The organism is Sphingobacterium sp. UBA6320, from assembly GCF_002440335.1.
In the GTDB taxonomy this organism is placed as follows: Bacteria; Bacteroidota; Bacteroidia; order Sphingobacteriales; family Sphingobacteriaceae; genus Sphingobacterium.
The window spans coordinates 57,672-102,220 of the sequence record NZ_DJTA01000009.1; the positions used below are offsets into that span (position 1 = coordinate 57,672).

The following is a 44,549-nucleotide window of genomic DNA, read 5'->3' on the forward strand; positions in this document are numbered from 1 at the left end:
CCACCATGGGGCCCTTTTGAAGATTGTATTATACCTACTTTACTCAAGTTTTGAAGAATTTTCCCTAAGAAGGGTTCCGGAGACTTTACTTTTTCAGCAATTTCTTTAATACCTACCTTTCGTCCCTCTTGAGAGCTTTGAGCGATATAAAATACCGCACGGATGGCATATTCACAGGTTTTAGAAAAAACACCCATTTTTTGATTCTATTAATTGTCGTATTTTATGCAAAGATACAGCTCTAATTGGTATTTAAGACATTCTGTACACGTTCCATATGATCCTTTTTATGTATGGAAAGCCTGATGATGCTATTCTCAGTTGCCTTAAGATTGTGAATTATGGCTCCTTCTATGCCAATGAGATCTCCTTTTGTCATGGTATGCATAACGCCTGCAATATTTAAGTTGATGGATCCTTCCTGGATGTGTATGACAATAGGAAAGGGGCTTTTATGATCGACCATCAGTACTCCTTTTGCTAGACATATCCGGAGTTCTTTGGTCGATGATGTTTCTAATAAAAGCGTCACTATTGGTTTTTCTGATGCATGAGATACTCCTTGATATAGCGATACAGGCGTGTTGTTTTTATTCATTTCCATGTCAGTTTTTTTTTGATTAACACAAATATAGTAATAAAAGACTTTTAACTCTTTTAATTATGATTATATTTGATCATACATATAATACTGAAAATAATCGTTTTATTAATTATGTACCGGGCATATGAAAAAGAAAGATATCACAACACTAGCAGATATTCAATTACTTGTTGATACATTTTATGGGCGGGTTCGTGAGGATTTGCTTATTGGGCCCATCTTCAATAATTTATTGGAAGGACGTTGGGAGGAACATTTAAAAAAAATGTATAGCTTTTGGCAAACTATTTTGCTGGAACAGCATAGCTACTTTGGAAGTCCATTTCCACCACATGCTGCCATGGCGCTTACTAATGCGCATTTTGATGCTTGGTTAAAGCTTTGGTATCGTACAGTGCACGAATTTTTTGAAGGAGAAAAAGCTGATGAAGCGATTCATAGAGGAGAGAAGATGGCCACTATGTTTTTATCTAAAATCAACTATTTTAATAACCTAAAGACTAAACCTCTCACTTAACACTCCCAAACCACCTTTTGAAAAGTAATTAAACCCTGTTGGCTCTACATTAGAGTATTGATATTTGAAGATATATGATCATGTTATGGATAAAATGTAATTAAAATATCATCCATTTTGCAAGGGCTAATGTTGACATCAGAAAGGTGGTATCTTAATTGTTGATGATAGTTTATTAATACATATCCATTTGAAATTATTAAGATGTACAGTTTATATATTTATATGTAAATTTCAGTAGCATAATCAATCATTTTTTTGATCGTATTTCTGTACAGCACGTTTGGTGGAAGATTAAATCTGGCTTTAAAAATTAAAATGGATGATATCCGGTTTAAAAACAAGTAAATGAATAGCGAAATTGAGAATAAACTTCGAGATAAAAATACGAAGCCAACGAGTATGCGGATTTTGGTTTACGATTTTTTGGCTTCACAACATATTGCTTTATCGTTGTCGGAAATGGAATCCCATTTCTATCCTGCAGACCGAATAACACTTTACCGCACACTCAAAACTTTTGAAGAAAAAGGTATCGTCCATAGTATACAAGAAAATAATACAAGTAAATACATACTCTGCCATGATGACTGTAATGAGGAAACCCATAAGGATTGGCATCTTCATTTTTATTGTAAGATCTGTAAGCAGACCACATGCCGGACAGATATCAGCTTTTCTTCACCCATTAATAGTGCAGTTCGAATGGATGAGGTTCGATTTTTTGCTAAAGGAATCTGTGAAAACTGTATGAATGAAACTATGCAATAATATTGCATCTCATGAGTGATTATCTTTGATATTATTAATAGGTTTAAGAAATCTTATACAATGACTACACAACACAAACATACGTATGATCAGGCTGGAAATCAGCTTTGCTGTACAGAGGCGACAAAGATATATACACAAGCTGGTGCTCCTGAATTGGTTGACCATCAGAACAAATGTAAAGGTCATGATCATGAGGGACACGATCATACTAAACATAGTGATGATGATGGGCACAATCATGATCATGTAGCAGGCAGTCCATTGAAACTGTTTGCTCCTGCAATCATCTCTTTTGTACTTTTGATGGCAGCTATTGCTTTGGATAATTGGATGGCACAAGAGTGGTTTGAAGGTTGGATAAGGGTTGTATGGTATGTAGTTGCGTATGTTCCTGTGGGTTTTCCTGTTATTAAAGATGCGGTTGTCAGTATACGTAAGGGTGATGTTTTTTCAGAATTTTTATTAATGGTTATCGCTACCCTTGGTGCATTTGCTATTGGTGAATATCCCGAGGCTGTTGCGGTCATGCTATTTTATGCTGTTGGTGAAGTTTTTCAAACTTTAGCTGTATCAAGGGCTAAAGGAAATATTAAGGCGCTTTTGGATCAGCGCCCAGACGAAGTTACTATTTTGATCGATAATCAGCCACAAATCATAAAAGCTGCAAATGCAGAGATCGGATCTATTATTCAATTAAAACCAGGAGAAAAATTAGGTTTAGACGGTGAATTACTATCGGATGAAGCTTCTTTTAATACAGCCGCTTTGACTGGAGAAAGTAAACCTGATCGTAAATCAAAAGGTGACTCTGTCCTTGCGGGAATGATCAATTTGAATATGGTCAGTATGGTTAAGGTAACGACTTCGTATACAGATAGTAAATTGAGTAAGATCCTAGAGCTGGTACAAAATGCAACGGCTCAAAAAGCACCTACTGAATTGTTCATCCGTAAATTTGCAAAAGTATATACGCCAATAGTTGTTTTTCTAGCGATCGGTATTTGTTTATTGCCAGCGCTGTTTGTAGCAGATTACATGTTTAGTAACTGGTTATATCGGGCTTTAGTATTTTTAGTGATTTCTTGCCCCTGTGCTCTAGTTATTTCTATTCCTCTGGGTTATTTTGGAGGAATAGGTGCAGCCAGTCGCAATGGTATATTGTTTAAAGGAAGTAATTTTCTGGATACGCTAGCGACTATACAACATGTGGTCATGGACAAAACGGGCACCATGACTGAAGGGATCTTTCAGGTACAAGAAGTTAATTTTAATTCAGATTTTGATCAGGCAGTAATCTTAAAAATGGTGAATGCCTTAGAAAGTAAAAGTACCCATCCCGTCGCTACAGCTATCCATCAGTATGTCGGTGAGGTCGATCCCAACCTTCGCTTAGATCAAGTGGAAGAAATTGGGGGACATGGATTAAAGGCTGTAGTGGGTGGAAAACAATTGCTGGTGGGTAATTTTAAGTTAATGGATAGATTTAATGTCCGTTATGATATTGACCCCGCGACGATTGTATATACGGTGATTGCTGTTGCGTATGATGGTCAGTTTGTTGGTTATATTACTATTGCGGATAGCATTAAAGCTGATGCATTGGATACCATTAAACAGTTGCACAAACTAAATGTAAAAGCAACTATGCTAAGCGGAGATAAAAGCACTGTTGTTCGCTATGTGGCTGATCAATTGGGTATTGATCAAGCTTTTGGAGATCTGTTGCCCGAAGATAAAGTAAATAAGCTAAAAGAAATCAAAGCACAACATCAACGGGTGGCATTTGTTGGAGACGGAGTCAATGATGCTCCGGTTGTGGCGTTAAGTGATGTAGGTATTGCAATGGGGGGACTAGGTAGCGATGCGACCATTGAAACTGCAGATGTAGTGATTCAAGATGATAAGCCATCCAAAATACCAGTCGCGATTCGTATAGGTAAGCAGACTAAACGCGTTGTATGGCAAAATATTACATTAGCTTTTGTGATCAAAGGAATTGTACTGATCTTGGGAGCAGGTGGGATAGCAACGATGTGGGAGGCTGTTTTTGCAGATGTCGGTGTATCTTTGATCGCTATATTGAATGCGGTACGAATTCAAAAAATGAAATTTTAATATGATCTTAATACGTTTGTTTATTTCAAAAAACAAACGTATTATATCTTTTATCTCTATATGATCGGTAGTCGCTATAATTTGAGCTTAATGCTGTTTATTATTTTTTGATAATACTTCGATTTATTTTCTTCATCGATAATCTCAACTTTCACATCATTAGCACGTAATAGCTGAATTTTATCGGATGAATCTTTTACATATTTGTGTGGGATGTAATAGTAGATCTGATTTTTTATAAAAGTATTTTTCTTATAAAATTTGTTTCTCGCTCGATAGGTCAAAAGCCACCACAGGTCGATCTCTACAAAATCTAATGAAAGTCCGAAAATATGAATGTCAGTAGTGAAGAAAAGGTCGATCCAGGATTGTAAAGCCATTTGTCTTCCTGCCTGTAACCTTCTGATCAGAGAAGCTTTATATATTTTTGTGCTTGCTGAATAATTTGGTCCATTGACAACGTAATCTCGCATTTTTTGTAATTGCCCGCAGTAATGTTCATAACCTAGATTAATAGAGAAGGGATTATTGCAATCTCCATGTATATGCCAGTAAGTCTTGTTTAAAGAATGATATTTTCTAAATACACTGTATGTCGTTTCATTTACCAGACTAGTTTTCTCTTTCGGATGTGTACCGGCTAAACTGAAATCATAATTGGTTGTCATGATATTTTCAACCGATAATTCCCTAATCAGTTCGTGAAGCTCATTTTGTTGGATATTAGAAACGGCATCAGCAATAAAGGTTTTAAGTTCCTTTTCATCCATGTGTTGTTGCTGTATGGCGCTTAAAAATATCTCTTCATAGAGCATAGGAAATGGTTTCCGACCATTTTCTAAAGTTTGAACATGGTATTTGTTTTTGATGCTAATTAACAGATCATTCCAACTTGTTCCTTTGTTGATATTGTTGATGTCGTTGCCAATGAGTAGTGCTGTATTAGTCATGATCATTAATTGTCTTGATAATAGCTTGATTAATCTATTTGATCTCTTGTAATATCGTTATTTTTTATTATTCTACCTGAAATTGATTTAATTTTATTATCCACAAAGTTATGCAACCGAAATGTCATGGTGGGCTACATCTGGTTTGGATGTATTTTTTTAAATCTAAGCACGCTAATAAACAGTTTTTTTGATTAATTGAACTAAAAAATATGAAGCGACACTGTTATTGTGCTGATATCTAATGATTTAAACGGGTTTTTAAATTATTTATTAAAAAAAGTAAAATTGTCCAATCCATGGAGTAACAGTTCTCGTATATAGTTTTAGAAACTAAAATTATACACTAAAAAACGAATATGTTATGGAAAAGATGTCATCTCAAAAAGAGTGTTTAATCGATGAAAAAGAACACCTCGATAAAAAAGACCTTCATAGAAGGGATTTCTTAAAATTTACTGGTGCTGGACTTGCCGGTGTCGCTTTGTTAGGTCTTTCAAGTTGTAAAAAGGATCGTAATGACGATGTTGATATGGGCGGTGATGGTTTTTATTTTGGTAGTGGCGACATTGCTATTTTGAATTATGCTTACGCACTGGAACAGCTTGAAGCTGCATTTTACATTAAAGTTGTAAACAGCCCTTTTTCTGGTATTACAGACATGGAAAAGAGCTTTTTTACAGACATTCGCGATCATGAAATTGCACATCGTGAGTTTTTCAAAAAAGCATTAGGAGACAAAGCAATATTAGATCTGGAATTTAATCTCTCGGGGATTAACTTTTCTAGCCGTGACAGCGTATTGGCTACAGCAAAAACATTTGAAGATCTAGGGGTATCTGCCTATAATGGCGCAGGATGGTTGATCAAGGATGTATCTTATCTACTGTTAGCAGGCAAGATCGTTTCAGTGGAAGCTAGACATGCTGCATGGATCAGAGATCTTATTGATAATGGAAGTTTCGCTAATCAGGAGGTCATCGATTCAAATGGTCTTGATGTTGCAAAAAGTCCTAGCATAGTGCTGCAAGCTGCTGCCCCTTTTATCAAATCTAAAATTGATGTAAAGGATTTACCTACTTACTAACTTTTTTAAATTTTATTGTTATGAATCTTTTAAATGTTTTTGACGAAATAAATAATGTTGATCCTGAATTTACAGATCGCATTAGCCCTCGTAGAGAAGTTATTCGAAATATGACTTCATTTGGTAAAAAAATTACATTGGCTTCTTTGCCTTTCCTCATAAGTGATTTGTTTAAGAAAGCATACGGAGCTACTGCACCTACCGATGTGACTGGGGTGTTGAACTATGCGTTGACCTTGGAATATCTTGAAGCGGAGTATTACACGATGGGCGTGGCGGCTTCAAATCTGATTCCTTCAGGTAGACCATTGGGCGCCATCACGACGATTCGCGATCACGAAAATGCTCACGTTAAATTTTTGAAACAGGTGTTAGGTGATAAGGCTGTTTCTAAACCTACATTTGATTTTACAGCAGGTGGTACTTTTGCCAATGTATTTAGTGATTATGATACATTTTTAGCTTTAGCTCAGGCTTTTGAAGATACTGGTGTACGTGCTTATAAAGGTCAGGCTGGAATATTGTTAGGCAACAAGGTTGTACTAACTGCTGCTTTACAAATCCATTCTGTAGAGGCTCGTCACGCATCTCATATCCGTCAGATGCGAAGAGCTCGCGGAGGTGGAGCAGCCAATCAAAAGCCATGGATAACAGGAGCTAATGATAGCGGGATTGGTGCAGTTGTAGATCCTGTTTATATGGGTGAAGATAACAAAATGCAAGCAAATGTCGATATTACAACTTTAAAGGGAGTGTCGGGAAATATATCTCTTGCCGCAGCAACTCAGTCTTTTGATGAACCATTGGGTGCTGAAGCGGTACTTAATATTGCAAGTCTGTTTATTAAAAAATAGTGTATTAAATTTTTGTGAGATCGCTCCTCATTCATATTGAATGGGGAGCATTTTTTTAAAGATAAGAATTGGATCATCTTCACGATTTAAATCTCAAATATTCCACAACTCTCCCTAATGGTGGAATTAGTATTTTCCTGATTCTCCCCAAATTTAACTATCTCTCCATAAATCCGGATAGATCATTCGAAACTCGTCTTCTCTCGCTTCACATTTCAGTTACAGCCTTAAACTTTTAATTGTAAAATTGATGGTTCTTCGGATAATTTGAAATTTCATTTATATTACCCCAAAAAGTTGAAACATTTCATCGTGAATAGTTGTTTGGCAATAAGAAGATTAATAAAAGGTCGGATCATAGAAAAGTAGTGTAATAATGAAGTTTATCGTAAATTATTAATAAAATGTAAGGCGCGATATTTGAGTTATTGATCTCTAGAAAAATATTATTTTGGAACTTTTGTCGCATTTTGAAATATCCTGTCTTGTTTAAAAGATTTTCAAATATAGACGTTGCCTAAATTTTAAACGTTTGGCAATACATTATAAAGAGCATTTACGATTAAGTAATTAATTTTTATAAGAGCTGGATATTTCAACTGTATGCACTTTATTTTAATGTATGAATATGCAATTTTTACCTGTTAACTATCATTTATTAAGGCAGCTGCAAATTAGAGGTTATAATATTTTAGCATCCGCTCAAGGGATCGATCATGAAAATCCAAGTTACTATCCCATTCAGGTCACGGACGTGTGGGATTATCTAGTGCGCATAGATAGTACATCTAAAGTTGGTGAACCAGCATTAATTGTTATCGATGATGCGCTCAGGAATGTGGAAGAACAACATTTTGATGGTGCTGTTTTTGTCGATTTTGAAATGGATTAAGATGATGTTATTATCATTTCTCTGCTACAAAAACATACCGCCCGATACTTCAATACGTTGTGCATTGATCCATTCCGCATCTTCGGTACATAAGAATGCAACTACACCTCCGATATCATCTGGCAATCCTACTCTGCCGAGTGCTGTTTGCGCTGCAATGGCGATGTTAACATGTTCGTTGTCGCGCACCATACCATTTCCAAAATCAGTTTCAATTGCACCTGGAGCTACAATATTGGCTCTGATTCCTCTTGCTCCAAGTTCTTTGGCTTGATATTTTGTTAATGTTTCCATAGCGCCTTTCATGGACGCATAGGCTGCATATCCTGGAGTTGAAAAACGAGCTAGTCCTGATGAAATATTCACGATAGCACCTCCATCTTGAAGAAGTGGTAAAGCTTTTTGCGTTAAGAAGAATGCTCCTTTGAAGTGAATATTTACTAAATTATCAAATTGTTCTTCTGTTGTTTCAGCGAAAGATGCATGTATTCCTATACCAGCATTGTTGATTAAAAAATCAAATCTATCCGTATTAAATACAGATTTTAGGATTGATTTTACTTCTGTAAAGAATGCATCAAAGATTTTGCTGTCAGCTACATTAAGCTGTAAGGAAGTCGCATTGACACCAAGTTTTTTTATTTCTTCAACAGTATTTTCTGCTTCTTTTTTTTGAGATTGATACGTTAAGATGATATCAATTCCTTTTGATGCAATTTTGAGAGCTGTATTTTTTCCTAGTCCACGGCTACCGCCAGTTACCAGTGCAATTTTATTTTTTGGTTCCATGTGCTTTTAAATTGAAAACAAAGTTAAGCGACCAATGTTGATAAAAATGGTGACTGTTTAAGTATTTATCAATGATTAAGGCTTATCCGTTAGTCCCATCAGGATTCTGAGATAAATTCAACAAAAAATCGGCTCGGTATTGTTTAGGAGTTTGTCCTGAAAAACGTTTAAAGAATTTAGTAAAGTTTGAGGGATCGTATGTTAGTGTCCTTGCAATTTCAGCAATCGGTATATTGATTTGCTGTAACATTGATTTTGAAATTTCCATTAAACGATTTTCCATAAAATAACAAGGAGAATGTCCTGTTGCAGATTTGATGGTATTACTGAGATGTATGGGATGAATATGCAGCACGGCAGCAAAATCTCTGATCTCATACATTTGGTCCTTATTGCCACATAATATATCTGAAAGATGATTATCTAGCGCTCTTAAAAAATCAGCAGTTATTTCCTGCTCACGGACGAAGAGTTTTTTGGGGATTTTCATATCTTCGAAAATGCAATTTCGTACTTGCTGTTTTAAAATAATACAAGTACTGTTTTATCTCATTTGTACACTTATATAAATGTAAGAATAAAAAAATATTTTTTATTGTATTCTTGTATTTACGCTGAGTTTTTTGACAGTTCCTAATGACTATATACTGCAATTTCGGTGATTTATCCTTTAAAGTTTACAACCATGCATATGAATTATAAACAATGCAAATGATTAGAAATTTCTAGCAGAACATTGCTTCTCTATAAGTATGAAAATAAGATAAGTATGAAAATAAGAACTAAATAAGTTAAAGAAATATGAGTAATTATAATTTAGAGCGTATAGTCCCATCTCAATGGCGAAATTATAAGTTAATCAGAATAGAGGCTTTAAAGACAAATCCTGAATTGTTTGGAAGTACTTATGAGAAAGAAGCTTCGTATCGTGAAGAGGACGGGCGAATAATGATGCTTCAAAAGCAGCAAATCAAAAATTTGGTTTTGAATACACACATTCTAAGAACACCGTTTGGTCAGATGGTAATGTGGCAGAAGAATTGATGTATGCATGGTTATTGTAAAGATAAATTAACAAAAATGTGTTTTTTTCAAGTACTAATGCTCTTTTGAAGTCAGCTCATTTCCAACTTTTGCAAAGTTATTTCTATATTCTATTGGACTAAGTCCTGTTATTTTTTTAAAAATATCTCTAAATGCTTTCGTGTCGGTATAACCTACCTGAAACATCACTTCGGAGACATTTTTTCTAGATGCTTCGAAGTACTTTTTAGCTGCTTCGATACGTACACGTTGTATATATTCAATCGGTGTATTGCTTGTAGCATCTTTAAACCTTCTTTCGAATGTTCTACGGCCGACATTGATTAAGTTTGCTAGATCTTCAACCGTGATTTTATCATGATAATGCTCTTCTATAAAATCTTGGACTTTTTGGATATCGGTAAAATTATGATTTCTTTGACATTTGAACATGGAAAACTGAGACTGACTATTTCTACCGATATCTAAGGCAAAATATTTCGATACCATTATCGCAGTTTCACGATCCGAATATTTCTCAACTAGATATAATATCAAATTCCACAAACTATTGGCACCACCGCTACTATAAATACGATCATGCGCTGTTATAATGGTACCATCTTCGATTTCAATATCGGGATATTTTTCTCTAAACTCATTGACGTAAGCCCAATGGGTAGAACATTTTTTTCCTTTTAACAGTCCTGTTTCAGCTAATAGAAATGCTCCTACACATAAGCTAGCAACAGCAGCACCCGCTTGATGAAGTGTTTTGAAGTAAGGTATAGCATCCGCATTAGCTCTAATACCTTCATCTATGTCTCCAAAAGTTGGCGGTATGATCAATAGATCCGTTTTAATAACTTCACTAAGCAATCGATTCGTTTTTATCGTGTACTCACCACTATTTGCATGTACATATTCATGTAGACCGACGTATTCGATATGGAATATCGGTTTCTTGCCGAAGAATGTCAAGAATTCATTGGCGGTGTGAAATGTTCGAAATGCAGGTGTAATACCTTCTATGGTACCATATTGTGGAACGAAAATGGAGATTTGCATCGTCTTTAGATTATATCATAAATATACAAATTGTTTTTGTCGCAATGCACCCTTAAAGTTGTCGTTTTTGCAATAGATCAAATTTTGTAAACTGTAGCATCTTTGTATAAGCAATATAAACATAGAACAATGACAACACAAACAAAGATTAACGTAACAGCGGTCGTGCATGCTTCTGCGGAAGCGGTTTGGAAGATTTGGAATACACCCAATGATATCATGCAGTGGAATTGTCCAGACCTGAGCTGGCACTGTCCGAAAAGCGAAAATGATGTACGGGTAAATGGAAAGTTCAAAAATAGAATGGAGGCAAGGGATGGCAGTTTTGGCTTTGATTTTGAAGGTACCTATGATGAAGTTGATTTATATAGGAAGCTATCGTATCGCTTGGCCGATGCTCGGAAAGTCACAACAATATTTACAGAATATGATGGTAAAACAACTGTAGTTACTACATTCGATGCTGAAACGGAGAATGATCTAAAAATGCAAAAGCAAGGATGGCAGGCTATTTTAACCAATTTTTCAAATTATGTCGAATCAAAAAATTAGTAAATCCTAAAATTTAGTGTTATGAAAAAGAATACAGTTTCCTTACATCGGATTATTCAGGCAAGTCCTGAAAAAGTATTTCGTGCTTTCTCAGATCCAATAGCGCTGGCAACTTGGTTACCTCCTTATGGCTTCTTATGTACGGTACAGCAAATGGATTTTCAAGTAGGAGGAAAATTTAAGATGACCTTTATTAATTTTAGTACTGGAAATGGTCATTCATTTGGAGGAGAATATTTAGAAATTACTCCGCATGTTTCGATTCAATACAGCGATAGATTTGATGACCCTAATTTACCTGGCGAAATGATCACGACAGTATCATTAAACAAAGTATCCTGTGGGACAGAACTTGTTGTCGAGCAAACAAATATTCCAGATATAATACCTGTAGAAATGTGTTATTTGGGGTGGCAGGAGTCTCTTGAAAAAATGAAAAAGTTAGTTGAACCTGACATACCCGATGCTTAAATTTCAGATACAATGTTATTTAAAAACACCAACAAAGTAGTAAGTGGAATCTTCCTCACATTTTCTGGAAATTGTAAAGAAGCGCTAACATTTTACCATAGCTGTTTTGGTGGCACATTACATTTTGATACATTCACGAAAAAGTTACAGGATTTCCCAAAAAATCCTGTAACTTTTGGATCACTCATCTCTAAGTATATTGTTATTCACGGTTCGGATTTAGTTGCTGATGAAGGACGAATCATTGGGAACCATCTATCTGTCTTTTTAATGTGTGAAAATATTGTTTATAGAAATTTGTTAGTTGATAAACTCGCAAGCAATCATGATCATTTCCCTAAAAGGCATCATGATTTACAAAAACTAATTGAAATAAGCGATGCTTATGATGTGAAGTGGTTGTTAGCAATCTCCTGTGTCATGCAACCGTAAGAATTAAATTTATATTTTATAAAATTATTGCAACTTTATTGCAATAAAGACGGTAATCATTATCTTTATTAAAATTAGATCCTGCACTTGCTACTGGATCAATAAAACTATGATATATGATGAAAAAGGTTGAAATTTATGATGTTACTATTATTGGAGGCAGTTATGCAGGACTTTCAGCAGCACTGGCCTTAGGGCGTTCTTTGAAAAATGTGCTCATCATCGATAGTGGAATACCCTGTAATCGACAGACACCTTATTCCCATAATTTTTTGACACAAGATGGAAAAACTCCTTTAGAGATTGCAACGTTAGGAAAGGAACAAGTTGCTCAATATGAAACTGTACAATTTCATGAAGATCAGGTAATAAGCGTGAAATTTTTGCCAGAAGGATTTGAACTTATAACAGCAGGTGGACATAATTTTAAAGCTAGAAAATTGATTTTTGCTACGGGAGTTACGGATATTTTGCCAGATATAAAAGGATTTGCTGCTTGCTGGGGTATTTCTGTTATTCATTGCCCATATTGTCATGGTTATGAGTTTCGTCATAAAAAAACAGGAATTATTGCACGTGGAGATCGTGCACTTCATCTTGCTTCACTAGTTAATAATTTGACTGATCAGTTGAGTATTTTGACAGTGGGGGAGGCTGATTTCAAAGGGGAGCAATTGGATAAATTAGGCCGCAATCATATTGATGTCATAGAGACGGAAATAGCTGAAATTATACATGATGCGGGGCAGGTCAAAGAAGTGATATTTAAAGATGGTACATCGCAACGTTTTGACACAATTTATGCTGCGGTTCCATTTGTTCAACACGCTCTTATTCCTAATAAGTTAGGATGTGAGTTGACTGAACAAGGGCATATCAAAGTTGATAATTTTCAGAAAACTACCATTCCTGGTATCTATGCTTGTGGTGATAATAGTACGATGATGCGTTCTGTAGCCAGTGCAGTGAGTACAGGAAATATTGCTGGAGCGATCGCTAATATGGAATTGACATTAGAACGTTTTTAAATTGTTTGCTTTTATTCTGGAAATAGAATTATAATGACTTGCAACAAGGATAGGTAATGGACTATTATGGACTTCTATCTGTCATATAAATCAAAATAAAATCTGTAAAATGGTGCTCAAATAATATAAAACGCCATTTTACAGCTATGTTATAGCTCTTATTTTAATTTTATGTATTGATTTGAGATACCATCGTATAATAGCGTTAAGGTGTCTTTATTAATGGTATAGTTACACTCAGATTTTTCCTGACTTTCTTTTTCTACAGTTATGATTTTGTCTTTTTCAATTTTGTAACTTGATATTATGGTATGCTGCATCTTTCCTTCTCCTAGATGTTGGAGAAACTGTCCATCTTTAGTAAACTCTAAGATGATTTTTTCTACTAGTTTTCCTGTTTTTGCATCTTTAAGAGAACTATCCCATTTTCCAATGATCTTTGGATTTTCTTGGGCATTACAACTTAAGAACATACAGCATAAGATAACAAATACTTGCTTTATTTGATTTTTCATAGGAATTGGGATTAAGCTTTATCGTTCGTTAAAAGATTATTGATATGAATCCGATTAAATTTCTTTCTGTTTTTTCCATTTACGTATTCTTCCAGTTGCGTTTGCATAAGGTGATGAGGTATTAAATTGTATCATTCTTCCTAAGGTCCAATTTTTATACCAATTGATTTCATAGAGTTCTTGATTAGATTTTGTCGCTATGAGCGATAAAATCTGGTCAACATGGATGTCCAGATTTTGCTTCAAGGTTGTAAAATCGTCCGCTTGATAATCTTCGTAGAATTTTTGAGCTAGCCTGCCCAGCTCATTCCATTTATAGCCTGTTTCAGGAAAATCGACAGACTCATTGTTGTCTTTCTTTTGGTTCCATTTTAAAACTAATGCTCCCCAACCGATTAGGTAAGCTAAAAGATTATTGATACTCATCTTTGTTCCTTTTGCGTGCCCTTCCAATTCCTGTATCCTTGTCAGCTCTTGTGGAATGCTGCTCAGTTCTTTTTTTAGTTTATTATAATTGATCTCGACAGCTTGCCGTAATTCTTCTTTGTTTGTTGGAATTGCCATTTTAATTGATTGATGTTAAGAACTGCTATTGATAACCACAGTTTCTGTTTTATTTGTGGTGAGAAGCATCTCCTCCTACTATAGGAATTGGGTTTACATATGGTATAGAATTTTATTTTATGGAGTTATTTTACTATTCAAAAATAGCTCTTTAATTTCTATGTTAATAATTTTATTCCTTTTTATAAGAAAAAATTGTTGGTGTGATGCTTTATTTTTATCTTCAAGATTAATGTCGTATCCCATCATATTTTTTTAGGTGATGATGGAAAAGTAATAAATTAACTATTAAACCGATTTTTATATGGAACCAGATTTTACAGAAAGCTATACTAAAGAAATGCGAACCATAGATCTATATCGCGCTAATGTTGTGGCGTTGTATTTATTTGCAATAGTGATCTTAGCATATGGTATTCCATTTTATTTCCTCTGGTCTACACAAGATTTTATCAGCATAATGAAAGATTCTTTTGGAGGTAACCTTATTTCTGCTCCTCTTCTTATCTTTTTGATTATGATTGTTGGAATTGTTCTGCATGAACTGATCCACGGTATAACTTTTTCCATATATGCTAAACATGGATTTAAATCCATTAAGTTTGGTTTTTTAGTGAAAATGTTAACTCCATATTGTCATTGTAAAGAACCGTTAAAAGTGAACCATTATATTATAGGGGCTTTAATGCCTGCTATAATCCTAGGCATTATTCCAGCTTTGATTTCATTGATAACTGGAAATATATTCCTTTTGTTATTTGCCATATTTTTTACTGGGGCAGCTGCAGGAGATTTTTTAATTGTCAAACTTATTTGGAAGGAGGATCGATCATCGATGGTTTTAGACCACCCTTCAGAGGCAGGATGTTATATTCTTAAAAAGATATAGCATTTGTCATTTTTTTTTGACTTCTCCTTGATCGGTAGGTATGTATCATCCTTTCATTAAATTTCCTTAATTTTATGGATATAACAAACCATTCGATTACTGTAATTGTTATTGAAAACAAAACTTATGGTTAGGTTATCTGTTCTTGTAATTTTTAGTATGTTTCTTATTCATACTGCCTGTGAGTCTCCTCACTCAAGGGAACCTCTACATGCAAATCAAAATTCAGAGGATAGCGTGACACAAGAACCATCTCATATTTCATTTTATGGTGGGAGCTTCTTGAAAAATATGAACAAAATATCTGGGATAACAGATACTATTTTGATCTCCGTAAATAAGCCTGATTCGGCCGTTATCACACTGCTTAGTCCAGCAGATACCGCAAATATTCGAATAGCCCAACTTTTCTCGCCAGATGGTACCGTTGATGGTCCATTTGGGAAAGACTTAAAATATCGATTTAAGGACACGGGAGATTATTACATCACGGTCAATGAGAACCTCATGGTGGGTAATCATTATACAGGTCCTTACCAAGTGAAGATGGTTATTACAAATCATAGTCATTAGTGCACATTTATAATCAAATGGATATAAATTGTTATAGATTTATTTGTCTATTATCATCATATCCATTTATTTAATTTTTTCCTTTTTAAAGGCAGATGGAGTAATTCCGTAATATTTTTTGAATGCGGATGTGAAATAAGCGGCTGATGAAAAGCCAACCTTTTCTGCTATTTCATTAATATTAAGTCCTTCCATAATGAGGTGTTGAGCCTTTTTCATTCTTCTTTGCAGCAAATGTTCATTAACACTGCATTGTAGTAGGGCTTTTACTTTTCGGTACAATTGTACACGTGACATGTGGAGCTCTGAGCTAATATCTTCTACGCTTAGTTTTGGATCGGATAATCTAGACTCTACGACTGCAGAGAAGTTGTTGAGAAATCGCTTGTCCTGTTCCGAATACTCACGTTCGCTCAGATCATCAGATGGATCTATCTCACTCATATACCGTTCTTTTAAGCCTTTGCGTAGATATAATAAATTCTCGATTACAGCTTTTAAGTGATCTGTATTGAAAGGTTTAGTTAGGTATGCATCTGCCATAGCTCTCATACCTGCGATCTTGCCTTCATCTGAATCTATTGCTGTGAGCAAGATAATCGGGATGTGTGAAGTCTGTGCATCGAATTTTAGATATTTTAGTACTTCTATACCACTTTTGTCTGGTAACATAACATCGCAAACGATTAAGTCTGGATATTTAGTCGTGGCTAGCTCCACTGCACGATCATAATTTTCTGCTGTATAAATATTATACTCCTGTTTCAACAGATCCTTTAAAAACATCCGGATATCAGCATGATCATCGATAAGCAGTATGCTTGGAAGTCTGCTGGAGGTAAAACTGACCTCTTCGTCGAGCTGCTTCGAGTTGTAGGTCGATAATGCTTGTTTGGGAATTGATGCCGTTGATGGCACGGTCTCCCTAAGTTCATTGTTTTTGAGGTGTAGATGACCTATAGGTAGCCGTATGGTGAAACAGGAACCCTCATTTAGTTTACTACTGACAGTAACTTGTCCGTGATGAAGATTGATAATTTCCTGTACATATGAAAGTCCGATACCAGAACCATCAGGATTATAACCGCCTTGATAGAAAGGGTCAAATACATGATCAATATGTTCTGGGCTGATGCCTCTGCCATTATCGATGACGCGGAGGTAAACATAATCGCCAAAAGTATTGCGCTCCAAAATGATTTCGATCTTACCGTTCTTCTCGGTAAATTTGATAGCATTAGAGATTAGATTGGACATGACTTGTTCAAGCAGGTATTCGTCAAACCAGAGCTCTTTGATTTGTGCCCTATTGCTATAGGAAAGTGATATTCTATTTAGCGTTGATAAAGGTTTAAATGTTGCGATCACCTGATGTATAAAATGATCTATTGGTACAGGTGCTGCCTGTAATCTGATCTTGGATTTTGATATCTTATGCATATCAATAAGTTCATTTACAAGCTGGAATAATTTATGCGCGCTGCGTCTAATACGTTGTAATTGTTCCTTAGCACTCACTGAAATTCCCTTTTCTTTCAATAATTCTTCTACAGGAGCTAATATCAGGGTAAGTGGAGTTTTAAATTCGTGTGATACATTAGTGAAAAAACTACTGCGTGCTTCAGAAGCTTCTTTGACTTGTTCGCTCATCTCGATGAGTTGCTGTTGCTGCTGTAAGATTTCTTTATTTTGGCTCTCTAAATCTTTATTTTTACTCCAGTTACTTTTGATCACAATGATGGACACGCCGCCAAATACTACAGCCATAACTAAACTTATGATCAGTACGTTAAGAATGGTTTTCTGATCGTTGTAGATTTTGCTCTGCTCCGTGATCAGCATCTGTTGCCTATCGATATCGCTTTGTTGCACTTCGATTTTTTCAGATTGGAGTGCCATCAGATTAGCATTGCTACTATCGATGACTAATGTGCCTAACAGATTGTCCCTTTGATAAAATTCCTTTTTTAGTATAGCTATTGCTGTTCTTATAGCTTCGGCTCCTCCGGTTGGATATAGTAGGGAAGCTTGCAGATAGCCTTTATTGATCTGTTCTAGTCCATTGCCGGAACCTGGTAGCGCATCAACACCGATGATGATTTGATTAGCTTTGGTATCAAATCGCTGCAGAATTTCTCGTACTCCTAATGCCATCTGATCATTGAAAGCAAAAATGAGGTCGCTACTTGCTAATTCTTCCAAATGATCTTGGGCTAGCGTACGAGCCTTTGCTCGTTCCCAATCTCCTTCTAGAACATGGGTGATTTTTATTGCTGCGTGATCCCTTAAGGATTCGCGAAGACCTTTTTCTCGTTCAATGGATGCTGAGGTTCCTTTCAGCCCTGTGATGATCGAAATATTGCCTTTTCCTTTGAGTGTGTTTGCTATGTATTTGCCTGCCAAATTACCAATAGCCACATTATCGGCACCTACGTAAGCATTATATAGATTAGATGAGGTCTTACGATCAGTTACAATAACCGGAATATTCTGTTGATAGATGGAGTTGACTATCGGTGTAAGTGGATCTGCTTCGTTGGGAGATACGATCAGTAAGTCAATATCTTGTTTTAAAAAAGTTTCTATCTGTTGGATCTGCTGTTTGCTATTACCTTTTGCATCTGCATAGAGAAATGCTATTTCAGGATGGAAACTCAGTTCACGTTTCATCTCTTGCAGCATGGTTTGTCTCCATGCATCAGTCCCTATACACTGAGAAAAAGCGATGGTATATTTTTCTTGAGGTTGATGTTGCTGACAAGAAATAAAAAGCAACATGGACAAGAGGAATACATATATAAGACTTCTAGGCATACTTGATTATATAAACGAAAGGCAATATACATTTTTTTATTTTTTGAAGCTTCTCTATTCAAACTTAGTGTAAAAAGTACATTAGTATTATTGGGGTATAAAATGAATCAGGATTATAATTTTTTGTTCAATTTTCACTAATCAATACATGGGGGTCAATATTTAATCAACTGAAAGTCATTGTGTTTGTGGGTATTTTGTTTCATGTATCAAATTTTATTCAATTTGTCTGCTATTTGTATCTCTAAAGTAGACTTGGGCACATAGATTTGCTTCTAATCAATTATAAAAGTGATATGAACAAAAACATGGTGTTGGCCTGGTCATTTGTCGTGGCCCTGGGAGGATTTTTATTTGGATTTGATACAGCGGTAATTTCTGGAGCGGAGAAAGCAGTTCAGGTATTTTGGAATTTGACTGAGTTTGAGCATGGATTGACGATGGCTATCGCTTTGATAGGAACTGTTGTTGGTGCTGCTCTTGGTGCATTACCTTCTGATCGATTTGGTCGAAAAAATACGCTTTTCGCAGTTGCTTTACTCTACTTTTTCTCTGCTATAGGTACTGCGTTAGCCTATGACTGGTCGCTCTTTTTGATCTTCCGATTTTTAGGAGGTATAGGTGTTGGCGTTTCCTCGGTCACCGCACCGATCTATATTACAGAAATCTCACCTGCCAAGTCTAGAGGTAAGCTTGTTGGTCTTTTTCAATTTAATGTCGTATTGGGTATACTCATTGCATATTTGTCCAATTATTTGATTGGACAATGGGGTGAGGAGTCATGGCGATGGATGCTAGGTGTCCAAGCTTTTCCAGCTGCATTATTCTTTATACTTATATTTTTCATTCCTGAAAGTCCAAGATGGCTTTTATTACATCGTAATAGACGTGAAGAAGCTGAGGAAACCATGAAGAAGATCAATGCGGACAATTATAAAGATGAAGTACAGTTGATTATCGATAGTCGACAGATCAGTCAACGTGCAGGAGAACAGTCGAGTGCTCTTTTTTCTAAACAATATCGCACTCCATTGATCTTAGCCATATTATTTGCTGTTTTTAATCAAGTTTCTGGTATTAATGCAATCATCTATTATGCACCTCGGGTATTTGAAATGGCAGGATTAGGTGCTCAAAGTTCTTTGTTATCGAGTGTGGGTATCGGGCTTGTAAATTTTATATTCACGCTACTGGCTATCAATTTCATTGATAAAGTAGGTCGACGAAAACTCATGTTAGTGGGATCAATTGGACTTATCCTTTCGCTATCATTGGTTTCATTTGCCTTCTTTTCTGGGCATACAGAAGGGTTGTCTATTACTTTTTATTTGATGCTTTATATTGCTTTTTTTGCATTCTCTCAAGGAGCTGTGATCTGGGTGTTTATTTCCGAAATTTTTCCAAATGATGTTCGTGCTAAAGGGCAAACAATCGGGAGTCTGACACATTGGGTGATGGCTGCGCTTATTACATTTTGTTTTCCCGCGCTAACTGAATTTTTAGGGGGCGGATACACCTTCTTGATTTTTGCAGGCTTCATGGTATTGCAATTGATTTTTGTGATCCGTATGATGCCTGAGACTAAAGGAACTTCATTAGAAAATATGGATCAAACGATTAATTTACATTAAGGATGAGGAGAGAAAAATTAACCATTCGTGGACTTTGCTTTGGTGAAGTGCTGTGGGACAACTTACCCACAGGTAAAAAACTTGGTGGAGCTCCTTTAAATGTTGCTTATCACCTCAATAAGCTTGGCTTAGAAACTCAGATCATCAGCCGGGTGGGAAAAGATAGTGGTGGAGGTGAATTGATTACAGGGTGTGAAGAACGTGGTATTCCTACTAAACTTTTGCAGGTCGATGAGGAGCATGCCACTTCAACTGTGGAAGTACATGTGGATGAACAACTGGAAGTTACTTATGAGATTGTTTTTCCTGTAGCATGGGATTATATCCAGTTAACTGAAGATGATATCATTGCTGTTCAGCATGCTGATTTTCTAGTGTATGGGAGCCTTTCTTCACGTCATGAGGTTTCATATCGTACGCTAAAGGAACTATTAAAGTTGGCGAAGTACAAAGTGTTAGATGTTAATTTGCGAGCACCTTTCTATTCACAATTGCGCTTGTTGGATTTGCTGAGTCATGCTGATCTCGTGAAGATGAATAAAGAGGAACTCGGGATTATTGCGCAGTGGTTAGATCTACCTAAGGAAGACAATGATGGACAGTTGGTGGAGCAGATTATGCAACGATATGCTATTGATGAGGTCATTGTAACCTATGGTGCTGCTGGAGCAATTTATCACGCTAAACGAACGGGCGTCAGTTATCATTTTGCAGCATATCAGGTTGATGTGAAGGATACCATTGGGAGTGGAGATTCTTTTTTGGCTGCTTTTTTATCGAAACGTATGCGCAATCAAGTTGATATCAGTATTGAAGAAACCATGGGGTTTGCGGCTACGCTAAGTGCTTTTGTTACGCAAAGTACTGGAGCATGTCCAAGCTATGATGCGAGTACGATCAACAGATTTGAATGGATTCATTATTTGGGAAGAGGGGAGGCCAATTCAAGTTAAGAAAAAGATTGACCTAACCTATATCTTGATAAACGCTAATTATAAACAACTAAAATTTACTAAATTATGAGAAGAATAGTTTTTACACTATTGTTCCTGGGATGCCTGTTGTCAACGGTGTATGCCCAAGACATTCCGTTGTCTGGAAAAATTACCGATAACAAGGGACTTCCACTATCCGATGTGACAGTCACCATAATGGGAACACAGCATGTGACTGCTAGCGATGAAAATGGAAATTATAAAATAAATGCCACCAAAGGTACTCAGATCCGCTATACTCGTGTCGGCAAGAAAATAGTATATGTAACTGTGGGCGAGCAACGAGTCGTAAATGTGGTGATGGACGAAGGAGAAAACTTGGATGAGGTTGTCGTTACGGGATATCAAACGCAGCGTAAAGCAGATCTGACGGGGGCAGTCGCAGTAGTGAGAATGGATGAAATAAATGCACCCTTAACAGGCAATGTCATGAAAAGCCTTCAAGGTCGAGTACCTGGTGCATTTATTACGACTAGTGGTTCACCTGACGGTTCTGCCAATGTGCTCATTCGTGGAATTGGAACTTTGGGCAACAACAGCCCTTTATATATTATTGATGGTATGCCAAGTACTAAATCCATGAATGAAATATCTGGACTTGATATTGAATCGATTCAGATTCTTAAAGATGCATCTTCATCAAGCATCTATGGCTCTCGCGCAGCTAATGGGGTAATCATTATTACGACAAAAAAAGGGGGTAAAGGTGCTACACGTGTAGATGCACGTGTATCTACTGGTATCAAAAATTATGCAAAATCATTGGACTGGCTGGATACCCAGCAACGGGGGCGTGTACAATGGCAAGCTGCACGTCATGATGGTACAGATCCAAACTTTGGAGTTTATACGTTTAAAGATTTGCAAAATAGTGATGGCAGCTGGCAACTGAATGAAATTACAGTACCCGAATATATTGATGATGCTAAGACAATGCGTGCTGCCAATACCGATTGGGTACAGGAAGTGGGACAGACGGCTTTAGTACAGAATTACAATTTAAGCTTAATGACGGGTAACGATAAAAGTAGAGCACTCTTTTCTGTGGATTATTTCGATAATCAAGGAACGGTTAAAGGAACGTATTTTGAGCGTCTGTCCGGTCGGTTAAATACAGATTTTAATTTACTGGAGGGTCGTGTGAAAATAGGTGAAAACTTATCGATCACCAAAATAAAACAAGATGTACTAGGCAATGTGTTAGATCGCACGCGTAATATACAACCGATCGTTCCTGTACATACTGTAGATGGTATGGGTTGGGGTGGTCCTGTAGCAGGGATGAGCGATCGTCAAAATCCGGTTAGACTGATCGCCGATAATGAGCAGAATAGACGAAATATGCTGCGTTTATTTGGCGATATGTATATCGAAGTGAAATTGTTAGAAAATCTAAAATTTAGATCCATGCTTGGGATGGACTATTCTTTCCTTTGGGACCGCAATATGCAGAAAACCTATGTTTCTGGATTCATGTCCGAAAATACAGCAAGTTTAAACAATGTTAATAATAGATGGGGTAACTATGTGTGGAATAATACGCTGACCTATAAATGGATCCTGAATGAAAAGCATCATTTTGATTTTTTGGCTGGTCAGGAGCTCATAGATTATTATGCTGAGAATCTGCAGGCAGGACGTCGTAAATTTGCTTCTGAAGATCCCGATTATATGTATCTGGATGCTGGAGAGGGTATCCAAACAAATAGTGGGAGTGGTACTGCCTACCGACTGCTTTCGTATTTTGGAAAAGTAAACTACAATTTAGCGGATAAATATTTGCTATCTGCAACAGCAAGATACGACGGTTCATCCCGATTTGGAGCTAACAATCAATTTGGTTGGTTCCCTGCTTTATCTGCAGGTTGGCGTTTAAGTCAAGAAGATTTCCTGAAATCTGTCGATGTCATATCGGATCTGAAAATACGCTATGGTTGGGGAAAAGTAGGTAATCAAGAGATTGGTGATTTCGCTTCTTATGGGATGTATCAAGCGAGTTATGCGACTAATCCAACATGGGATCCTGACAATGGAACCGCATACGATATCAATGGTGCTGGTACAGGTACACTACCTTCTGGATATAGACGTGTACAGCAACCTAACCCAAATCTACGCTGGGAATCGGCTACTCAGCATAATATTGGTGTGGATTTTGGATTTTTTAATCAAAAACTAACAGGTTCATTCGATTATTTTAAAAAGAACACCTCGGATATCCTGATATCGCCACCTTTTATTGCCACTTTGGGTGAAGGGGGCAATCGTTGGGTAAATGGAGCAAGTATGTCAAATAGGGGATATGAATTTTTGTTATCCTATTCATCATCTCATAACAATTGGAAGTATTCCGTAACGGGAAACATGGCTGGATACCGCAATAAAATAGTCAAACTACCAGAAGATGTTATTAATTCTTATCCTGGAAATGGGGTAGATCAAACCATTTTAGGAAGGCCACTTAATTCCATGTTTGGATATGTAGCGGATGGTCTTTTTAGAACCATGGAAGAGGTGAATGCGCATGCAGAACAGGTCGGCAAAGGGTTAGGACGAATCAGATATCAAGATATCAATCAAGATGGTCGAATCGGTGATGAAGACCGAACTTGGCTAGGTATTGCCGATCCAGATTTTATTTATGGAGTAAATTTCTCGGTAGGCTATAAGCAATGGGACTTGAGTATGTTCTGGAATGGGGTTTATGGTGGTTTGGTTAACAATTCTGCTAAAGGTTATACGGATTTTATCAGCTTTTTTGGTGGTGAAAATTATGGTACACGCGTACTGGATGCATGGTCGCCTCAAAACTCGCAATCAGATATTCCAGCTTTATCATTTAACGATCTCAATAATGAAAAAAGATTCTCTAGTTACTTTGTAGAAAGCGCCTCTTATTTTAAGTTGAGAACACTGGAATTGGGATATAGTTTGTCCTCATCTGTATTGAAAAGAATTAAAAGTCAGGGAGTAAGATTCTATGTATTAGGCGAAAACCTGTTGGCATTTAAAAAGAGCTGGGGAAATTATAAATATACAGGTGTAGATCCAGAAACCCCAAATTCGGGGTATCCAATTCCGTTTTCAATTACCGCAGGTATAAATGTTTCATTTTAATCGTAACCTTGTCATGAAAAAATCAATATATATATGTTACACTGTGTTATCGCTAATATTAGTGAGCAGCTGCAGTGATTATCTGGATATCAATCCCAAAGGTCAATTGGGCGAAAATCAGTTGAATAATGTGGAGGCAGCAGAAAATCTGGTCATTGCTGCATATTCTTCATTGGGTAATGAAAACTATAATAATAAAACAAATAGCCTATGGCCATATGGCGATTTGAGGAGTGGAGATGCTTACAAGGGAGGTGCTGGTACGGGTGATATGGAAGAATGGAACCTCTACGAGACCTTTGTCTCTATGCGGGTAGATGTTGGCGGATTGGATCAAAAGTGGTATCGACAATATGTTGCCATATCACGTGCAAACAATGCGTTACGAGTTATAAATGGTCTGAATGCAACTGACTATCCTAAGAAAGACATCCGCACCGCTGAAATGCGGTTTTTGAGGGCTCATTATATGTTTGAGCTCAAATTACTTTTCAAGTATATCCCTTTTGTAGATGAAAACTTAGCACCAGAGGATTATGTTACCCTATCCAATCGGGAGTATTCTGATACTGAACAATGGAATAAGATTATTGATGAATTTAGATTTGCAGCCACTACATTGCCCGAACAACAGGAGGGGCAGAAAGGGAGAGCTAATCAATTTATGGCTAAAGCATATCTAGCGAAGGCTTTACTATATGCGGCATATGAGCAAAATGAGCAACATCAGGTGACAGGTATTAATAGCCAAAAATTGGAAGAAGTGGTGAAGCTTGTCACGGAACTCGAGGGACGCTATGACTTGTCACAGGATTTTGCTTTTAACTTTCTGTGTGAATATGAAAATGGTCCTGAGTCTATTTTTGCAGTGCAGAATTCGCTGAATGATGGAACAGAATTTGGTCGTTTAGATTGGAGTGCTATGCTCAACTATCCCATGAACAATGAGTATGGTTGCTGCGGTTTCCATCAACCAAGTCAAAATCTAGTCAATGCATTCAAAACCGATAATGAGGGTTTACCACAGTTTACAGGATTTAACAATCTAGATCTAACAACTGCTGCACAGGTGAAAACACAAAATGTGGATCCTAGATTATTGCATACGGTAGCTATCGTAGGTCTCCCATATAAATATAAAACTGATTTTATCTTTCAGAATAGTTGGGTTCGCCAGATCGAAACTTATGGCAACTATATGTCATTGAAAGAAGTGGTGTTATATGATAACCCTTGTTTTAAAAAGGTAAATCCATTTATGAGCAGTAGTAAAAATAGGGATATTATCAGATTTGATGATGTCTTGCTCTGGAAAGCTGAGTCTTTGATCGAATTGGGTAGACATACGCAGGCATTACCCATTATAAATAAAATCAGGAAACGGGCAGCTGAGAGTACGTTTAGATTGGTGGATCGTGAAGGTGCGCCTACAGGTCAATTTAAAGTTGCCGCATATGTAGATGGGGTAAACTGTACTTGGAATCAAAATTATGCACGTGAGGCATTGCGTTGGGAGAGAAGATTGGAATTTGCTATGGAAGGGTTTCGGTTCTTTGATCTGGTACGTTGGGGAATTGCGGATACATATATCAATGCTTACTTGCAGAAAGAAAAAACACGACGAAATTATTTGGCAGCTTCGGTATTTAAGAAAAGTAGAGATGAATATTTTCCGATACCATTGTCGCAAATCAATTTCAGTAAAAAACTATATGTCCAAAATTTTGGTTGGTATTAATAATATTAAATTGAACTACGGGAAAAAGGTGGAAAAGCAATGATAGATAATCTGGAATTTTATAAACTTAAAAGCATATGGTAATGAGGAAATTATTAGGTATTTTATTGGTTTTGACAGTATTTAATAGCTGTCATACGTCGTCGAAAACAAAGTCTGTAAAGAATGAAAAATATAGACCTACCTATCATTTTACTCCCAAAGCGGGATGGATGAATGATCCGAATGGAATGATATTTTTAGATGGAACTTACCATCTGTTTTTTCAACATAATCCAGATTCGACTGTATGGGGACCGATGCATTGGGGACATGCTACGAGTACGGATTTAATTCATTGGGAAGAACAACCTATTGCTTTATTTCCAGATAGCCTCGGGACTATCTTTTCGGGTAGTGCTGTAATTGACAAAGACAATACTGCTGGATTTGGTAAAGATGCCTTAGTGGCAATCTTTACACATCATAATCATAAAATCGAAAACCAGAAAACAGGGTTGCATCAATATCAAAGTATCGCTTACAGCTTGGATAAAGGAAAGTCATGGACGAAATATGAAGGTAATCCAGTGTTGCCAAATCCAGGGATTTGGGATTTTCGTGATCCAAAAGTGATGTGGCATACCGAAAGTAAGCAATGGGTGATGACATTAGCTACCAAACAGTCGATTACTTTTTATGGTTCTCGCAATCTGAAAGAATGGGTCAAGCTTAGTGAATTTGGGAACGAAGTAGGCGCACATGGTGGAGTTTGGGAATGTCCAGATTTACTTCGTTTTTCGACGCCTGATGGTGAAAAATGGGTATTACTTGTGAGCATCAATCCAGGAGGACCTAATACTGGTTCGGCAACGCAATATTTTGTGGGTGAGTTTGATGGTAAAACTTTTACTTCGAATCAGCACGATATTAGATGGATGGATTATGGACCTGACAACTATGCTGGAGTAACTTTTTCTAATACTGGCGACCGCCATATCTTGATGGGGTGGATGAGCAACTGGGAATATGCCAATACTGTACCAGCATCTACTTGGCGAAGCGGAATGACAATAGCAAGGACACTTCATCTACAACAGGTAAATAATGATTGGTATTTGGTCTCGATACCGATCACAGGGACGGGCAGCGTGGAAGAAATTGGAGATGCAACGATGGAAAATGGGTCATTAGATTTGAGCAAATATATAAAAGGAAGTAATGGTGCGTTTGAATTGTCATTTGTCGTCGATCAAGTTGCTCCTTTTAATATCATATTGGGTAATGAAAAAGGAGACGAATTAGTGCTTGGATTTGACCAATCAAATCAGCAATACTATGTAGATCGGTCTAAGTCTGGAAATACTAATTTTAATTCGGCCTTTATTCATCGTACGGTGTCACCTCGTATCTCAGATCATAAAACGATCTCCTATAGATTATTGGTAGATCATAATTCGGTGGAGATATTTGCGGATGGAGGAATATCTAATCTGAGTAACTTATTCTTTGTTGAACAGCCTTTTGATGTATTGAATTTGAAGTCTTTACACCCAGTTGGTATTAAGGATTTGAAAGTAAAAATTATCAAGTAAATTTTACACTATTTTAATAGTGCAACGAAGTGCTGTACTATTAAAATAGTGTTGCTATTCAGTATGTTATTCTTTAGTAAAAGTAAATTCACCTCCGCCTTGTTTCAAGACCATTGTTTTTTCTTGTGGATCAAAAGATAATACAATACCCGCTTTCTCGAGTTTGAATGTATCTTTCTCACTAGGTTCTAACTCATTGGCAGCCTGTCCTGTGGCTTGTACAATGAGTGTGTGCCCAGATTTAGTTATGGTGAGTTTAATCGGCACCTGATTCGACGAATAAACTCCTATATATTGATCTAACATAGAGCGATCTACTTGATAAGTTGACCATTGCTGATGAAAGTTTCATCATATCTACTTTTGCTATATTTAATTTATTGATTAACTTTAAATTTAGTTTATTTTAAAATATATCAATATGTTATACAAAAGTCTGATCTTCTTCTTCTTCGTACTCGCTCAATTTCCGCTTTCAGCTCAGGACTATAAATTGTTAAAGGATATTTCTTATGTAGAGAAGAGTGACTCCGATTTGTATAAACAAGAACGGTGTAAATTAGATTTGTATCTTCCGGAAAACAGATCTGATTTTGCTACGATCATCTGGTTTCATGGTGGAGGCTTAGAGGAGGGTGCTAAATATGTTCCACTGGAATTGCAGGGTAAAGGAGTGGCAGTTATTGCCGTAAATTATCGGTTAAGCCCTAAAGTTAAAGGGCCGGCTTATATTGAAGATGCTGCTGCTGCTGTTGCTTGGGCTTTTAATCATATTAGTCAATACGGGGGTGACCCTGCTAAAATTTATGTTTCCGGTCATTCTGCAGGAGGTTATTTGGCCTTGATGGTGGGGTTGAATAAGGCATATTTGAAATCTTATGGTATTGATGCCAATAACATCAAGGGATTAGCACCTATCAGTGCACAGACTAATACTCATTATACCATAAAGAAGGAGCGAGGCCAGTCAATGGAAATCCCTATCATTGATCAATATGCACCTTTAAGTTTTGCTAGAAAAGATGCACCTCCTATTTTATTAATCACAGGAGACCCTAAATTGGAGATACCTGCAAGATTTGAAGAAAACGCTCATTTAGCTGCAGTGCTGTTAAGTTTAAAACACCCTCAAACTGAGCTTTTCCAGTTGCAGGGCTTTGATCATGGCGCTGTATATGCACCAGGATGCCTCTTACTGTTAAAGTGGATCGCTGCACTTGAAAAAAAATAAAGTAATTTGGCACGGCATTCGTCTACTCTATAAGAGCGTTTGACGATATGGCAAAAAGACTTATTTTATTTCTATTACTATTCTTGATCAGTGATATTTACTTTTATCAAGCTGTAGTTACACTTTTTTCGGGTTCATCAATTCCAATTTTTTATTGGTTTGTTGACGTTTTAATAATTGTCTCGATTGTATCAATTATTTTTCTTCGCCAACGAATAAGTGATCTTCAACGCATTGCTTCTATTTTGATTACAGCAATGTTGCTTGTTTTTATACCAAAGTTGTTTTCTTTTCCGATCCTATTCATAGAAGATATTGGACGATTGTTTCGCGGTTTTCCTGCACGAAGTGTTTATGTGAGTGAAATAGTCGTTTTTATTGCAGTAGCGATCTTTTTAGCTATTGTTTTTGGGCTTACCCGAGGTAGACATCTGTATCGTGTCAGAAAGGAAATTCTATATTTTTCAGATCTGCCCGAAGCATTTGATGGTTTTACGATTACACAGTTATCGGATATCCATTCGGGCAGTTTGAGTAATATAAGAGGGGTGCAGAAGGGTATTGATTTGGCTAATGCACAGAACAGCGATGTCTTATTATTTACGGGTGATCTGGTCAATAATATGGCATCGGAGATGGATCCTTGGATCGATACCTTCACAGGTTTAAAAGCCTCATATGGTAAATATTCAGTGTTGGGTAATCACGATTATGGTGATTATATTAAATGGAATAATGCATCAAGTAAAGAAGCTAATCTACAGCGTTTAAAAGAAATACACAGGGAGATGGGGTTCAATCTGTTATTGAATGAAGCTGTAACACTTCAGAAACAAGGACAACGCATTGCATTAATTGGCGTGGAGAACTGGGGTAAGGGAGGTTTTCACCAATTTGGCAATCTTACTCAAGCAACGGAAGATATTCCTATAGATTCATTCAAAATCTTGATGTCTCATGATCCATCACACTGGGATGCGGTGACAGTTGATCATGAAAAACATGTCCATCTCACTTTAGCGGGGCATACTCATGGTATGCAGTTCGGAATTGAAGTTTTTGGGTTTAAATGGAGTCCGATTCAATATTTTTATAAGCAATGGGCAGGTTTGTATCAGCGTGATGGTAAATTTTTATACGTCAATAGAGGTTTTGGTTTTCATGGATTGAAGGGGCGGGTAGGAGTATGGCCTGAAATTACTGTACTGACTTTAAAACGTTCTGATTCTGCGACAGCATAAGACAAATAGCACAATACCTTGCTTAGGGCCTATTTTTTTAAAATCCCCTTTTCCACACTCTCATCAATTAGTTTTTCAGCAAAATCCCATATCGTCTTGGAACCTTCATCAATTATTTTCTTTTTATCGTATACTTTGCTGTAGTTAATGTCAAATTCATTCCAAGTTCCACCACTGTTTGAGGTGTTTTGTAGCAGTGGTTCTAAGCGATCCATTGCTCTTGCAAATTTGGCCTCATGAGTGAGCCCTGCTTCAAATTCTTCCCAGATTTCAATGAGCCCTTCTGCCTGCTTTTGTGGAAGTAATCCAAAAATCCGTTTAGCCGCAAGCCTTTCTTCGTCGGTGTTTGTATGATTTTTCTGAGTATCGTAAATAAAAGTATCACCTGCATCGATCTCCACTATATCATGTATGAGTACCATCTTGACAACTTTTAGAATATCAATAGGTTCGTTGGAATGCTCTGCTAATATAATTGCCATCATGGCTAAATGCCAACTATGTTCTGCATCATTTTCATTTCGATCGCTATTAAATAGCTTGGTTTTTCGTTGTATATACTTGACTTTATCAATTTCTTTAATAAAATCGATTTGTTGCTGTAAATTTTTAAGATCCATCTTGATGAAATAAAAGCTGTACTACAGTTCGTGTATTGATTGGTGTAATTTTTTATCTGCACGAGTTATTCCTTATATCCTGCGTTTAATATAAATTTTGCACAGCTGATCGGAAAGTTTTTATTGACCATAAATATAGAAAAATTGCAGTACATGCATTAAATCTTTAGGAGCGGAATACGTAATAATTTATCTGATGCAGTTATATACAAGTATCCGTCTCCGCCGAAATTACAGTTCGCAGTAGCAATACCAAGTTTAATCCGGCCTAATAATAATCCCTCGCTATTGAAGATAACGATTCCATTGCCAGCTGCTGCAAATAAATATCCACCAGCCTGTACTTTGATTCCATCAGCCGCCATATGTTCTGATGGAAATTTTAACCTAAAATCTACGAAGATCTTACTATTAACAACTTCCAATTTATTATTGAGCGTATATTCCATAATTAAGGGCTGCTTATGATCACTGATGGCGACATATAATTTATCTTGTTTTTCAGATAAGGCAATACCATTTGGTCGAGTCAGGTTGGAGATGATCTGAGTAGCTTTTCCAGAACGATCCAATCGATATACACCGTTTTCTTTAATCTCCCTATTTACTGTATCGCGTTCTCTGTGCGGAAGTCCATAAGGAGGGTCTGTGAAGAAATAATCACCACGTTGATGTTGACAAATATCATTTGGTGAACTGAACCTTTTATGATTCCAATGTGTACCCAATGGTTTAAATTTTTGGGTATTAAGATCAATTTGTACGATACGTCTATTTCCATGATCACACGCTATCAAATGTCCTTCCTGATTGATCAATAATCCATTTGTGCCCGGTTCGTCACTATAGATATCAGGGCCTTGATATCCGGCAGGTTCAAGAAATTTCTCAAGTCCATTTTTTAAAGACCATTTATATATGGTATTAAGTCTTGGATCGCTAAATAATAGGTAATTTTCATCGTAGTTCCATACGGGACCCTCCGTCCACTGCATGCCATCTGCTAGCAATTCTACCTTTACAAAAGGATCTATTATTTTATTAAGTTCAGGATGAAATACTTCAATGGTCGCACCATCTAAAAGTTTCGAATTACTTTGCCCGAACATGGTGATGGGAAATAGAATGGTCAAGATAAGTACAGCAACTGGGATCATTTTATTGGGTGTCATTCTTTTTTCTGTATTGATTTTTTTATTAAATTATTCTGAACAGCTTTAAATATATGATGTCATTTCTGACCTTTTCAAAGCGAATTATAACGTAATGATCATGAATTCGATCATTACTAGCACTTTAGGTTAAGTAAAGATAGGAATATTTATGGTTTAGTCGAATTCATGAATTTTTGTGGGTTTGTAGGATTAAATTTTTGTAAGAAATCGCTTGGAGGCATGTCTAAAATCTAATCTCAATAAATTATGAATAGATCAGGTTAATCACGGTAACGAATGTGTGCTGATCTATTCATAATCAGGGAGTCAAAAGTGATATCCTTTTGTAAAAAACAAAAACTCCTGAACTTCACAAAAAGTGATCAGGAGTTTTTGTTTTTTAATGCTTTTTAATAAAGCAAAAAAATTATTTTAAAACGAACTTAAATCCCATAGAAAAACTTGATGGATCAAAGTTAACGTCATGTGAAATATTCCACCAAGGTTTCCAGTCAAAATGCATCGCTAACGGTGCAGATGGAATTCTAAATTCTAAACCTAATGCGGGACGTATCGCAAAATCCACATGGGTGTCATCATTTTTCCAGTGATAGTTTTTATATCCTTTGTTATAATCGATAAATGATACTTGAGGACCGACACCGATATACCAATATAGACCTCGAGCGCCCTGAATACGTCTGTTATAAGAATAGTCAACACCTAGGACAGTGATATGATCCCCAAATAATACCTGTGCATTTACTGCATCATTTCCGCCAAAATTGTGTTTAATCTGAGGGCCAAATAAAGTCTCCCCATCGCCCAAATCTATTCCCAGCCCAATAGCTGTCCGATAGGGTGTTTGTGCATTTGCCTTTTGCTGCGTGGCAAAAAATAAAGTAAAAAGAGTAAGAAAAGGTAGAATTACTTTTTTCATGATCATTATAAGATATTTTAAGTGAGCGTTTTCAAAATGAAAACTTTCGCTGTTGCAACAAATAGTTTGCCAATTATACTCTGAAATAAATGTTAAAGTTTTATCATATTGTTTATGAGGTAATTGCCGTTTGAATAGTTGTGATCGCCCATTTTCAATAATCAACGAAGCTCTTGTTTATGATTAGGGGTGACTGGAGAACATGCTTATTTATAATTTGAATAAAAATTTAAATAGGATGGGTTTACGACTATTCCAGTACAATTGTTAGATCGGTCAGGTAATTTATTATGATTCTTCATACACAAATATATATCCAGCTCCATAGACACTATCAATTCTGATGTTTTTTTCATAATCGACTAATTTCCTTATTCGTGAAATAAACACTTCTAAGCTTTTTCCATTAAAATAATCTGTATTTCCCCACAACTGCAAAAGAATATCTTTTTTTAATACCAATTGATTCTGATTTTTAATTAATAAATCAAGAATTTCAGTTTCACGAACAGTTAATTTTTTCTGTTTGCCATTGGACATTGAAAGTAACATACGCTCTTTTATAAAGGTTATGCTTCCTACTGAAACAGGGGCGATAGTAGCCACTTTAATTGGAATTTCTTTCTTTAATTTTAAGAAGTTTTTAATTTTTAATATGAGCTCTTCCATTTCAAAGGGTTTCCCGATATAGTCAATCGCACCTAGCTCTAAGCCTTTCATTCGGTCGATTTTTTCATGAAGGGCAGTTAAAAAGATGATGGCCTGATTCTGATTAATTTTTTGAAGTTGTTTTGCTAATTCAATTCCGTTCATATCAGGAAGCTGGATATCGATAATTGCTAAAGCATATATTCTTTTTTTATACTCATCTAGAGCGATTTCAGCAGACGGGCTCCAATATACACTGATACCTTTAAATCGCAAATATTGAGATAATACTAAGCCCAAATCGGGTTCGTCTTCTACCAAAAGTATATCAAAATAATGGTTTTTATCATGCATACGTAGCGTGGTTATGGTTGTATTATTATTAATTTAAATCTGGATCCTTTACCGATCTTAGATTCCACTTTTAAATCCCAATCCAATAAGTCTATAATTGTTTTTACGTAATATAGTCCTAAACCTAAACCTGGTTTTTTACCACTTGATTTAGAACGATAGAATTTCTCAAAAATATGTTTTAATTCTTCCTGATGGATACCAACACCATTGTCTTCAATATTTAAAATTAACTCATTTTGTGTCTCTTCCCAATAAAAAGAAACTTTCGGTGAAGCACTTTGATTGAATTTTAACGCATTGTTCACCAGATTGTCTAAAATAGAAAAATATAAAGAAGAATCTATCCATATCTTTTTAGATAATGATAGGGGAGTATAATTGACCTCAATTTTCTCTGAATGGCGTAGCGATATATCTTTTAAAAACTCTTTTGTTAATGAACATATATCTTCTTGTTTTAAATCAGGTTTCTGTTTTGGCAAAGAGACAGACTCTAAGATTTGTTTAAAATAAGTTTTCAATCGATCGGCTTGCCGCTCTATCACATTGCCTAAAGATCCAATTTCGGCGGTATTTAATATGGACTTTTGTTCCTTTAGGGTTTCTGAACAGATCAAAATGGTCGTGATGGGTGTATTAAATTCATGCCGTATATGATTTAAGAATTCAGTTTTTAATTCCGTTTCTTTCCTTTGATCGATCCAATTTTGATAGGTGAGGTAGTTAATTGTGATAATCAGTAAGATACATAAGATCGAAAAACACAATACAGGGAGCATATCCATCAATACTCTTGTCATTCTGTTGGGGTAATCGACATACAGACTGTAGGTAAATCTATAGGTGACATGACTCGCTACACTGACGGATAATTGGAGTATCTTGTTATTATTATTTATATCTTTCAAATTTCCGGCTATCTCGGTATTAATTTTTCCGTCATCTTTAAGGAAAAAAGTCTTCCAATCATGTCCATTTGGTAATAATAAATCCAATCGATCAAATACTAACTTATATGATAATGTGGTATCCAAATGATGTTTTGCTAATATTTCATTAAATACGATATCCATATTTTGATATCGGCGCAACTCTCCCAAAAAAGAGGATAGCACCTGCTGTTGTTCCTGTTGTAGTGCCTTTGGATTATTTGTTAATGTACGATATAGACTTGATAACTGTGGCTCTAGAAACTGTTGAAACAGTTTATTTCCGCCAGGGAATAGTTTGTCATTCATCACATATTGACCATATGATTTTTCGATCTTCAGTTTTTGAATATTTTGAAAATTTTTATCCTTGTATTGATAAGTGTTGAATACCAAAAAACCAATCAATAAGCAAAGCATAAAAAAACTACAGCATAACACCCATTTATAAAATTTGGGATTGTGTCTTAATATCATATTATAAATCTAGGATAATTTCAGTTATCCTGAACATCATTAACCTTTTATTAAGTTTTCGTTATCCTTCTATTAATCACTTGAGCGTATTATAAAGCTTATTTTTGAAGCATAATTAAATTATAAATCTATTGATGTCATATGAAAAATAACAAATTTTTGACCGCAGTGTTACTTATCTTAGGCTTAATGCAAGTAAACACGATTGTGGCTCAAGTAAAGGAATCTGAATTAAGGAAGCAACAACTTGATTTTGTAAATCTAGGCTTTGGAATGTTTATCCATTATGGAATGCCAACCTATATGGATCAGGATTGGTCAGATCCGAATGCTTCGCTAAGTTTGTTCAATGCTCCTAAATTGGATGCAAATCAATGGGCTCTCGCTGCAAAGTCAGCTCATATGACTTATGGCTGCCTGACTACGAAACATCACAGTGGATTCCCGATCTGGGATACTAAGACCACAAACTATAATGTGATGAATACTCCTTTTGGACGTGATGTAGTGAAGGAATATGCTGATGCTTTCCGTAAAAATGGATTAAAAGTGATGCTTTATTATTCTATTTTAGATACGCATCAAGAAATAAGACCTAACCATATAACCAGCAACCATATTCAGATGATCAAGGATCAATTGACGGAACTGTTAACTAATTACGGTGAAATTAATGCATTAGTAATTGACGGTTGGGACGCTCCATGGTCTCGTATTTCTTATGATGATATTCCTTTTGATGATATTTATTACCATATTAAATCTCTTCAACCTCAATGTTTGGTTATGGAACTTAATTCTGCGAAATACCCTGGTGATGCGTTATTCTATTCAGATATTAAATCATATGAACAGGGTGCTGGACAGTTTATCTCCAAGGAGCATAATAAACTTCCTGCGATGGCTTGCTTACCACTTCAACAGAATTGGTTTTGGAAAAAATCATTTCCTAAAACTCCCGTTAAGGAGGTCAAGAGTCTTGTCAATGATTTCATAATCCCTTACAATGGTGCCTATTGTAATTTTATGCTTAATGTAGCTCCTAATGCTGACGGACTTATTGATGAAAATGCATTGATCGCACTCCAGGAGATCGGAAACTTATATAAAAATAAACCCTCTTATTCGGAATTACCGGCTTATGAAAGTCCTGTAATAGGAAGTAATATGGCACTAAAAGCATATACAAATTCGAGCTGGAGTGACGATATGAATCTTATGGATTTTGCAAATGACGATAACTTTGGGAGTTCTTGGGTGTCAAATCCTGCCGCTTCTGCTAGTCCATGGTGGGAACTTGCTTTTGAACGATCAAAAGCATTCAATACAATTGTTATTACAGAATGAAAAGATCATCCATCGGTTTACAATCTAGTTTATTTTAAAGACGGAAAGTGGTACCCAATCCTTGCTGAGCAGAAAGATCAAGGACGTATCAAGATATTCAAATTTAAGACTGTGATAGGTCAAAAAGTGCGGTTGAATATGAAGCCAAAAAACGGGAAAGCTGTACTGGCAGAGGTAGGGATATATCATGAAAGAACATAAATTTTGCCATTAAATATAAAGACATTCAAGAGTAATAATTATTATTATTCTTGAATGTCTACTTTGAGCGAAAATTTTATCCATGATAATAGGATAGCTATACGATTTTGTACTTAATTCGCTGCAGGATCGATAAGCTCATTGCTGAGGGATATAAATTTTAAAAGATTATCTCTCAATTCGTTTATTTTTGATTTACTTTCCATTCATTTGTGAAGAATCCCGCGTCTATAATTCCTGCCGGTCCATTTTTTAACATAGTTAAGTTGAAAAACATATAATCAGGAAAACCACTTGCGCCAGCAAAATATTGATTTGCCCCTGCTGCTTGCATACCACTAAGTCCTGTGCCGGTAATCACCCCAACAGCTCTTGATTGTGTGCCTGATTTTTTCCAATAAAAATATCCGCCTAGATCACTTCCATTATAAATTTGTTTATCTATTTTGATCTGACCTGGGAGTACCGTAATTGGACAGTCTTTTAATAAAATATCCCAAGTACTGTTTGTTTTTGAATTACCAATGAGTATGATGTTATGTTCCGTATATTTATTTGCTTCAAAATCACGGTCAGCGATTATTTCAAATGCTCCATTTCCTCTATAATACCAGGCTTCTGCATCATGGCGTACTTTTTCTAAAGCCCACTTATTTTCTTCCTTGGTACCCATGGTTCCATAAACATATACCATCCCATGGTTAAATGCTTCTTTAAAAGTGCCATTACGATGTGGCCCCTTTTGATCTAATGATGGCTTTGTTATGATGCTCCAGATCTGATCTTTTTTTTGTAAAAAGATGAAAGACTCGTTCGTTGTATTCCTTTGGTATGTAATGGTATTTAAACTATCGAGGTCAATAGTAAATGCAACATTTTTAGCAAAATCTGTTAAATCCAACGAGAGCACCTCTACATTCTCTGTTTTGCCGACTATGGTTCCTCTCTCCCGATCTCGTGTTAGGACAATATGTGAATAATCTAGTGGCTTTTCCTGTTGATATACTGTACCCCAATAGTAGGAGGAGGATATCCCAGGATTAGCGGTTTTGAAATCGATATGATTGACGTCAATGGCAGCTTTTCGTTTATGTATTTTAAAATAATCAAATAAAGGTTTCCAGTCTACACTTTCATTACTATACCAATGTGATCCACCTCGATATTCATAATAATTGAAATCGGGGTGGAATGTACCCAATAACTTACGCATCTGACGAGCATAATCTACGGATACTGTACGGTCTGCATCACCATGCAATACATATATCCCAAGTGGCTTATAATTGGTTGCATATGCTACTACGTCGCTTTGATTACCAGATCGTAATAATAAATTTTCTAAGGCATTTCGTCCTTTTTCTGGAATCAATCCGTCGGCAGAACCGTAACCTTTTAAGGTTGGATATCCTGCACATGGTGCTATTGCAGCCCATTTGTCAGGATAAGTTGCTCCCAAAAACCAAGTACCATGTCCTCCCATAGAATGGCCAGTTAGGTAGATTTTTTGCGTATCTGGTTGCAAAGTTTGTTTCGCTAAACTGAGCACTTCCAACGCATCTATTCTCCCCCAATCTTCCCAATTGAATCCTCGTGGTCGACGATTGGTCGGTGCCACCAGAGTTCCCCAGTCTTTTGCCTGATATGCTTGTGCTTGACCAATGGCTTCTACTCCAGCTCCATGAACGGATAAAAAAAGCGCATCACCAGATTTTTCACCACCCAATGCTGGATTTACCGCATAGTATTGTAAACTATTGTCTATCGTACTTATAAAGGTGACCCGATATGGCGTATTACTATTGACACTTTTCAATGGAATTTTTTTCTGATCCATTAATTGACTTTTATTCCAAATTGAAATATCCGAAAGAATCTCTCCTAAGCTATGGATTGTTGAGGCATCAATAGGAACAATTAATTTTCGAGTACTCTGCGCCCTGATTACGGGTAAGATGACAGATGCTTTTTGATTTCCTGTGTTGCTTTGTATCTTCAGATTATGTAAATCTTTATTACTATTGTTGATGAGTACAATACCTAAGAGTAAATGTTGGTTATTTTTGCCTTGTACAATATCGGGTTGTGTCAGATCTTCTGTACCGATGATGAGTTGATTTTTAATGAAACTCAGCTGTGCCGCGATGGACGAACCTCTAACATAAAATTCATTTAAACCTTTTTTTAATTGGATTGGAATATTTAACCATCCCATGCGGTATGGATCTCCAGTATGCAATTCTCCATTAATTAATACAGCACTATTTCCTCTAATATTAAGTAATGCAGACTGTACTTTGTCGGATTGATAAGTGAGATATAGATAACTTGAACGAGGACCTCTATAAGTGGTCGACATCGACCTGCTGGTTTGATCTTGTTGAGCTACACGGCCAGGCCCTGGAGGATTGTTGGGTTGCTGCAGGTTGGCATCCATATTTTGCTGACGCCTAAAAAAACCATTTGTATCTGCTTTTGCAGCAATCCATAAAGATTTTTCTGAAGTTCCATCCCATGTTTTTCCAGCTATGGGACGAGGGAGTCCATGTTGGTAATATTGTGACAACAGCTCATCAGTATATACTGCTTCCCGACCATAACTGTAAGGAATATCTACCGTAAGTCCTTCTGTGAATTTATATGTATTTTGGGCAGAAGAAAGAGTGGAGATTACAGTTAAACATAAGCCTATAAATAAAGTTTTTATACTTAATCGTAATAAATGGTATTGCATAATAAAAGGGTTTAGTACGTCTAATATACGGATCTTTATTTTATCTCCTTTAAATTTCAGTATAAAACAAAGCCAAAAATCTTCTCGATAAGCATCGAAATGTTGACTTGAATAAAAATTAGCACTTTAGTTTTCTTTTTATCGGATTGTTCATCACTATTTGTCTTAAATTTGTTTTATTCTTATAAACTATTATATGTTCAATAGGTATAAGTTTATCGTCACTATAGCTGAAAATGAACTTTTTAATGCGTAATAGTAGTGGAAAAGATCTCATTATATATAGCAGTCAAAATAAAATAGAAAGCAGTGAAAGAAGCTGAAATTGAACGAAGAAGCTGGTGTATTTGTCAGGAATGCCAGGGTAAGGGTAAAAAAAGTCGAAAGCTTACTAAAAAAATGCGACTTATTTATCAAGCAGCATATGATCAATTTGAAAAAACTGGTGGTAAGGGTGTTGCTCCTGTTAAACCAAAAGGACATCTTTCTCTTTGTTTGAACTGCAATGGTTCTGGTTTAATACAGTCATCAAGTTGTCCGCTCGCCAATAATGAAAATTATCCTCACGTTGCTATTGTAGGTGGTGGTATCGGTGGAGTAGCATTAGCCGTAGCTTGTCTGCACCGGGGTATTCCTTATACGCTCTATGAGCGTGATCTTAACTTCAATGCGCGTTCTCAAGGTTATGGTCTCACCTTACAGCAGGCTAGTAAAGCGATTTCAGGGTTAGGCATTCTATCCTTAGAGGATGGGGTAATATCTACAAAACATGTCGTTCATACGATTGACGGAAAAGTCATTGGTGAATGGGGAATGAGAAAGTGGGTACCTGAAAAAACAAACACAGGTGATAAGCGTTCAAATGTGCATATTGCACGACAATCCTTGCGTTCAGCCCTTTTAGATCAATTAGGTAGTCATGATACGGTTCTGTGGAATCATCAATTGGTAGATTTTAAAGAAACGGAGTCGGATGGTCTTTTGCTAAGCTTTCAAGTTGATGGAGAAGTGAAAACTGCCAAAGCCGATCTTTTGGTCGGAGCTGATGGCATTCGCAGTTCTGTCCGGAGATTGTTAATAGGAGAAGATATTGCTCCTTTACGTTACTTGGGCTGTATCGTTATATTGGGTATATGTCCTTTGAGTGCTTTAGAAAATTTTCATAGCCCTTTACTCGATTCTGCCACTGTGTTTCAGACTGCTAATGGGAATGAACGCATCTATATCATGCCTTATTCATCGGACTCAGTCATGTGGCAGCTTAGTTTCCCTATGAGTGAAAATGAAGCTAAAGCGTTGAGCGATCGAGGATCACAAGCCCTTAAAGAGGAGGCATGTCGACGGACGCTATGGCATGATCCGATTCCTCAGATTTTAGCTGCGACCCAGGCAGCTCAGATCTCTGGCTATCCTGTGTATGATAGAGAAATTCTTGATGCAGAATGGTTGAAAGGAAAGGTGACACTTATCGGAGATGCAGCTCACCCAATGAGCCCATTTAAAGGTCAGGGGGCAAATCAAGCGCTGCTGGATGCACTTGCATTAGCGAGAGGCATATCAAGCGCATGTGGGTCATCACATTGGAAAAAAGATGGTATTAGAAAAGCGGTACTGGTTGATTATGAAGAAGAGATGATCATGCGCAGTGCGATTAAAGTGAAAGATTCAGCTGATGCAGCAAAATTTTTACATTCTGAAATGGTGCTGATAGAAGGAGATGAACCCAGAGGAAGCTGTGTCAAGAAGAATTAATCTAACTTGTTGATGAATAAGAAGTATTAGAGTGGGGAAGCTGAAATTTTAAATGTATGGATCATCTTATTTAATCAATTGGATGATCGTCCTCTTTAAGCTAAAAGAGGACGATTGGATTTTTAGAAATGTAAGCGCATAGATAATATACATTGACGTAAATTTCCTTGCGTGATAAATCCTCTTCCTCCATAATAGTAACGTTGGTTGAACAGGTTCTCTGTGGTAAAGTTACAGGAAAATTGCTTGTACTGATATCCAATAGTACTATTAAACAGTGTATAATCGTCTGTAGAGAAGCTTCCTGCCGTTTTGCTGTTGATGATTAAATCCTGACCTACATAATTACCACCGATACCCAGTATCCATTTACTTGCATTGACGATTGCTGTTTCATAATTCACATACCAAGTTGCTGACCATGTAGGACCGGAGTTAACGGGTCTCAAACCTGTTGTTGAGTTTTCAGCTTTTGTTATTTTACTTTCATTGTAGGCAGCACCACCATGTATGAATAGATTTTGAATAGGTTGTATCTGGATATCCAATTCTATACCTCGGCTGTATTGTTTACCATCCTGAATATATTTTGTGGCATCATTTTGATCCGCCATCACGGTATTACGGACGTGAATATTATAATAACTAAATGTTGCATCTAACAATTGATGAAGGCCAGATATTTTAACTCCTGATTCCCATTGTGTACCATATTGAGGTTTGAAATTATATAAAATTCCATTGATACTTGTGGGAGCAATATTCTGAAATCCGCTCATATAGTTCGCGAAAAAAGTAAATGTTTTAGGAATGATCTGGTAGGTCATACCTATTTTTGGTGTCATAGATGTCTGTTTATATGCCCCTGTTGTGGTTGCTGTAGATACATCTTTTGTCCCATTGTTGATTAAGCTGCTGTATCTAGCACTTAGCATGATCGATAGTGCACTAAATGGTTTGATAACATCGGAAATGTACGCTGAATAGGTGTTTTGAGGTGATATAGTATGGTTAGGTTGTTTGGACAGCACTATTTTCGTAATCAGATCTGCATTAAATAAATTTGCTGACAGGGATGGATTATCGATAGATACGGTATCGATATAGCCTGCACTTTTATAATTTGCCATATAACTATAGCGATAGTAATCCAGTCCAATTAGGAGTTTGTTATCCCAATTGCCAATGCTGAAATTACCGATAAAATTTTGTTGTACTTGGTGGTTGGTGATATCTTCGGCGTCGTATCGCAACACCTTTCTTGCTACAGCCGTATTATTGGTCACTAATAAATTGGTTTGATAAGTGCCATTTGAAGTACCGTACGTCGTAGCAAGATTGGTTTCTGATTGCCAATGGTCGGAAATTAAGTAACTTATTTTTGCATAGAAATTGATCGATGTTGTTTTCCATAATAAGCTATTATCCGTATACGATTTGTTATAAGCGAGGTCCAAATCTTTAGAGTTCTGTACATTGACCAATTGACTATTTATGAGTGGGCTGGCGGGAGTAAATAGCGGACTATTGGTCGCGATTTTACGTAAAAACTCGGCTTCAAGCTTAACTTTTAACTTGTCATGGAGTTGGTAAGTAAAACTTGGTGCCAAAAAGATGTTTCTATTTAATCCTTGATCTTGAAAGCTTTTTCTGTCAGAATACGTGCCAAAAATGCGAAATAGCGCTTTATGGCTAGAATCTAAAACGGAGTTGACTTCTATGCTTGAGCGTTGCAAATTATTATTACCTGCCGCAAGTGAAAAATTTGTAAATGAACTATCGATGGGTGCGTAAGTTTGTACATTGATAAGACCTCCAAAAACCATATTTGCGCCACCGAACAAGGTTCCGCTTGGACCTTTGATCACATCTAACTGTTGTATGTTACTGTTATCATCACTGTATTGTAGGTAAGCATTTAAACCATTTCTAAAATTGCTTCGGGTTCTAAAGCCACGAATTGAAAAATTTGGAGCTAGTCCAGCCCAACTTGGAGTGACCCCGGTCGCATTCGACAACATGGCTGTTTGGGTATAATAATTTCTGTTTTGAGTAAGTTTTGGTCCTACACTCGTTGTCACCTGTGGATTTTCATAGTCAGTAATATTTAATCTTGCTGTTTGAATGCTTGATCTGTCTTTTTCGCTGACACGAGCTTTTACGAATACCGAATCTAATTGCTTTAATATAGGTTGGTCTTTGGACTGTGCGTGTGCTGTATGAATGGAAAGAAAAATGATAATTGCATTGACAATTAAAAGTGTAAAATGTGTTATGCGTATGAACATAAGTACTTGCGTGGTAAGAAAAATATGGAGAATTATTTGGAATCAGTACCCTAGACCTAACCTGCTAAAATTTGGATTAGGATCGGGTATTTGCTTATGCATATTTGTAGCAAAATCGATTTTGGTTAAACTCGAACTTTTTGCCTTGCTTTAAAATCAATTCCTGTACTTCAGCACATCTAACTATTGTGCTTCGTATTTAGAATTGCATATGATCTTTTTGTTCTGTGCAAGGATATGGCGCAGTTTAAGACTATGTGCGCATAGACCCAAAATAGGACTTCGTAATTTCTATTTTTTAAGAAGTCGATATAAAAAATGACAGAGAAGACACTATGTTTTAGAATAATGCAGATCGCTCAGCTAGATAAATCGAGAAAAGGCATTTTTAAGGAAATAAATCGATTATGCCATATAACCTGTAGGAGGCTTGAGTTGTCTGTTAAAAACGTACAGCTTCCACATCGGGGTGTTGGATAGTCGCACATGATTTTGAGATGTAATTGGAAAATACTGACTGTCTTTGACGACTGGGAATTGATGATGACAGATTAATAAGGTAGATTTTGAAAAATTTTCTTGAAGATCTTTATGCTTTTGTGTATCTTTTTTCAAGGCTCTCATCAAGAAGCAATTACCGTTGCAGTGCATCGTGATATTGTTCTTGTTGATACAATATTTTGTAGCAATTTCACTTCGGTTTGCATAAAAACTCAATACAATAAATGCCTTGCTAAAAGTCATCATGGTGATGGATATCAAGAGTAATATTGTCGTAATTAATTTCAAAATCTGTTATTCGATGATTTAGTGAGCTGTTGCGAATATAGCTGATTTTTTTTAAATCTTCTTTTAGCGATCGCTAATTTATACTAATACCTTGTACAAATTTTTCAACTGCTATTTGAAGCTTTTATAAATTCAGTATTGCGCCTGCTTACGTGTAGCGATACGTTATCATTTAGCAACGTTTTATCAACCCAAAAGCTACTGATGACAGTAGCTCTTTAGTAGCTTTTTAGTATATCTTCAGTACATCTCCTGTCCCTTCCTGAAAAAGGTTT

At 36.4% G+C, this 44,549-nt stretch carries 39 protein-coding genes (1 of these 39 only partly in view); 21 read left to right on the forward strand and 18 right to left on the reverse strand.

From position 1 onward, the window contains the following. Together B3P23_RS05700 and B3P23_RS05705 are read right to left on the reverse strand one after the other, a co-directional pair. Positions 1-197, reverse strand: the start of a protein-coding gene (locus B3P23_RS05700; protein WP_045753523.1) for an RrF2 family transcriptional regulator. 241 nt of this gene lie to the left of the window's left edge; only the first 197 of its 438 coding nucleotides appear in the window; its start codon is at positions 195-197; its stop codon lies off the left edge, out of view. A 44-nt stretch (positions 198-241) separates the two neighbouring features. After that, positions 242-604, reverse strand: a complete 363-nt coding sequence (locus B3P23_RS05705) for a hypothetical protein (RefSeq protein WP_094772277.1) — start codon at positions 602-604, stop codon at positions 242-244. 124 nt (positions 605-728) lie between these two features. Between B3P23_RS05705 and B3P23_RS05710 the strand changes: the two genes are divergently transcribed. The 3 genes from B3P23_RS05710 to B3P23_RS05720 all read left to right on the forward strand — a co-directional run bounded on the left by B3P23_RS05710 (position 729) and on the right by B3P23_RS05720 (position 4,010). Next, positions 729-1,121, forward strand: a complete 393-nt coding sequence (locus B3P23_RS05710; RefSeq protein ID WP_045755096.1) for a group III truncated hemoglobin — start codon at positions 729-731, stop codon at positions 1,119-1,121. Between the two features lie 348 nt (positions 1,122-1,469). Further along, a complete protein-coding gene (locus B3P23_RS05715) occupies positions 1,470-1,892 on the forward strand; it encodes a Fur family transcriptional regulator (RefSeq protein WP_045755095.1) in 423 nt (140 codons plus the stop codon). A 60-nt stretch (positions 1,893-1,952) separates the two neighbouring features. Further along, entirely contained in the window at positions 1,953-4,010 is a 2,058-nt protein-coding gene (locus B3P23_RS05720; protein ID WP_293925022.1) for a heavy metal translocating P-type ATPase, read from the forward strand. A gap of 74 nt (positions 4,011-4,084) precedes the next feature. Here B3P23_RS05720 and B3P23_RS05725 read toward each other — a convergent pair whose 3' ends face one another. Further along, positions 4,085-4,960, reverse strand: coding sequence for a hypothetical protein (locus tag B3P23_RS05725; protein ID WP_293925023.1), 876 nt, complete (start codon positions 4,958-4,960; stop codon positions 4,085-4,087). A gap of 364 nt (positions 4,961-5,324) precedes the next feature. Between B3P23_RS05725 and B3P23_RS05730 the strand changes: the two genes are divergently transcribed. The 3 genes from B3P23_RS05730 (at position 5,325) to B3P23_RS05740 (ending at position 7,793) form a co-directional block, all read left to right on the forward strand. Next, positions 5,325-6,047, forward strand: coding sequence for a ferritin-like domain-containing protein (locus tag B3P23_RS05730; protein WP_094772279.1), 723 nt, complete (start codon positions 5,325-5,327; stop codon positions 6,045-6,047). A 20-nt stretch (positions 6,048-6,067) separates the two neighbouring features. Next, entirely contained in the window at positions 6,068-6,901 is an 834-nt protein-coding gene (locus B3P23_RS05735; protein WP_045755092.1) for a ferritin-like domain-containing protein, read from the forward strand. Between the two features lie 622 nt (positions 6,902-7,523). Next, complete coding sequence (locus B3P23_RS05740) at positions 7,524-7,793, forward strand: hypothetical protein (protein ID WP_045755091.1); 270 nt, start codon at positions 7,524-7,526, stop codon at positions 7,791-7,793. Positions 7,794-7,817: 24 nt separating this feature from the next. On the opposite strand, the gene B3P23_RS05745 is transcribed toward B3P23_RS05740, so the two are convergent. From B3P23_RS05745 to B3P23_RS05755, 3 genes are all read right to left on the reverse strand, one after another. Next, positions 7,818-8,582: an SDR family NAD(P)-dependent oxidoreductase gene (locus tag B3P23_RS05745; RefSeq protein WP_293925024.1), complete on the reverse strand. Its 765-nt coding sequence runs from the start codon at positions 8,580-8,582 to the stop codon at positions 7,818-7,820. An 82-nt stretch (positions 8,583-8,664) separates the two neighbouring features. Then, positions 8,665-9,072: a helix-turn-helix transcriptional regulator gene (locus tag B3P23_RS05750; protein ID WP_094772280.1), complete on the reverse strand. Its 408-nt coding sequence runs from the start codon at positions 9,070-9,072 to the stop codon at positions 8,665-8,667. 608 nt (positions 9,073-9,680) lie between these two features. Beyond that, positions 9,681-10,673 (reverse strand): GlxA family transcriptional regulator, encoded by a 993-nt coding sequence (locus B3P23_RS05755; RefSeq protein ID WP_293925025.1) that lies wholly within the window; start codon positions 10,671-10,673, stop codon positions 9,681-9,683. A gap of 129 nt (positions 10,674-10,802) precedes the next feature. Between B3P23_RS05755 and B3P23_RS05760 the strand changes: the two genes are divergently transcribed. From B3P23_RS05760 to B3P23_RS05775, 4 genes are all read left to right on the forward strand, one after another. Beyond that, positions 10,803-11,225 (forward strand): SRPBCC domain-containing protein, encoded by a 423-nt coding sequence (locus B3P23_RS05760; RefSeq protein WP_293925026.1) that lies wholly within the window; start codon positions 10,803-10,805, stop codon positions 11,223-11,225. A gap of 21 nt (positions 11,226-11,246) precedes the next feature. Beyond that, complete coding sequence (locus B3P23_RS05765) at positions 11,247-11,696, forward strand: SRPBCC family protein (protein WP_248755781.1); 450 nt, start codon at positions 11,247-11,249, stop codon at positions 11,694-11,696. A 12-nt stretch (positions 11,697-11,708) separates the two neighbouring features. Continuing rightward, complete coding sequence (locus B3P23_RS05770) at positions 11,709-12,128, forward strand: VOC family protein (protein ID WP_293925027.1); 420 nt, start codon at positions 11,709-11,711, stop codon at positions 12,126-12,128. A gap of 116 nt (positions 12,129-12,244) precedes the next feature. Next, positions 12,245-13,156 (forward strand): NAD(P)/FAD-dependent oxidoreductase, encoded by a 912-nt coding sequence (locus B3P23_RS05775; RefSeq protein ID WP_293925028.1) that lies wholly within the window; start codon positions 12,245-12,247, stop codon positions 13,154-13,156. Between the two features lie 158 nt (positions 13,157-13,314). Here B3P23_RS05775 and B3P23_RS05780 read toward each other — a convergent pair whose 3' ends face one another. Together B3P23_RS05780 and B3P23_RS05785 are read right to left on the reverse strand one after the other, a co-directional pair. After that, a complete protein-coding gene (locus B3P23_RS05780; protein WP_260948490.1) occupies positions 13,315-13,671 on the reverse strand; it encodes a hypothetical protein in 357 nt (118 codons plus the stop codon). A gap of 54 nt (positions 13,672-13,725) precedes the next feature. After that, positions 13,726-14,235: a ClbS/DfsB family four-helix bundle protein gene (locus B3P23_RS05785; protein WP_293925029.1), complete on the reverse strand. Its 510-nt coding sequence runs from the start codon at positions 14,233-14,235 to the stop codon at positions 13,726-13,728. A 304-nt stretch (positions 14,236-14,539) separates the two neighbouring features. Here B3P23_RS05785 and B3P23_RS05790 point away from each other — a divergent pair, with 304 nt between their 5' ends. Next, positions 14,540-15,124: a DUF3267 domain-containing protein gene (locus B3P23_RS05790; protein WP_293925030.1), complete on the forward strand. Its 585-nt coding sequence runs from the start codon at positions 14,540-14,542 to the stop codon at positions 15,122-15,124. Positions 15,125-15,415: 291 nt separating this feature from the next. Further along, positions 15,416-15,697, forward strand: coding sequence for a hypothetical protein (locus B3P23_RS05795; RefSeq protein ID WP_260948493.1), 282 nt, complete (start codon positions 15,416-15,418; stop codon positions 15,695-15,697). Between the two features lie 66 nt (positions 15,698-15,763). On the opposite strand, the gene B3P23_RS05800 is transcribed toward B3P23_RS05795, so the two are convergent. Next, on the reverse strand, positions 15,764-18,511 hold the full coding sequence (locus B3P23_RS05800; protein ID WP_293925031.1) for a substrate-binding domain-containing protein: 2,748 nt from the start codon (positions 18,509-18,511) through the stop codon (positions 15,764-15,766). A gap of 296 nt (positions 18,512-18,807) precedes the next feature. On the opposite strand from B3P23_RS05800, the gene B3P23_RS05805 reads away from it, so the two are divergent. The 5 genes from B3P23_RS05805 (at position 18,808) to B3P23_RS05825 (ending at position 27,566) form a co-directional block, all read left to right on the forward strand. Then, positions 18,808-20,142 (forward strand): sugar porter family MFS transporter, encoded by a 1,335-nt coding sequence (locus B3P23_RS05805; protein WP_414713123.1) that lies wholly within the window; start codon positions 18,808-18,810, stop codon positions 20,140-20,142. A gap of 2 nt (positions 20,143-20,144) precedes the next feature. Next, positions 20,145-21,095 carry a carbohydrate kinase family protein gene (locus B3P23_RS05810; protein ID WP_293925033.1) on the forward strand — a complete coding sequence of 317 codons (951 nt, stop codon included), beginning with the start codon at positions 20,145-20,147 and terminating at the stop codon, positions 21,093-21,095. Between the two features lie 66 nt (positions 21,096-21,161). Then, positions 21,162-24,254 carry a SusC/RagA family TonB-linked outer membrane protein gene (locus tag B3P23_RS05815; protein ID WP_293925034.1) on the forward strand — a complete coding sequence of 1,031 codons (3,093 nt, stop codon included), beginning with the start codon at positions 21,162-21,164 and terminating at the stop codon, positions 24,252-24,254. A 43-nt stretch (positions 24,255-24,297) separates the two neighbouring features. Next, the gene (locus tag B3P23_RS05820) at positions 24,298-25,992 is read left to right on the forward strand and encodes a RagB/SusD family nutrient uptake outer membrane protein (protein WP_293925035.1); all 1,695 of its coding nucleotides are present in this window, start codon (positions 24,298-24,300) and stop codon (positions 25,990-25,992) included. Positions 25,993-26,075: 83 nt separating this feature from the next. Beyond that, positions 26,076-27,566 carry a glycoside hydrolase family 32 protein gene (locus B3P23_RS05825; RefSeq protein WP_293925036.1) on the forward strand — a complete coding sequence of 497 codons (1,491 nt, stop codon included), beginning with the start codon at positions 26,076-26,078 and terminating at the stop codon, positions 27,564-27,566. A 66-nt stretch (positions 27,567-27,632) separates the two neighbouring features. On the opposite strand, the gene B3P23_RS05830 is transcribed toward B3P23_RS05825, so the two are convergent. Further along, the gene (locus B3P23_RS05830; protein ID WP_248755794.1) at positions 27,633-27,872 is read right to left on the reverse strand and encodes a hypothetical protein; all 240 of its coding nucleotides are present in this window, start codon (positions 27,870-27,872) and stop codon (positions 27,633-27,635) included. 115 nt (positions 27,873-27,987) lie between these two features. Here B3P23_RS05830 and B3P23_RS05835 point away from each other — a divergent pair, with 115 nt between their 5' ends. Beyond that, the gene (locus B3P23_RS05835) at positions 27,988-28,797 is read left to right on the forward strand and encodes an alpha/beta hydrolase (RefSeq protein WP_293925037.1); all 810 of its coding nucleotides are present in this window, start codon (positions 27,988-27,990) and stop codon (positions 28,795-28,797) included. Between the two features lie 47 nt (positions 28,798-28,844). Beyond that, positions 28,845-30,038 carry a metallophosphoesterase gene (locus B3P23_RS05840; protein WP_293925038.1) on the forward strand — a complete coding sequence of 398 codons (1,194 nt, stop codon included), beginning with the start codon at positions 28,845-28,847 and terminating at the stop codon, positions 30,036-30,038. A 29-nt stretch (positions 30,039-30,067) separates the two neighbouring features. On the opposite strand, the gene B3P23_RS05845 is transcribed toward B3P23_RS05840, so the two are convergent. From B3P23_RS05845 to B3P23_RS05865, 5 genes are all read right to left on the reverse strand, one after another. Further along, positions 30,068-30,658 carry an HD domain-containing protein gene (locus B3P23_RS05845; protein WP_248755797.1) on the reverse strand — a complete coding sequence of 197 codons (591 nt, stop codon included), beginning with the start codon at positions 30,656-30,658 and terminating at the stop codon, positions 30,068-30,070. Positions 30,659-30,816: 158 nt separating this feature from the next. Further along, positions 30,817-31,830, reverse strand: a complete 1,014-nt coding sequence (locus B3P23_RS05850; RefSeq protein WP_293925039.1) for an SMP-30/gluconolactonase/LRE family protein — start codon at positions 31,828-31,830, stop codon at positions 30,817-30,819. A gap of 409 nt (positions 31,831-32,239) precedes the next feature. After that, a complete protein-coding gene (locus B3P23_RS05855; RefSeq protein WP_248755799.1) occupies positions 32,240-32,752 on the reverse strand; it encodes a hypothetical protein in 513 nt (170 codons plus the stop codon). Positions 32,753-33,040: 288 nt separating this feature from the next. Beyond that, on the reverse strand, positions 33,041-33,754 hold the full coding sequence (locus tag B3P23_RS05860) for a response regulator transcription factor (protein WP_293925040.1): 714 nt from the start codon (positions 33,752-33,754) through the stop codon (positions 33,041-33,043). Between the two features lie 11 nt (positions 33,755-33,765). Next, the gene (locus B3P23_RS05865) at positions 33,766-35,163 is read right to left on the reverse strand and encodes a sensor histidine kinase (RefSeq protein WP_293925041.1); all 1,398 of its coding nucleotides are present in this window, start codon (positions 35,161-35,163) and stop codon (positions 33,766-33,768) included. 141 nt (positions 35,164-35,304) lie between these two features. Here B3P23_RS05865 and B3P23_RS05870 point away from each other — a divergent pair, with 141 nt between their 5' ends. Next, complete coding sequence (locus B3P23_RS05870; RefSeq protein ID WP_293925042.1) at positions 35,305-36,510, forward strand: alpha-L-fucosidase; 1,206 nt, start codon at positions 35,305-35,307, stop codon at positions 36,508-36,510. 385 nt (positions 36,511-36,895) lie between these two features. On the opposite strand, the gene B3P23_RS05875 is transcribed toward B3P23_RS05870, so the two are convergent. Further along, positions 36,896-39,445, reverse strand: a complete 2,550-nt coding sequence (locus B3P23_RS05875) for an alpha/beta hydrolase-fold protein (RefSeq protein WP_293925043.1) — start codon at positions 39,443-39,445, stop codon at positions 36,896-36,898. A 399-nt stretch (positions 39,446-39,844) separates the two neighbouring features. Between B3P23_RS05875 and B3P23_RS05880 the strand changes: the two genes are divergently transcribed. Then, on the forward strand, positions 39,845-41,197 hold the full coding sequence (locus B3P23_RS05880) for an NAD(P)/FAD-dependent oxidoreductase (protein WP_293925044.1): 1,353 nt from the start codon (positions 39,845-39,847) through the stop codon (positions 41,195-41,197). A 122-nt stretch (positions 41,198-41,319) separates the two neighbouring features. Here the strand turns inward: B3P23_RS05880 and B3P23_RS05885 are convergent, their stop codons facing one another. After that, entirely contained in the window at positions 41,320-43,485 is a 2,166-nt protein-coding gene (locus B3P23_RS05885) for a TonB-dependent siderophore receptor (protein ID WP_293925045.1), read from the reverse strand. Positions 43,486-43,890: 405 nt separating this feature from the next. Beyond that, positions 43,891-44,232 (reverse strand): hypothetical protein, encoded by a 342-nt coding sequence (locus B3P23_RS05890; RefSeq protein WP_052627708.1) that lies wholly within the window; start codon positions 44,230-44,232, stop codon positions 43,891-43,893. Between the last annotated feature and the right edge of the window lie 317 nt (positions 44,233-44,549).

Excerpts from the sequence above, each read along its gene's own strand:
- B3P23_RS05715 (WP_045755095.1), top strand. The coding sequence starts at position 1,470 with ATGAATAGCGAAATTGAGAATAAACTTCGAGATAAAAATACGAAGCCA.
- B3P23_RS05725 (WP_293925023.1), bottom strand. The coding sequence starts at position 4,960 with ATGACTAATACAGCACTACTCATTGGCAACGACATCAACAATATCAAC.
- B3P23_RS05875 (WP_293925043.1), bottom strand. The coding sequence starts at position 39,445 with ATGCAATACCATTTATTACGATTAAGTATAAAAACTTTATTTATAGGC.
- B3P23_RS05745 (WP_293925024.1), bottom strand. The coding sequence starts at position 8,582 with ATGGAACCAAAAAATAAAATTGCACTGGTAACTGGCGGTAGCCGTGGA.
- B3P23_RS05830 (WP_248755794.1), bottom strand. The coding sequence starts at position 27,872 with ATGTTAGATCAATATATAGGAGTTTATTCGTCGAATCAGGTGCCGATT.
- B3P23_RS05835 (WP_293925037.1), top strand. The coding sequence starts at position 27,988 with ATGTTATACAAAAGTCTGATCTTCTTCTTCTTCGTACTCGCTCAATTT.
- B3P23_RS05880 (WP_293925044.1), top strand. The coding sequence starts at position 39,845 with ATGCGACTTATTTATCAAGCAGCATATGATCAATTTGAAAAAACTGGT.
- B3P23_RS05800 (WP_293925031.1), bottom strand. The coding sequence starts at position 18,511 with ATGCCTAGAAGTCTTATATATGTATTCCTCTTGTCCATGTTGCTTTTT.
- B3P23_RS05740 (WP_045755091.1), top strand. The coding sequence starts at position 7,524 with ATGAATATGCAATTTTTACCTGTTAACTATCATTTATTAAGGCAGCTG.
- B3P23_RS05765 (WP_248755781.1), top strand. The coding sequence starts at position 11,247 with ATGAAAAAGAATACAGTTTCCTTACATCGGATTATTCAGGCAAGTCCT.
- B3P23_RS05890 (WP_052627708.1), bottom strand. The coding sequence starts at position 44,232 with ATGATGACTTTTAGCAAGGCATTTATTGTATTGAGTTTTTATGCAAAC.
- B3P23_RS05755 (WP_293925025.1), bottom strand. The coding sequence starts at position 10,673 with ATGCAAATCTCCATTTTCGTTCCACAATATGGTACCATAGAAGGTATT.
- B3P23_RS05770 (WP_293925027.1), top strand. The coding sequence starts at position 11,709 with ATGTTATTTAAAAACACCAACAAAGTAGTAAGTGGAATCTTCCTCACA.
- B3P23_RS05705 (WP_094772277.1), bottom strand. The coding sequence starts at position 604 with ATGGAAATGAATAAAAACAACACGCCTGTATCGCTATATCAAGGAGTA.
- B3P23_RS05825 (WP_293925036.1), top strand. The coding sequence starts at position 26,076 with ATGAGGAAATTATTAGGTATTTTATTGGTTTTGACAGTATTTAATAGC.
- B3P23_RS05850 (WP_293925039.1), bottom strand. The coding sequence starts at position 31,830 with ATGACACCCAATAAAATGATCCCAGTTGCTGTACTTATCTTGACCATT.
- B3P23_RS05860 (WP_293925040.1), bottom strand. The coding sequence starts at position 33,754 with ATGCATGATAAAAACCATTATTTTGATATACTTTTGGTAGAAGACGAA.
- B3P23_RS05870 (WP_293925042.1), top strand. The coding sequence starts at position 35,305 with ATGAAAAATAACAAATTTTTGACCGCAGTGTTACTTATCTTAGGCTTA.
- B3P23_RS05735 (WP_045755092.1), top strand. The coding sequence starts at position 6,068 with ATGAATCTTTTAAATGTTTTTGACGAAATAAATAATGTTGATCCTGAA.
- B3P23_RS05885 (WP_293925045.1), bottom strand. The coding sequence starts at position 43,485 with ATGTTCATACGCATAACACATTTTACACTTTTAATTGTCAATGCAATT.
- B3P23_RS05865 (WP_293925041.1), bottom strand. The coding sequence starts at position 35,163 with ATGATATTAAGACACAATCCCAAATTTTATAAATGGGTGTTATGCTGT.
- B3P23_RS05790 (WP_293925030.1), top strand. The coding sequence starts at position 14,540 with ATGGAACCAGATTTTACAGAAAGCTATACTAAAGAAATGCGAACCATA.
- B3P23_RS05840 (WP_293925038.1), top strand. The coding sequence starts at position 28,845 with ATGGCAAAAAGACTTATTTTATTTCTATTACTATTCTTGATCAGTGAT.
- B3P23_RS05750 (WP_094772280.1), bottom strand. The coding sequence starts at position 9,072 with ATGAAAATCCCCAAAAAACTCTTCGTCCGTGAGCAGGAAATAACTGCT.
- B3P23_RS05760 (WP_293925026.1), top strand. The coding sequence starts at position 10,803 with ATGACAACACAAACAAAGATTAACGTAACAGCGGTCGTGCATGCTTCT.
- B3P23_RS05730 (WP_094772279.1), top strand. The coding sequence starts at position 5,325 with ATGGAAAAGATGTCATCTCAAAAAGAGTGTTTAATCGATGAAAAAGAA.
- B3P23_RS05785 (WP_293925029.1), bottom strand. The coding sequence starts at position 14,235 with ATGGCAATTCCAACAAACAAAGAAGAATTACGGCAAGCTGTCGAGATC.
- B3P23_RS05795 (WP_260948493.1), top strand. The coding sequence starts at position 15,416 with ATGAACAAAATATCTGGGATAACAGATACTATTTTGATCTCCGTAAAT.
- B3P23_RS05780 (WP_260948490.1), bottom strand. The coding sequence starts at position 13,671 with ATGAAAAATCAAATAAAGCAAGTATTTGTTATCTTATGCTGTATGTTC.
- B3P23_RS05720 (WP_293925022.1), top strand. The coding sequence starts at position 1,953 with ATGACTACACAACACAAACATACGTATGATCAGGCTGGAAATCAGCTT.
- B3P23_RS05845 (WP_248755797.1), bottom strand. The coding sequence starts at position 30,658 with ATGGATCTTAAAAATTTACAGCAACAAATCGATTTTATTAAAGAAATT.
- B3P23_RS05815 (WP_293925034.1), top strand. The coding sequence starts at position 21,162 with ATGAGAAGAATAGTTTTTACACTATTGTTCCTGGGATGCCTGTTGTCA.
- B3P23_RS05710 (WP_045755096.1), top strand. The coding sequence starts at position 729 with ATGAAAAAGAAAGATATCACAACACTAGCAGATATTCAATTACTTGTT.
- B3P23_RS05810 (WP_293925033.1), top strand. The coding sequence starts at position 20,145 with ATGAGGAGAGAAAAATTAACCATTCGTGGACTTTGCTTTGGTGAAGTG.
- B3P23_RS05855 (WP_248755799.1), bottom strand. The coding sequence starts at position 32,752 with ATGAAAAAAGTAATTCTACCTTTTCTTACTCTTTTTACTTTATTTTTT.
- B3P23_RS05775 (WP_293925028.1), top strand. The coding sequence starts at position 12,245 with ATGATGAAAAAGGTTGAAATTTATGATGTTACTATTATTGGAGGCAGT.
- B3P23_RS05805 (WP_414713123.1), top strand. The coding sequence starts at position 18,808 with ATGAACAAAAACATGGTGTTGGCCTGGTCATTTGTCGTGGCCCTGGGA.